General features: G+C 70.6%; 50 protein-coding genes (1 of these 50 only partly in view). 22 read left to right on the top strand and 28 right to left on the bottom strand.

Annotated features, from left to right (window positions below; translation table 11 throughout):
• Nucleotides 1-117 precede the first annotated feature (117 nt).
• The 3 genes from OG792_RS12655 to OG792_RS12645 all read left to right on the top strand — a co-directional run bounded on the left by OG792_RS12655 (nt 118) and on the right by OG792_RS12645 (nt 6,059).
• The gene (locus OG792_RS12655; RefSeq protein WP_329109628.1) at nt 118-2,535 is read left to right on the top strand and encodes a M14 family zinc carboxypeptidase; all 2,418 of its coding nucleotides are present in this window, start codon (nt 118-120) and stop codon (nt 2,533-2,535) included.
• A 174-nt stretch (nt 2,536-2,709) separates the two neighbouring features.
• Nucleotides 2,710-4,053 (top strand): YibE/F family protein, encoded by a 1,344-nt coding sequence (locus tag OG792_RS12650; RefSeq protein WP_329109627.1) that lies wholly within the window; start codon nt 2,710-2,712, stop codon nt 4,051-4,053.
• Nucleotides 4,054-4,103: 50 nt separating this feature from the next.
• On the top strand, nt 4,104-6,059 hold the full coding sequence (locus OG792_RS12645; protein ID WP_329109626.1) for a HEAT repeat domain-containing protein: 1,956 nt from the start codon (nt 4,104-4,106) through the stop codon (nt 6,057-6,059).
• A 57-nt stretch (nt 6,060-6,116) separates the two neighbouring features.
• On the opposite strand, the gene OG792_RS12640 is transcribed toward OG792_RS12645, so the two are convergent.
• The 4 genes from OG792_RS12640 to OG792_RS12625 all read right to left on the bottom strand — a co-directional run bounded on the left by OG792_RS12640 (nt 6,117) and on the right by OG792_RS12625 (nt 12,509).
• Nucleotides 6,117-8,237: an alpha-L-fucosidase gene (locus tag OG792_RS12640; RefSeq protein ID WP_329109623.1), complete on the bottom strand. Its 2,121-nt coding sequence runs from the start codon at nt 8,235-8,237 to the stop codon at nt 6,117-6,119.
• Nucleotides 8,238-8,437: 200 nt separating this feature from the next.
• Entirely contained in the window at nt 8,438-9,484 is a 1,047-nt protein-coding gene (locus tag OG792_RS12635; protein WP_329111238.1) for an amidohydrolase family protein, read from the bottom strand.
• 23 nt (nt 9,485-9,507) lie between these two features.
• Nucleotides 9,508-11,013, bottom strand: a complete 1,506-nt coding sequence (locus tag OG792_RS12630; RefSeq protein ID WP_329109622.1) for a hypothetical protein — start codon at nt 11,011-11,013, stop codon at nt 9,508-9,510.
• On the bottom strand, nt 11,010-12,509 hold the full coding sequence (locus OG792_RS12625; RefSeq protein ID WP_329109621.1) for an NAD(P)/FAD-dependent oxidoreductase: 1,500 nt from the start codon (nt 12,507-12,509) through the stop codon (nt 11,010-11,012). Before OG792_RS12625 ends, OG792_RS12630 begins: the two co-directional genes overlap by 4 nt.
• Nucleotides 12,510-12,821: 312 nt before the next feature.
• Here OG792_RS12625 and ypfJ point away from each other — a divergent pair, with 312 nt between their 5' ends.
• The gene (gene ypfJ, locus OG792_RS12620) at nt 12,822-13,715 is read left to right on the top strand and encodes a KPN_02809 family neutral zinc metallopeptidase (RefSeq protein ID WP_329109620.1); all 894 of its coding nucleotides are present in this window, start codon (nt 12,822-12,824) and stop codon (nt 13,713-13,715) included.
• 112 nt (nt 13,716-13,827) lie between these two features.
• Here the strand turns inward: ypfJ and OG792_RS12615 are convergent, their stop codons facing one another.
• The 6 genes from OG792_RS12615 to OG792_RS12590 form a co-directional block, all read right to left on the bottom strand.
• Entirely contained in the window at nt 13,828-15,021 is a 1,194-nt protein-coding gene (locus tag OG792_RS12615; RefSeq protein ID WP_329109618.1) for a carbohydrate-binding protein, read from the bottom strand.
• 126 nt (nt 15,022-15,147) lie between these two features.
• Nucleotides 15,148-16,041 carry a carbohydrate ABC transporter permease gene (locus tag OG792_RS12610; RefSeq protein WP_329109617.1) on the bottom strand — a complete coding sequence of 298 codons (894 nt, stop codon included), beginning with the start codon at nt 16,039-16,041 and terminating at the stop codon, nt 15,148-15,150.
• Nucleotides 16,038-16,964, bottom strand: coding sequence for a carbohydrate ABC transporter permease (locus OG792_RS12605; RefSeq protein ID WP_329109616.1), 927 nt, complete (start codon nt 16,962-16,964; stop codon nt 16,038-16,040). The genes OG792_RS12610 and OG792_RS12605 overlap by 4 nt, the downstream gene beginning before the upstream one ends.
• 8 nt (nt 16,965-16,972) lie before the next feature.
• On the bottom strand, nt 16,973-18,391 hold the full coding sequence (ngcE, locus tag OG792_RS12600; RefSeq protein ID WP_329109615.1) for an N-acetylglucosamine/diacetylchitobiose ABC transporter substrate-binding protein: 1,419 nt from the start codon (nt 18,389-18,391) through the stop codon (nt 16,973-16,975).
• A gap of 20 nt (nt 18,392-18,411) precedes the next feature.
• Nucleotides 18,412-19,173, bottom strand: coding sequence for an SIS domain-containing protein (locus OG792_RS12595; protein WP_329109613.1), 762 nt, complete (start codon nt 19,171-19,173; stop codon nt 18,412-18,414).
• Nucleotides 19,170-20,087 carry a MurR/RpiR family transcriptional regulator gene (locus OG792_RS12590; protein ID WP_329109611.1) on the bottom strand — a complete coding sequence of 306 codons (918 nt, stop codon included), beginning with the start codon at nt 20,085-20,087 and terminating at the stop codon, nt 19,170-19,172. The genes OG792_RS12595 and OG792_RS12590 overlap by 4 nt, the downstream gene beginning before the upstream one ends.
• Nucleotides 20,088-20,248: 161 nt before the next feature.
• Between OG792_RS12590 and OG792_RS12585 the strand changes: the two genes are divergently transcribed.
• Nucleotides 20,249-21,184 carry an N-acetylglucosamine kinase gene (locus OG792_RS12585; RefSeq protein WP_329109609.1) on the top strand — a complete coding sequence of 312 codons (936 nt, stop codon included), beginning with the start codon at nt 20,249-20,251 and terminating at the stop codon, nt 21,182-21,184.
• A 2-nt stretch (nt 21,185-21,186) separates the two neighbouring features.
• On the opposite strand, the gene OG792_RS12580 is transcribed toward OG792_RS12585, so the two are convergent.
• The 5 genes from OG792_RS12580 to OG792_RS12560 form a co-directional block, all read right to left on the bottom strand.
• Nucleotides 21,187-22,452: a glycosyltransferase gene (locus OG792_RS12580; RefSeq protein WP_329109608.1), complete on the bottom strand. Its 1,266-nt coding sequence runs from the start codon at nt 22,450-22,452 to the stop codon at nt 21,187-21,189.
• 8 nt (nt 22,453-22,460) lie between these two features.
• The gene (locus OG792_RS12575) at nt 22,461-23,093 is read right to left on the bottom strand and encodes a tetratricopeptide repeat protein (protein WP_329109606.1); all 633 of its coding nucleotides are present in this window, start codon (nt 23,091-23,093) and stop codon (nt 22,461-22,463) included.
• Nucleotides 23,090-23,491: a hypothetical protein gene (locus OG792_RS12570; protein ID WP_329109605.1), complete on the bottom strand. Its 402-nt coding sequence runs from the start codon at nt 23,489-23,491 to the stop codon at nt 23,090-23,092. The genes OG792_RS12575 and OG792_RS12570 overlap by 4 nt, the downstream gene beginning before the upstream one ends.
• Before the next feature lie 95 nt (nt 23,492-23,586).
• Entirely contained in the window at nt 23,587-24,495 is a 909-nt protein-coding gene (locus tag OG792_RS12565; RefSeq protein ID WP_329109604.1) for a hypothetical protein, read from the bottom strand.
• Between the two features lie 54 nt (nt 24,496-24,549).
• A complete protein-coding gene (locus tag OG792_RS12560; protein WP_329109603.1) occupies nt 24,550-25,152 on the bottom strand; it encodes a hypothetical protein in 603 nt (200 codons plus the stop codon).
• 855 nt (nt 25,153-26,007) lie between these two features.
• Between OG792_RS12560 and OG792_RS12555 the strand changes: the two genes are divergently transcribed.
• Nucleotides 26,008-26,616 (top strand): class I SAM-dependent methyltransferase, encoded by a 609-nt coding sequence (locus tag OG792_RS12555; protein ID WP_329109602.1) that lies wholly within the window; start codon nt 26,008-26,010, stop codon nt 26,614-26,616.
• Nucleotides 26,617-26,781: 165 nt separating this feature from the next.
• Here the strand turns inward: OG792_RS12555 and OG792_RS12550 are convergent, their stop codons facing one another.
• The 6 genes from OG792_RS12550 to OG792_RS12525 form a co-directional block, all read right to left on the bottom strand.
• Nucleotides 26,782-27,330, bottom strand: a complete 549-nt coding sequence (locus OG792_RS12550) for a gamma carbonic anhydrase family protein (RefSeq protein ID WP_329109601.1) — start codon at nt 27,328-27,330, stop codon at nt 26,782-26,784.
• A gap of 131 nt (nt 27,331-27,461) precedes the next feature.
• Entirely contained in the window at nt 27,462-29,162 is a 1,701-nt protein-coding gene (locus tag OG792_RS12545) for an amidase (RefSeq protein WP_329109599.1), read from the bottom strand.
• The gene (locus OG792_RS12540; protein ID WP_329109598.1) at nt 29,155-29,415 is read right to left on the bottom strand and encodes a hypothetical protein; all 261 of its coding nucleotides are present in this window, start codon (nt 29,413-29,415) and stop codon (nt 29,155-29,157) included. Before OG792_RS12540 ends, OG792_RS12545 begins: the two co-directional genes overlap by 8 nt.
• A 129-nt stretch (nt 29,416-29,544) precedes the next feature.
• Nucleotides 29,545-29,877, bottom strand: coding sequence for a putative quinol monooxygenase (locus OG792_RS12535; RefSeq protein WP_329109597.1), 333 nt, complete (start codon nt 29,875-29,877; stop codon nt 29,545-29,547).
• Between the two features lie 101 nt (nt 29,878-29,978).
• Nucleotides 29,979-30,317, bottom strand: a complete 339-nt coding sequence (locus OG792_RS12530; protein WP_329109596.1) for a hypothetical protein — start codon at nt 30,315-30,317, stop codon at nt 29,979-29,981.
• 124 nt (nt 30,318-30,441) lie between these two features.
• Nucleotides 30,442-32,157 carry a dihydroxy-acid dehydratase gene (locus OG792_RS12525; protein ID WP_329109593.1) on the bottom strand — a complete coding sequence of 572 codons (1,716 nt, stop codon included), beginning with the start codon at nt 32,155-32,157 and terminating at the stop codon, nt 30,442-30,444.
• Nucleotides 32,158-32,231: 74 nt separating this feature from the next.
• Here OG792_RS12525 and OG792_RS12520 point away from each other — a divergent pair, with 74 nt between their 5' ends.
• Both OG792_RS12520 and OG792_RS12515 read left to right on the top strand, forming a co-directional pair.
• Nucleotides 32,232-33,245: a zinc-dependent alcohol dehydrogenase gene (locus tag OG792_RS12520; protein WP_329109592.1), complete on the top strand. Its 1,014-nt coding sequence runs from the start codon at nt 32,232-32,234 to the stop codon at nt 33,243-33,245.
• A 79-nt stretch (nt 33,246-33,324) separates the two neighbouring features.
• Nucleotides 33,325-34,083 carry a hypothetical protein gene (locus OG792_RS12515; protein WP_329109590.1) on the top strand — a complete coding sequence of 253 codons (759 nt, stop codon included), beginning with the start codon at nt 33,325-33,327 and terminating at the stop codon, nt 34,081-34,083.
• A 91-nt stretch (nt 34,084-34,174) separates the two neighbouring features.
• Here OG792_RS12515 and OG792_RS12510 read toward each other — a convergent pair whose 3' ends face one another.
• Complete coding sequence (locus OG792_RS12510; protein WP_329109588.1) at nt 34,175-34,456, bottom strand: hypothetical protein; 282 nt, start codon at nt 34,454-34,456, stop codon at nt 34,175-34,177.
• A 219-nt stretch (nt 34,457-34,675) separates the two neighbouring features.
• On the opposite strand from OG792_RS12510, the gene OG792_RS12505 reads away from it, so the two are divergent.
• Nucleotides 34,676-35,176: a Calx-beta domain-containing protein gene (locus OG792_RS12505; protein ID WP_329109587.1), complete on the top strand. Its 501-nt coding sequence runs from the start codon at nt 34,676-34,678 to the stop codon at nt 35,174-35,176.
• Here OG792_RS12505 and OG792_RS12500 read toward each other — a convergent pair.
• Nucleotides 35,170-38,361 carry an AfsR/SARP family transcriptional regulator gene (locus tag OG792_RS12500; RefSeq protein WP_329109586.1) on the bottom strand — a complete coding sequence of 1,064 codons (3,192 nt, stop codon included), beginning with the start codon at nt 38,359-38,361 and terminating at the stop codon, nt 35,170-35,172. The two genes, OG792_RS12505 and OG792_RS12500, sit on opposite strands and share 7 nt — an antisense overlap.
• Nucleotides 38,362-38,574: 213 nt before the next feature.
• Here OG792_RS12500 and OG792_RS12495 point away from each other — a divergent pair, with 213 nt between their 5' ends.
• Both OG792_RS12495 and OG792_RS12490 read left to right on the top strand, forming a co-directional pair.
• Nucleotides 38,575-40,029, top strand: coding sequence for an aminotransferase-like domain-containing protein (locus OG792_RS12495; protein ID WP_329109585.1), 1,455 nt, complete (start codon nt 38,575-38,577; stop codon nt 40,027-40,029).
• Nucleotides 40,030-40,182: 153 nt separating this feature from the next.
• Complete coding sequence (locus tag OG792_RS12490) at nt 40,183-41,970, top strand: carboxypeptidase regulatory-like domain-containing protein (protein ID WP_329109584.1); 1,788 nt, start codon at nt 40,183-40,185, stop codon at nt 41,968-41,970.
• 50 nt (nt 41,971-42,020) lie between these two features.
• Here OG792_RS12490 and OG792_RS12485 read toward each other — a convergent pair whose 3' ends face one another.
• Nucleotides 42,021-42,533, bottom strand: a complete 513-nt coding sequence (locus OG792_RS12485; protein WP_329109583.1) for a PaaI family thioesterase — start codon at nt 42,531-42,533, stop codon at nt 42,021-42,023.
• Nucleotides 42,534-42,602: 69 nt separating this feature from the next.
• On the opposite strand from OG792_RS12485, the gene OG792_RS12480 reads away from it, so the two are divergent.
• Nucleotides 42,603-43,082 carry a winged helix-turn-helix transcriptional regulator gene (locus OG792_RS12480; RefSeq protein WP_329111236.1) on the top strand — a complete coding sequence of 160 codons (480 nt, stop codon included), beginning with the start codon at nt 42,603-42,605 and terminating at the stop codon, nt 43,080-43,082.
• A gap of 12 nt (nt 43,083-43,094) precedes the next feature.
• Here OG792_RS12480 and OG792_RS12475 read toward each other — a convergent pair whose 3' ends face one another.
• Complete coding sequence (locus OG792_RS12475) at nt 43,095-44,660, bottom strand: MFS transporter (RefSeq protein WP_329109582.1); 1,566 nt, start codon at nt 44,658-44,660, stop codon at nt 43,095-43,097.
• A 344-nt stretch (nt 44,661-45,004) separates the two neighbouring features.
• On the opposite strand from OG792_RS12475, the gene OG792_RS12470 reads away from it, so the two are divergent.
• The 6 genes from OG792_RS12470 (at nt 45,005) to OG792_RS12445 (ending at nt 50,754) form a co-directional block, all read left to right on the top strand.
• Nucleotides 45,005-45,310 (top strand): DUF6289 family protein, encoded by a 306-nt coding sequence (locus tag OG792_RS12470; protein WP_329109581.1) that lies wholly within the window; start codon nt 45,005-45,007, stop codon nt 45,308-45,310.
• 90 nt (nt 45,311-45,400) lie between these two features.
• Complete coding sequence (locus tag OG792_RS12465) at nt 45,401-46,627, top strand: glycosyltransferase 87 family protein (RefSeq protein WP_442932467.1); 1,227 nt, start codon at nt 45,401-45,403, stop codon at nt 46,625-46,627.
• 93 nt (nt 46,628-46,720) lie between these two features.
• A complete protein-coding gene (locus tag OG792_RS12460) occupies nt 46,721-47,830 on the top strand; it encodes an endonuclease/exonuclease/phosphatase family protein (RefSeq protein WP_329109580.1) in 1,110 nt (369 codons plus the stop codon).
• A gap of 186 nt (nt 47,831-48,016) precedes the next feature.
• A complete protein-coding gene (locus tag OG792_RS12455) occupies nt 48,017-49,045 on the top strand; it encodes a glycosyltransferase family 2 protein (RefSeq protein ID WP_329109579.1) in 1,029 nt (342 codons plus the stop codon).
• Nucleotides 49,042-50,079, top strand: a complete 1,038-nt coding sequence (locus OG792_RS12450) for a lysylphosphatidylglycerol synthase domain-containing protein (RefSeq protein ID WP_329109577.1) — start codon at nt 49,042-49,044, stop codon at nt 50,077-50,079. Before OG792_RS12455 ends, OG792_RS12450 begins: the two co-directional genes overlap by 4 nt.
• Nucleotides 50,080-50,106: 27 nt before the next feature.
• Complete coding sequence (locus tag OG792_RS12445; RefSeq protein ID WP_329109576.1) at nt 50,107-50,754, top strand: class I SAM-dependent methyltransferase; 648 nt, start codon at nt 50,107-50,109, stop codon at nt 50,752-50,754.
• Nucleotides 50,755-50,845: 91 nt separating this feature from the next.
• Here OG792_RS12445 and OG792_RS12440 read toward each other — a convergent pair whose 3' ends face one another.
• The 3 genes from OG792_RS12440 to OG792_RS12430 all read right to left on the bottom strand — a co-directional run bounded on the left by OG792_RS12440 (nt 50,846) and on the right by OG792_RS12430 (nt 53,470).
• Nucleotides 50,846-51,652: an AfsR/SARP family transcriptional regulator gene (locus OG792_RS12440; RefSeq protein WP_329109575.1), complete on the bottom strand. Its 807-nt coding sequence runs from the start codon at nt 51,650-51,652 to the stop codon at nt 50,846-50,848.
• Nucleotides 51,653-51,746: 94 nt separating this feature from the next.
• Nucleotides 51,747-52,463 (bottom strand): polysaccharide deacetylase family protein, encoded by a 717-nt coding sequence (locus OG792_RS12435; protein WP_329109574.1) that lies wholly within the window; start codon nt 52,461-52,463, stop codon nt 51,747-51,749.
• Nucleotides 52,460-53,470: a glycosyltransferase family 2 protein gene (locus OG792_RS12430; protein ID WP_442932408.1), complete on the bottom strand. Its 1,011-nt coding sequence runs from the start codon at nt 53,468-53,470 to the stop codon at nt 52,460-52,462. The genes OG792_RS12435 and OG792_RS12430 overlap by 4 nt, the downstream gene beginning before the upstream one ends.
• Nucleotides 53,471-53,737: 267 nt before the next feature.
• On the opposite strand from OG792_RS12430, the gene OG792_RS12425 reads away from it, so the two are divergent.
• The 4 genes in view from OG792_RS12425 to OG792_RS12410 are tightly spaced (at most 15 nt apart) and all read left to right on the top strand, a layout consistent with a single transcriptional unit that may run on beyond the window.
• On the top strand, nt 53,738-55,051 hold the full coding sequence (locus OG792_RS12425; RefSeq protein WP_329111233.1) for an aspartate aminotransferase family protein: 1,314 nt from the start codon (nt 53,738-53,740) through the stop codon (nt 55,049-55,051).
• Complete coding sequence (locus tag OG792_RS12420) at nt 55,045-56,064, top strand: NAD-dependent epimerase/dehydratase family protein (protein WP_329109572.1); 1,020 nt, start codon at nt 55,045-55,047, stop codon at nt 56,062-56,064. Before OG792_RS12425 ends, OG792_RS12420 begins: the two co-directional genes overlap by 7 nt.
• A 15-nt stretch (nt 56,065-56,079) precedes the next feature.
• Nucleotides 56,080-57,051, top strand: a complete 972-nt coding sequence (locus OG792_RS12415) for a UbiA prenyltransferase family protein (RefSeq protein ID WP_329109571.1) — start codon at nt 56,080-56,082, stop codon at nt 57,049-57,051.
• On the top strand, nt 57,048-57,157 hold the 5' portion of the coding sequence (locus tag OG792_RS12410) for a glycosyltransferase family 2 protein (RefSeq protein ID WP_329109570.1). 904 nt of this gene lie beyond the right edge of the window; the window shows 110 of its 1,014 coding nt (coding positions 1-110); it begins with the start codon at nt 57,048-57,050; its stop codon lies beyond the right edge, outside the window. Before OG792_RS12415 ends, OG792_RS12410 begins: the two co-directional genes overlap by 4 nt.

Here is a 57,157-nt window from a genome sequence, read left to right as displayed (position 1 = left end):
GACAACTCGATGCGACGCACAACACACTTCGCGCAACTGCGTGATCTTCCCGTGCCGCCCCGGCAATCGACCTGCCGTGGGCGGTTTCCGTGCACGCCTCGACCGGAGGAACCTCTCATGAGGAGTATCAGAAAACCGGCCAGAGTCAGTCGACTGGTAGCACTACTCGCCGTACCCGCCGCGCTCGTCCTGGGCGCGCTGCCGAGCCTCGCCAACCCCGCCGACAACGGGCAGGTGGAGCCGACCCGCAAGTCGAGCACCGAACAGAACGGCGTCGCGCTCATGCGCATCGTCGCCGCAGACAAGGGCGAGGTCGACAAGCTCGCCGAGCTCGGTGTCGACCTCGTCGAGTACAGCAAGCCGCTGGAGAACGGCATCGAGGTGCATGCCGTACTGAGTCCAGAGGAGACGGCGGCCCTGCGTGACCTGGGCTTCGACGTCCAGGGCAAGATCTCCGACCAGGACGACTACCGGGCCAACGTGGCCGAGCGCAAGGCCGCCATCGCGGCCGTCGACGCGCTGGCGGTCGAGGCCGACCAGCTGACCGTGCTGCGGGCCGAGTGGTTCACCAGCCTGGACGGCAACCGGTTCCTGTCGTTCGAGGTCAAGTCCGACGCGGGCGCCGACTCCGCCACGGTGATCAACGCGAGCTGGGACACCGGCACGAACACCCCGCCGACCTCCGGCGGCACCGCCACCATGGCCCGGTTCACCGACGCCGGCGAGTACATGTACCACCGGTTCACCTCGCCGCTGGCGCTCAGCACCGCCGCACCGAACAAGGTGACCTTCACCAGCAGCAAGGGCGGCACCGTCAAGGCGTCGGTGACGCAGTGGCTGGGCAAGCCGAAGGAGGCGCCGGGCGAGCACTACGTCTCGGACTTCGTCGACCACTACATGGACCCGACCGAGATCACCGAGCGGATCACCGGACTCGCGGCCGAGTTCCCGAACATCACGCAGATCATCGACCTGCCGAACCTGACCAACGGGTACCGCCGACAGGCGCAGGCCCAGTTCGGCACCGCGGCGGCGAGCACCTTCTACGTCACCACCCGGGCGTGGGGGCACGAGGGCGGCAACGACACCACTGTGTCGCTGGTCAACCCGGGTGCGGCCAACCAGGCGCTGACCGTACTGGTTGCCGGTAAGACCGTGATGGTCTCGCTGGCCACCGACGCCGCCGGCGCCCTGACCAGCACCGCCGCCCAGGTGGTCGCGGCGCTGAACGCGGACGCCGCCGCCTCGGCCCTGCTGACCGCGAGCACCTACCGGGGCAACGCGGGCACCGGCCTGGTCGCCGCGGCCGGTGTGACCCGGCTCAGCGACAACCTCCAGGCCCCGGCGAGCATCTCCCGTGAGCCGTTCCAGATGAAGGCGCTGCGGATCGGCCGGGCCAAGGACGGCTCCAAGCCGGGTGTGTACCTCTACTGCCAGCAGCACGCCCGCGAGTGGGTCACCCCGATCACCTGTGTGGAGACCGCGGAGCGGCTGCTGCGTAACTACGAGCGGGACACCAAGACCCGCAACCTGGTCAACGGCCTGGACATCTTCATCCTGCCGGTGGTCAACCCGGACGGCGCGCACTACAGCATGTACGACTTCAACTCGCAGCGTAAGAACATGACCAACCACTGCGCCGCGAACGCCGCCGACCCGGCGAACCGCAACTCGTGGGGCGTCGACCTGAACCGCAACCAGAACGCCGGTTCGCTGTTCGACGGCTACAACGGTGCCTCGTCGAGCTGCACCAGCGGCACGTACGCCGGCCCGAGCGAGCAGTCCGAGCCGGAGGCCAAGAACGAGGACTGGCTGATCAACACGTACCCGAACATCAAGTTCTCGATGAACACCCACTCGTACGGTGGGTACTTCATGTGGGCGCCGGGTGCGTACAAGACGGCCGGTCGCGAGGTGCTGCCGCGGACCGACTTCGGCACCGAGAACTTCTTCTGGAACGCCTCGTCGAAGATCCTGAGCGCGGTCCAGTCGCACCGGGGTACGGCGATCTGGCCGGGTCGTACCGGCCCGACCACCGACGTGCTCTACTCGGCGGCCGGTAACAGCGCCGACGCGCACTGGTACAACAAGGGCATCATCGCCTGGAACTTCGAGGTCGGCGCGGACAAGTACAACCCGGCCACGAACCGGTGGGACGCGGTCGGCTTCCAGCCGGACTTCAGCGAGGGTCACGAGGAGGCCATGGAGTTCTCCGCCGGCCAGATCGCGATCCTTGAGGTGGCCAAGGCGTACGCGGCGGACAAGTCCAAGCCGACGGCCGAACTCGTCGTGAAGAGCAAGGGAGCCGGCACCACCGACTTCACCTTCACCACCAGCGAGGCGGCGAACGTCTACTACACCCTGGACGGCAGCGAGCCGACCACGGCGTCGCTGAAGCTCGGCTTCGCCGGCTACCGCGAAGGCCCGGAACGAATCACCATCACCACCAAGACGACGGTCCGCTGGCTAACCGTCGACATCGCCGGCAACGTCGGCACCGTACAGGAAAAGCTCCTGAACGTCCCGAAGAGCTAACCCCACCACCACCCACCGCGTGGCCGCCGCCCCTCCGGGTCGGCGGCCACGCACCCCCCCCCACCCCGAACTCCGTTGATCATGAAGTTAGCGACGCCCCGAGGGCCTCGGGGCGTCGCTAACTTCATGATCAACGCGGTTGGGTGGGGGTAGGAGCAGGATTTGGAGGCTTGGATGCACTTGCACGGTGGGTTGGGCGGGGTTGCGGATGCTGGGGTGCGGCGGCGGGTGTTGGTGCTGTTGAGCCTGATCCTGGTGCCGATGGCGGTGGCGACGCTGGTCGGGCTGGTTTTGCTGTGGCCGGGGGGCGGGGAGGTTTCCGGGGCGGCGGCCGGTACGGCGGGGCGGGATCTCAGTCATCCGGAGGCGACGGTGCAGACCGTGGCGCCGTACGAGTGTCCGGCGCCCGGACAACGTACCGGCCCGGAGTCGGGGCCACGGATGGTCACCTGCGCGACCGTGCAGGCGCGGCTGGAGACCGGTCCGGAACGCGACGGCATCGTGACCGTGGAGGTGCCGGCCGAGTCGTACCGCAGCGGGCTTGAGGCCGGCGACCGGATCAAGGTCGTACGCGTCTTCAACCACCAGACCGGCCCGGCCATGTACGCCTTCTACGACTTCGCCCGTACGGTGCCGATCGGCATCCTGGCCGCCGTGTTCGCCCTGCTCGTCGTCGCGGTGGCCCGGATGCGGGGGCTGAAGGCACTGATCGGGCTCGGCTTCGCGTACCTGGTGATCGTCAAGTTCATGCTGCCAGCACTGCTGGTCGGCGAGTCCGGCCTGCTGGTCGGCCTGGTCGGGGCGGCGGCGATCATGTTCGTCGTCCTCTACCTCGCCCACGGCTTCTCGGCCCGGACCACCACGGCGCTGGCCGGGACCCTGTTCGGTCTGCTGGCCACCGCCGGGCTCGGCGTCTGGGCGGCGGGCGCGGCACACCTGACCGGGCTCGGTGACGCGGACGGCATCACCCTCGCCGTCTACAACGGACAGGTCGACCTCTCCGGTGTGGTGCTCTGCGGCATCATCGTGGCCGGGCTGGGTGTGCTCAACGACGTCACGATCACCCAGTCGTCGGCGGTCTGGGAGCTGCACCAGCTCGCCCCGGACCGGTCGGCCCGCCGGCTGTTCACCAGCGCGATGCAGATCGGCCGCGACCACATCGCGTCGACGGTCTACACCATCGCGTTCGCGTACGCCGGCGCCGCGCTACCGATCATGCTACTGATCAACGCGTACGACCGGCCGGTGCTCGCCGTACTGACCAGCGCGCAGATCGCCGAGGAGATCGTCCGTACGCTGGTCGCCTCGATCGGCCTGGTACTGGCGATCCCGCTGACCACGGCGGTGGCGGTCGCCGTGGTCAAGGCGGTCGGGCGCCCCACTCCCCCGGCACCGCCCACAGCCGACGGCGACGGGACGGATGGGGACGGACCCACGACGGTGAACGGGCCGGAGCGGGGCGATCCCGATCCGGTCGGGTCCGGGCTGGTGCGGCCGGTCGGCGGTCAGCAGGGTTGACCGGCCGCGGCCGGGACGGGCTGTCGGGCGGTTCGGGTACGGTGTCCACCGTGCTAAGTGGACTGGACGATGTGCCCTGGGATGAGCTGCACCACGCCTTCGGTAAGGCGACGGACGTACCCGGGCTGCTGCGCGGCGTGGCCGATGGCGACGACGACGCGCTCGGTGACCTGTTCGGCAACATCTGGCACCAGGGCACGGTGTACGAGGCCACCGCGTACGCCGTGCCGTTCCTGGTCGAGCTGCTGGACGCGCCGGGCACCGACACCACCGGACTGCTCGGTCTGCTGGCGGCCATCGCCCAGGGCACCTCGTACGCGGACGTCCACCAGGACTACGAACCGGCTACGGTCCGCGACAGCCCGGAGCTGTCCGCCCGGATCGAGCAGGAGTTGGCCTGGACCCGTGCCGCCCGGACCGCGGTGGCGGCGGGTGCGCCGATCTACCTGCGGCTGCTCACCACGGCGCCGGAGGAGGAGGTGCGCGGCGATGCGGCGTACACCCTGCGGGCCAGTATCGAGCCGACCGACCCGGCCGCGTCGGTGATGCTGCACCGGATCGGGCGGGAGGACAGCCCACTGGTACGGGCCGGCCTGATCCTGGCGGCCGGTGGGCTCGGGACCGCGACCCCGCCGCTGATCACCGGCTGGCTCGGCGATCCGGCGGCACCGCCCCGGCTGGCGGCCGCGCTGGTCGCCGTGCACCTGGCGACCGAGTCCGCGATCCCGCTGCCCGACGGGGTGGAGGCGGTGCTGGAACGCGACACCCCGTCGTCGTTGGACGCCCTGTCGACACTGCCGTGGAGCGCGCTCGGGGACGACCCGCTCCGGTGGGTGATCGAGCAGCTCGCCGACCAGTGGGAGCTGCGGATCCGGCTGTTGCGGGGCTGGATGCGGCATGACAGCGCCGACGTACGCAAGGGCGCGGTCTTCGCCGCGGAGCACCCGATCCTGGAGTGGCGGCCGGCCGCCACCGAACTCGGGCCGGCGCTGGCGGCCCGGCTGTCCGACCCGGACCGGGACGTCCGATACTGGGCGGCGAGCCTGCTGGCGGATTCCGGTCACGCCGCGGCGACCGCCGCCGACGAGCTGTGGGCGCTGGTGCGGCGGGAACCGGTACGACAGAACGAGCCGGCCGCCTTCGCCCTCGTCGCACTCTGCCGACTGCACGACCCTCGGGCCGCGACCTACCTCGCCGAACGGCTCGCCGCCGACCCGGTTGACCTGTCCGGCCTGGACGCGGCGATCAGGCTGGTCGGACCGTGGGCCGACGCCTGCCGCGTCCCACTGGTCCGGTTCGCCCCGCTGGCACCGGCCGGCAACAACCGGATCAGCCTGATCTCGGCGATAGGTCGGCTGTACGCCGGCACCGGCGCCCCGGCCGGCGAGGTCGTCCCGCTGCTGCGGCAGGAGTGCGTGTCCCACCCGCACATCGCCACGCGGGTGCTCGGCGACCTCGGGCCGGATGCCGTCGACGCACTGCCCGACCTGCACCCGATGCTGGCGCACGACGACCCGTTCGTACGCGTCAACGCGGCCCGTGCGGTCTGGCGGATCGGTGCGGATCCGGCTCCGGCGCTGCCCGTACTGCGGGAGATCCTGGTCGACGGCGGCCGGGCCGACCGGGGTCACGCCGTCGACCTGCTGCCCGAGTTGGGGCCGGCGGCGGTGGAACTGGCCGACCTGCTGCCCCCGTGGTTCGGGGCCGACGACGACTCGCTCGCGGTGGGGTCGGCGGTCGCCTACTGGCACCTCACCGGTGACCCGACCACGGTGGTGCCGGCGCTGCTGCCACACCTGCGCACCGGACCGGACGGACGGGTCGCGCTGGCCTGCCTGGCCGACATCGGACCGGCGGCGCGGGCAGCCGTGCCGGTGCTGCGAGCGGCGGTCGAGCAGGAGCGGCACGGGCCGACCGGGGGTGGTTCCCCGGTCGACGAGGACGAGGACTGGCCGACCGCGTGCGCCGGGGCGCTCGCCCGGATCGACGTACCGCCGGCCGGCTAGGGTCCCGCGCCGGAGACCGGGAGCCGGCGGGGTGCGAGGCCCCGCCGGCTACCTTCGCTACTGGGTGACCACGTCGAAGCGGTCTACGAGCAGGTACGTACCCGATCGTTTGACGCCGCGCAGGGTGTGCGAACCCTGCGACAGTCCACGCACGCTGTAGATGACCTGCTGGGTCAGCCGGGTGCCGCTGCTGGTGTCCACCGTGGCCCGCAGGACACCGTCGAGGTAGATGTCCACCAGACCCTGGTCGGAGTTGCGCTCCGACAGGTAGTCGATGCCGGTGCCGTTGAACGTGTAGGTGAACGACCCACCGTTGGTGGTCGTGTAGTGCACGTCGTCGTTGAAGTCGCCGAAGCCGCGGGCGCTGCTGACGGCCCAGCCACTGCTGTACGTCGCCACGTTGTCGTTCAACCGCTGGACCGAGCCGGTGCTCGGATAGAGCTGCGAGCGCGGCACGACCTGGGCGGGTGTGTTGGGGCTGCTCCAGATGAGCTTCATGTACGCCGAGCCGCTCTGGTCGGTCTGTTCCAGGCGGATGTCGTGACGGCCGGCGGTGAGGGTGACGCTGCCCTGGTCGACGGCTGGTGCGTGGGGTACGGCTTTGTCGATGACGAGTTGTCCGTCGATCCACAGCCGGACCGTGTCGTCCGATACGGCGGTGAAGGTGTACCTCTCGGAGTACCGCGCCTCGATCGAGCCGGTCCAGCGGCTGGCGAAGTTGTCGGTGCCGATCGAGGCGGCGGGCGAGCCGCTGAAACGCCAGGCGTAGTTGACGGTCGGATCCGTACGGGTGACCGCTGGCGTACCGGTGAAGGTGGTGTTGTTCCAGAATTCTGCCTTGAGCCCGGAGCCGGTGCCGACCGCCGTGGGTGCGGGGGTGGTGATGTCGGCCTCGATGACGGTGGCGATGGCGTTGGTGGCGCCGCCGCTCGGCAGGAAGTCGTAGCCGTCACCGGCCGCGCGCACGCTCACCGGTGACGCGCTGCCGAGCACCCGCGCACCGGTGACCGTGAACGGCGACCGTTGGCTGAGGTGCAGGTTCGTGGCCCAGTTGTTGACGATGAGATAGAGCTTGTTGCCCTTGCGGGTGACCTTGCCCCAGGCGGGCTGGCCGACCAGACCCGTGTAGCCCGCGCCGGTGATGGCCGCGCCGTTGGTGGTCATCCAGGTTCCGACGCCGTTCAGGGCACCGGACTGCCCCGCCGTGACCGTACCGGTGGGGGTCGGGCCGATGTTGAGCAGCATGTTGGCGCCGTTGCTCGTCACGCTGGCCAGGTCGCGTACGAGTTGGGTCGGTGACTTGAAGTTGGTGTCCCAGGCCGCGTACCCCCAGGTGTTGTTGATGGTCATGCAGGTTTCCTGCAACTGAGCCGATGGCGGGGAGCCGGCGAGGGACTGCTCGGGAGTGCCGTAGTCGCCGTCGACCGGGCGGCGCTTGCCGATCCGGTTGTTGACGATGACCTGGGGCGAGATGCCGCGAACGAACCGCTCCAGATCCTCGCCGTTCTGTTCCGACCACGGGTTGGTGGGGTTGGTCTCGGTCCACTCACCGTCGAACCACAGCAGCGCGGGATCGTATCCGGTCACGAGTTCTTGCAGTTGCGCCTTCATCTTGGTGATGTACGCCGGGAAGTTCGCGACAAAATCCGGATCGTGCCAGTCCCAGATCGAGTAGTAGAAACCGAGTTTGATGCCGTTGGCGGTCGCGGCGTCCTTGAGTTCGCGCAGGAGGTCGCGGGAGAAGCCGGAGTGGTCGCGCAGGTTCCACCGGTTGACCCTGGTGGGCCACATGGCGAACCCGTCGTGGTGCTTGGAGGTGATGACGATGTACTTCTGACCTGCCTGTTTGGCCATCTGCACGATCGCGTTCGCGTCGAACGACGCGGGGTTGAAGGTGGCGGCCTTGGCCTCGTAGTCGCTCCACGGAATGTTGCACTGCCGCTTGATCCACTCGACCTCGCGACACGTTCCGTACTGGCCCTGGTAGACGGCGTATGGGCCGAAGTGGATGAACATGCCGAAGCGTGCCTCGTCGAACCAGCGGGTGCGTGAACCACTCAACGCGTCATCGACGACGTAATTGTCGCCCGGTGCGGCGACGACCGGTGCCGATGGGATGACGACCGTCGCCGCCATCGCGATGAGCAATGACAGTCCTATTCGGAATGCTGATCGCATGGTGCCCTCTCCTGCGCGCACACCATCCACGGCGGCCCCCGGACGGCCGACGGTGGATGTTCGAGAGATTGAAATGACTCGATAATCTTCCCGAAACATCCGAGGTCTGTCAATGAGTTGGTCACAATCGATGGGATGAAAGGATCAAACTACGGGCGCCCTGGCAGATTCATCGGACGAGTTTCGATCGGGCTGTGCGCTCAGTCGCGGGCGGCGGGGAGCGGCGCGGCGACGATGGCCGGCGTACGCGTCGGCGGTGGCGGCAGGACGTCGCCGAACAGGGCCAGGGCGTTCTGCTCGCCGACCGCGTCCCGGACCGCCACGGAAACGCCGAGTTGGTCGAGCAGGCCGAGGATGGCGCCCGGTTCGCTGTGCGGCAGCGGCGGCGAGTCGGTGCCGAACAGCACCCGGTCCTGGCCGAAGGTCCGCAGTGCCAGGTCGATAGCGGTCGCGCTGGGGGTGGCGGTGTCCACCCAGATCCGCCGCAGGTAGCTGCTGGGCGGCGCGGCGAGCGCGGTCAGCCGGCGCATCAGCCGGGGTGGGCCCACCGGACCGGGTGGCGCTCCGGCGGCGGGCGCCGCCGGGTCGGTGTCCCAGTGGCTCGGCGTCGTGATCCGGTCCAGCTTCTCGGCGAGCAGTCCGAGCGCGCCGCCGGCGGTCGGTCCGATCAGCTTCAGCCCGGGGAACCGGTCCAACCAGCCCCCGAGCACGCAGCAGGCCAGCCCGATCGTGACGTCGCCGAACCGGCCCAACTGCTCGATCAACAACAGGTGGTCCAGGCCCGCACCGGCCGCCGGCGACGCGGGCGGGTGCAGCAGTACGGGTACGTCCGCCTCCGCCGCCAGCGCGAAGAAGTCCTCCGCCTCCGGTGCGTCCAGGTACCGGCCGGCGACGCTGGTGTTGGCGATCAGCCCGACGAACTGCGGCTGCCGTACGGTCTGCGCGACCCGGGCCAGGTGCGCGGCGCCGCCGAACGGGTTGACGTAGACGTACGCCCGCAGCCGCTCCGGGTACCGGTCGACCAGTCCGGCCAGCCACTCGTCGTGCCGGACCAGGTCGCCCTCGGCCTGTGCGTAGTTGTCGACGCCGGGCAACGGCACCATCGCACCACCGCCGACCGGGCTGCCGATGATGGTGGTCCGTACGCCACGGGCCAGCTTGCCGGAGATCATCTCTTCGATCTGCCCCAGCGTGCGGGGCATCGGATAGCGTCGCCTCGACTCCGGTGGGCTGAGGTGTCCGTGCACGTCGATGGTCACACGGGTCAGCCTTAACCGGTCGGCGTCACCGTACCGTCACCGGCGGGCTCGACGGTGGTGACCGGTGTCGGCGTACGGCGCACGACCTGGAAGCGTCGCCAGGCCAGCGCCGCCCCGATCACCGCCAGGGGCAGCGAGGGAACGGTGTAGCGGGGGTCGATCGCCGACGTGGCCACGCTCCCGACGATCATGCCGAACGCCAGCACGACCCAGGCCAGCGGGTCGAGATGGTCCCGCAGGGTCGACGCCCGGGGGCGGTAGCAGGCCAGGACCAGGACCAGCAGGAAGCAGAGCGCCACCCCGGTCGTCGGTACGGTCGCCACCTTCGAGTAGCGGTGCAGCGGGCCCATCAGCGGGTGGTCGTACTCGCCGGAGAGGCCGGCGAAGCGGCGTACGGCCGGGTTCTCCGGTGCCAGGTACGGCACGCAGCTCATGTCTCCGCTGACCGGGAAGTCCCAGATGCTCGCGACGCAGGCGACCCGCTCGTTCGGGTACGGCCCCGGTCGGATCGCCCGCCACGTCTCCAGCGCGACCGTCTCCAGGAAGTCACCGGGTTGGGCGAGGATCGCCTTGCTGGCGAAGCTACCGAACACCGCGTCCGGCATCTGCGTGTACTCGGCCTTGCTGCCCTCGCCCCACAGGTACAGGTCCGGCGGAAGTCGCCGGCCGAGTGGCTGGTCGGGGCAGAGCCGGCGCTCGTCGGCGGTCAGGTCGAGCTGGTCGCAGTCGACGAAGGTTGTCGTCCGCGACCAGAGGAAGCGGGATCCGTACGTGCCGAACGAGTACTGCCCGTGGTAGCTGTGGTACCAGACCAGGTAACCGCCGAGCGCGATCGCGACGACCACGAGGAAGGCACCCGTACGGCGCCAGTTCAGCCGGCGCAGCAGCAGGTAGAGCACCGGCACCGCGAGCGCGGCCAGCCCGATCGAGCGGGTGAGCGCGGCCGAGGAGAACGCCCCACCGGCCACCAGCACCCCGAGCCAGCCGGGGGCCTGCCGCCAGGTCAGCGCCAGCATCCCGGTCAGGAGCAGACAGGTGAACAGCGTCTCGGCGAGCAGGAAGTGTTCGACCGAAACCGTACGGGCGTCCAGCAGCAGCGGCGTGACGGCGACGGTGGAGACCAGCCGGGACAGCCCTCGGCGTTGCAGGAAGACGTACCCGGCGACCACGATGCCGAGTCCCATCAGGTGCTGGATCGCTATGATCCGCCGAACCGAGTGCAGCTCCACCAGCAGGCTGAGAAAGAAGCTGTAGCCGTACGGTCGGACGCTGCCGGGCTGGTGCGAGTAGGCCAACCCCAGGTAACTCTGGCTGTCGCCCTGATACCACAGGGCCGGGCTGTAACCGATCATGACCACCACGCGCAGGGCGGCGCCGACCACCAGCAGCAGCACCAGCACCCAGTGCCGGCGCAGCAGATGGCCGGCGTCACCCGGCAGTCGCCCCAACCGGCCGATGGTCCAGCCCCGCAGTCGTTCCAACCGGGGGGCGGGCGGCTCGGGGGCGAGCGTGGTCACCGCGCCGGCTGCTTCGGCAGCACGGGAGCGGCCCGCCCGGTGCCGTGGTCACCCGAACCCGACGACCCGGATCCGGCGGAGCCCTTCTCCTCGTGGTACTCCTCCTCGACGTTGACCTGCCACACGTCGTGGGTGGTGCCGTCGAGGATGTTCTCCGCGGTCAGCATCGCGGTGAGCATCGAGTGGTCCTGGTTGTTGTAGCGGTGCATGCCGTTGCGGCCGACCGGGTGCACGTTCGGCACCGCCTCGGCGAGCCAGTGCCGGATGGTGTCGACGGCGTTCTCGTAGCCCTCGTCGTAGACCGGGTACGCCTTCGGCATCCGGACCACGTACCCGGCGCTGACCGCACCCGAGGTGACCAGCCGCAGCCGCTCCAACTCCTCGGTGCCGAGTTTGATCAGGTCGTCGTCGGCCATCTCCCACAGGTCGTCGCCCTCGTTGACGAAGTACTCCAGACCGAGGCAGGTGAACCCGTCCTGCACCAGGTAGGGCGACCACGAGCCGAAGTTCTGGATCCGGCCGACCCGTACACCGGGGGTGTGCACGTAGATCCAGTTGTCCGGGAAGCCGGCCTCCTCCGGAACCACCAGGGCGATGGTGAGGAAGTCGCGGTAGCGCAGCGCGTCGGCGGCGGCCCGTACGTCGTCCGGGGCCGGCGGGTCCATCACCTTGATCAGCTCGGAGATCGGCATGGTCGACACGACGTGGTCGGCCTCGACCCGGCGCTCGTCGTCGGCGTCGGCGACGGTCACCGCGACCGCCCGGCCGTCCTCGCGGTGCACGGTCCTGGCCCAGGTGTTCAGGGTGACCACCCCGCCGGCCTTGGCCACGTGCTCGGCCGCCCGCTCCCACATCATGCCGGGGCCGAACTTCGGGTACTGGAACTCCTCGATCAGGCTGGTGATGTCCTTCTGGTTCCGCTTCGGCATCAGGGCGTTGACCACCGCGTTGGCCAGCGACAGGTTCTTGATCCGCTGGGCCGCCCAGGTGGCCTGCAACTCGGTCGCCGGGATGCCCCACAGCTTCTCGGTGTAGGTCTTGAAGAAGATCGAGTAGAGCCGTTTGCCGAACCGGGCGGTGACCCAGCCCTCGAAGTGGCTCTGGTCCTTCGGCGGCCGGACCTGGGCCCACAGGTACGAGCCGACGCAGCGGGCCGCCTCGAACACCCCGAGGTTGCCCAGCGCGTTGCCGGCCTTGAGCGGGTAGTCGAACAGCTTCTCGCGGTAGTGGATCCGGCTCATCCGAGGCCGGAGCAGGAAGTCGGAGTCCGGCAGGATCTCGTGCCACAGTGCCTCGACCGACGAGACCTTGGTGAAGAACCGGTGCCCACCGATGTCGAAACGCCAGCCCTCGCGCTCCACCGTGCGACTGATCCCACCGACCTGGTCGTCGGCCTCGAACACCTCGACCGAAGCCTGGCGCTTGGTCAGCTGGTATGCCGCGGTCAGGCCGGCCGGGCCCGCTCCGATGACAACTGTGTGGGGTGTTCTCGTCATGCGCTGATTCATCACCTTCGGCGTATTGTCGGCCACCACTGCTCGGCCGTCCCGCTGCCCGACGCCAGCCACCGGCGCTTTTCGCAGCGGGGGCGCGACGACCGTGAGGACCGTCGCGGAAGGAGGACAAGGACGCGCGGAATCTAGCATGTCGGCGACCGGGCCGAATACCGCCTCGACGACCCGGGGCTTTCGCACCGGGATTACCGATCAGGGCGTCGGGGTATCGCATCGCCATCCGGATTCAGCCCCGCCACACCAGTGCAGATCCGGACATGTCGGCAGTGCCGTCCCCGTCGAACTGGAGTCCTGATGGAACTGAACGAGAACGCGGAGATCGACACCAGCCAGGTGGAGGACCGACGTGGATCGGGCGGGTCGGGCGGATTCTCCCTCGGCGGTGGCGGCGGCCTGGTCGGCGTCATCGTCACCGTGCTGGTCGCGCTGGTCGGCGGCGGCTTTGGGCTCAACGCCCTGACCAGCGGCGACGAGCAGGGCGACAACACCGCGATCGAACAGCGGTGCTCGGCCGACGACGCGCTGCAACAGCTCGACTGCCGCAACACGCTGTACGTCAACTCGATCCAGACCTGGTGGCAGCGGACGATGCCGGAGAAGTTCGACAAGCCGTACACCGAGTCCGACACGGTCTTCTTCGAACAGGCGGTGAACACCGGGTGCGGTGCGGCCGACTCGGGCGTCGGCCCGTTCTACTGCCCGGCCGACGATCTTGTCTACATCGACCTGAGCTTCTACCGCCAGTTGGCCGAACAACTCGGCGCGACCGGCGAATTCGCCCAGCCCTATGTGCTGGCCCACGAATACGGCCACCACGTGCAGGACCTGCTCGGTACCGAGGCGCAACTGCGCAAGCAACAGGCTCGCGATCCGGGGCAGGCGAACGAACTGTCGGTCGCACTCGAACTGCAAGCCGACTGTTACGCGGGCGCCTGGGCGAAGAACGCCACCGGAACCGCCGACGAACGGGGCGAGAAGATCTTCACCAGCATTTCCGACCAGGACATCCAGGAGGGTCTGGACACCGCCGCCGCGATCGGTGACGACGCCATCCAGGAACGCTCGGGCGGCCGGATCGACGAGTCGGCGTTCACCCACGGCAGCTCGGCCCAACGCCAGGAGTGGTTCCGCCGGGGTTTCGACACCGGTGACCCGACCGCCTGCGACACCTTCGGCGCCGGCCGGTAGACGCCCCACCTCCACGCTGACGGGCTCTCCCGTCGACCGGGTCCCACCACCCGGTACGACGGGAGAGCCCGCGCCGCCGTCGGCGCAACCGAGCCCGCCGGACGTACGGATGTCAGCAGCGACCGAGGTCGCGCCACTGTGCGGTCAGGCCGGGCTCGGAGCCCTGGGTCCACCAGTTGGCCTGCCACAGCCGCCCGTTGTGCTTCACTCGGGCACCCTCCAGGTAGACGGTCCCCCAGTCCCAGGCCGGGGCGGCGGCGCAGTTGGCCGGCGGTGCGGTCGTCGGCGGAGTGGTCGGCGGCCGGGTGGTCGGCGGAGTGGTCGGCGGGCGGGTGGTCGGTGTCGTCGGCGGGGTGGTGGTGCAGGTGCCACCGGCGCCCACCGTGTCGACGTGGCTGGTGCCCGCCGTGCGGTACGCGGTGACCCGGTTGCGCGCCTCGGCCGTGCTGATCACCTCCCGGTCGGCGTAGTAGAGGTAGTCGACCTGCTGGATGTACGTCGCGAGCCCGGTGCCGGTACGACCCAGCAGGTCGATGAACCACAGGTTGAAGTTGATCGACATCGGGGTTTCCGGGTAGTAGCGGTCCCCGTGGTCGGCGACCTGCACGCCGTCGACGAAGTACTTCACCCGGCCGTCGGCGACCGTGAAGACCAGGTCGTGCCAGCCGTTGAAGCTGGTCCGCTGGGCGGTGTGGGTGTTGTCGGCCTGCCACGGCTCGTTCTGGTACGTCTCCCAGGTGGTCTGGTAGAAGATCGGTCCCTGCTCACCCCAGCCACCGTTCGGCAGGTACTCGAAGTCGATCTCGCCGTAGTTCGGGTCGAGCGGCCGGTCCAGCGGGGTGATGGTGAAGAACGTCTCGACCAGGCGGTCACCGTCCGGGCCGGACGTGGGCGCGTCGGTGAACCGGACCCGGCTGGCGTAGGTGCCCTCGAAGAACTTGCGCTGGTGGAAGAACTCGGCGTGGCTGGTGCCGCCGGCCGTACCGTCGGTCTTGGCGGTGAGCTGGAGGACCTTCTGCCCGCCGTCGGTGGGGAAGCTGACGTTCGCCGCCGGCCAGGCCGCGCCGGGCACGCCCGGACCGCCGGAGTTGGTGCGTACGGTCCAGTTGCGGGCGGCGATCGCCGGGTCGGACGACGACGAGTAGGCGAAGTCGTCGAAGAGCACGCCGCAGTTGGCGGCGATGGCGGGGGCGCCGGCCGGGGCGGTGCCGGCGGACGCGGTCGCGGTGATGCCGGCGAGCGTTCCGGCGGCCAGGACGGCCGCCGCACCGGCCGCGAGACTTCTCACGGTGGGTTTCGTGGACACGGGGTCTCCTCACAATGGATCAAAGGATGGGTACGGCCGGACGACGGTCGTCGGCCGTGGCGGTGCCGGACGGGAGAGCCGGGCGGGCGTCACCTCACCGCCCCGGCGGCGAGGCGGAAGCGGGCGCTACCGCACCGCACCGGCGGTGAGGCCGGAGCGGATCTGGCGCTGAAAGAGCACGTACGCGGCGAGGACCGGCAGCATCGCGATGGTCAGACCGGCGAACAGTCCACTCCAGTCGCTGCGGTAGCCCTGGCTGACCGACAGCGCCGCGAGGCCCTGGGCGAGCACGTACCGGTCGGGGTCGGGGTTGAGCACGAGCGGCAGCAGGTACTGGTTCCACAGCCCGAGGAAGTTGAAGATCCCGATGCTGACCAGGCCCGGCCGGGCCAACGGCAGCATCACCCGGAAGAACACCCCGGCGTGCGAGCAGCCGTCGATGAAGGCGGCCTCGGCGATCGCCGTGGGCAGCGTACGGAAGAACGAGTGCAGGAAGAACACGGTGAACGGCAGCGCGTACGCGGTGTAGACGAGGATCAGCCCCGGATAGGTGCCGAGCAGCCCGAGTTGCTTGACCACGAAGAACAGCGGCACCAGGGCGAGGAACACCGGGAACAGGATGCCGGAGACGAACAGGTAGTAGAGCAGCCGATTGCCGGGGAAGGTGTAGCGGGCGAGCGCGTACGCCACCAGCGAGCCGAGCAGCATGGTCAGGACGAGTGCGGTGCCGACCACTATCGCGCTGTTGACGAAGTAGGAGCCGATCGACGCCTCGGTCCAGGCCCGGGACCAGTTGTGAAACTGCGGCTGGGCCGGTGGCGTCCACGGGCTGGTCAGGATCTCCCGGTCGGTCTTGAGCGAGCTGACCACCGCCCAGAGCAGCGGCACGGTGACCAGCACCGCCCAGCCGACCAGGAACAGGTGGGCGGCGACGTCACCGGCCCGCCCGGACCGGGGCGACGAATCGGTCCGCTCGGCACGGGTGGCCGGTCGCGCCGGCCGGTCGACGACCGCGGTCATGACAGTTCCACCCGTTCCCGTCGGCTGGCCCGCAGCGCGATCACGGCGAACGCGAGGGTCAGGAAGAACAGGGTCACGCCCATGGCGGCGGCGTAACCGAACTTGCCGTACGTGAAGGCACTGCGGTAAAGGCCGAGCCCGATCACCTCGGTGGCACCGTCCGGTCCGCCCGGACCGGCGGTCATCACCTGCACCACCGCGAACCCGTCCAGGGCCAGTACGCCCAGGTAGACGAACGCGACCTGGACGTTGTCCCAGAGCAGCGGCACGATGATCCGGCGCAGGGTGGCGAGCCGGCCGGCGCCGTCGAGCACGGCCGCCTCCAGCACGTCGCGCGGGATCGACTCCATCGCGGCCGAGAACAGCACCATGTAGAAGCCGACCGACGACCAGACCAGCACCGCCATCACCGCCGAGAGCGCCAACGCGGGGTCACCGAGCCAGGCGTGGGCCAGCGCGTCCAGGCCGACGGCACGCAGGAAGCCGTTGAGCAGTCCCTCGTTGGGGTGGTAGACGAACTGCCAGAGCACGGCGACGATCGGCAGCGAGAGCAACTGCGGGAAGAAGTACGCGATCTTGTAGAACTCGCCGCCCCGGATCCCGGCCAGTCCCGTGCTGCCGCGCCGACCGCCGAAGTTGACCAACGCGGCGAGCAGCAGACCGAGCAGGATGGTGGCCAACGGTACGACCAGCAGCATCAGCCCGTTGTTGCGCAGTGCCGACAGGAACAGCCGGTCGTCGAGCAGCCGCCGGAAGTTGTCCAGCCCGACGAAGCCGACCTCGCCCGACACCCCGGTCCAGTCGGTCAGGGACAGATAGAACGCCTGCGCGTACGGGGAGAGCACGAACACCGCGTACAACAGCAGCCCGGGCAGGATCGCGCCGGCCAGGAACCGGTATTTGCCGTGCCGCATGGCTGCCATGACCCGCCCTACCGGGTGTACTTGGCGACGGTGGTGTCCCTGGCCAGCGCGTCGGCGGCCCGCTGGATCCGGTCGGCCCACTGGGCCGGGGTGACCCGGCGGGTGGCGAGTTCGCCGGTGGCGTCGTCGACGGCCTTGGCCAGCGGGGCATACCAGGTGCGGAACCGGTAGGTGAAGGTGTTCGCCCCGGCGGCCGCGACGGCGGCGCGGACCGAGCCGAGTCCACTACTGACGGTCAGGCCGTCGGTGGCCCCGGCAACGCTGGGCAGGGTGCTGTTGAGTTCGGCGAACCTGCGGGCGGCCGGCTGGGAGAACAGGATCCGGAGGAACTCCAGCCCGCCGCGCGGGTTCTTCGCCTTCGCCGGCACCAGGAACGACTCGCTGCTGGCCGCCAGCAGGGCACCGTACGGCAGCCTGTCACCGGCGCCGAGCGTCGGTACGGCGGCCATCACCATGTCGAAGCCGTCCGGGGTGACGCCCTTCTGCTCGGCCTCCAGCCACGACCCGCACGGAATGATCGCCGCCTTCCCCTGCGACCAGGCGGCCTGTGCCTCGGTGTGCGACAGCGCCTCGGACCCGGACAGCAGGTAGCCCCGGCCGGCGAGTTCGGCGACGGCGGTGGCCGCGTCGAGCAGGGGCTGCTGCTTCCACGCGCCGGGCTGGAGGTTGTCGACGGCCTTGACCAGGTCCGGTCCGCCCGCCTTGGCCGCCATCGTGAGCAGCGGATCGTTCAGATACTCGGGATACTTACCCTGGTACGTCCAGGGCGCGATGCCGGCCTTCTTGATCTCGGCGCAGAGCGCGAGCATGCCGTCCCAGGTGCTCGGGTAGGTCCAGCCGTGCCGGTCGAACTGCGGCTTGGAGTACCACAGCCCCCAGGCGGTGTAGGTGAAGTTCAGCGAGTACACCTTCCCGTCGAGGGTGCCATCCTCGACCACCCCCGGCAGCAGGGTGTCGCGTACCTTGCGGGTCGGGTCGTGCAGCGACGGCGCGTCCAGCAGCTCGGTCAGGTCGGTGAGCTTCTTCGCGGCGACCAGGGTGGCGAGGTCGAGCCGGCCGGCGCCGGTGTTGTCGACCACGTCCGGCGGGGTGTCGGCGACGAACCGGGGCTGCAACGCCTCGCCGACCTTCTGGATGCCCTTGTGGTCGACCGTCGCACTGGGGTACCGCTGCTCGTAGAGCTTCTCGGCGTTGATCGCGTAGTCGTCGCCGTACCCGCCCTTGAAAACGACCACTTCGAGCGGGGCCTTTTCGGGTACGCCGAGCGGGTTGTCGGCGCTGGTCTCGCTCCTGGCGCTGGTGGAGCTCTCGTCACCGGCACCGGTCACGCAGCCGGTCAGGACCGGGGCGGCCAGCCCGATGGTGGCGGCCCGGAGCAGGGTGCGTCGGTTGGGACGGCGTACGACCGGGGTGGAAGAGGGGTCCATGTCGGCGGCCTCGCCTTCTGTTAGGCGGTGCGTCGGATACGCCCGGCGTACCGCGCCTCTAGTTCGTTGTTGTGGGCGTCGCCACCGGGCACGTTCGCCGACAGGTAGATCGGCGGGGTCTGGCCGGCGTCGAGCAGGCGCGCGACGACCTCGGTGACTATCTGCTGGGCGAGCAGCGCTCCGGTGATCGACGAGATGGCCCCGACGGCACCGCCGCCGGGGAGGGGCAGGGCGGCATCGCCGTACGGCGCGCCGTTGTCGAGTACGACGTCGGCGATGTCGGCCAGTCGCCGTCCCGACGGGTGCCTCGACTCGACCCGCGCGGTGTGGTCGAGCGAGGTGATCCCGATCAGCCGGTGGCCATGGTCCTTGACCAGCAGGGCGAACTCGACGATGACGCCGTTGACGCCGGAGTTGGAGGTGAGCACGAAGACGTCGTCGGGCTTGACCGGGGCCAGCTCGTACAGCCGGTGGGCCACCGCCGGGTTTCGTTCGAGGTACGGATCGTCGAGTACGGCCCGGTCGGCGCCGCCGTAGAGGACGAGGTCCCGCAGCGCGATCCTGTTGGTGGGCACCAGTCCCCCGGCCCGCCCGGCGATCTCCATGGACAGTGCCTCGGAGTGCCCGCAGCCGAACGCCTGCACCACCCCGCCCTGGTCGAGGGCCGTGGTGATCAGGTCGGCTGCGGCCCGTACGCCGCCGGCCTGGGTCCGGGTGACCCGGCCGATCGCCGCGGTGACGACGTCGACGTAGGCCGGTGCGCTGATGGTGGTGGTGGTCATGACCCCTCCGTGGTTTTGACGCGTCGACGGGCCGCCCGTTGCGACTCGTCCGGCAGCCGGTGGGCATCGACGGCCCGTGCGGTGACCTCGAACGCCTCGGTGGTCCGCTGGTACGTCCGCTGCGCGACCGCGACGTAGATCAGGTCGAGCACCAGCAGTTGCGAATGCAGGGCCGAGAGCGCGGCCAGCCGGAACGTCGTCTCCTGTACGGCGGTCGTCATGACCACGTCGGCGACCTCGGCCAGCGGCGAGCGGGGAAACGAGGTGACCGCGACGGTGAGCGCGCCGTGGTCGGCGGCCTCGGACAGCACCTCGATCACCTCGCGGGTACGCCCGCTGTGCGACAGTCCGATCGCGACGTCACCGGGGCCGAGCAGGGCGGCGTTGGTGAGCGCGCTGTGCGCGTCGGCGCGGTGCCAGACCGGAATCCGGATGCGTTCCAACCGGAAGGCCATCTCCCGCGCGGCGTTGCCGGAGCTGCCGAAGCCGAACAGGTCGACCCGCTGGGCCTGCGCCACGGCGGCCGCGACCCGGTCGACGGCGGCGAGGTCGACCTGGCCGGCGGTGTCCTGGATGGCCCGCGCGTCGGCACTGGCGACGACTTCGAGCAGGTGGTCGAGGGGGTCGTCGGGACCGAGCTCGCGGTCGATGTCGGTGTCCCACCGGGCCTGGGCGGCCCGCCCGGTCTCGGTGGCGATGGCGACCCGCAGTTGGGCGTAGCCACGGTAGCCGAACACCCGGCAGAACCGGGTGACCGTGGCGGTGGAGGTGCCGGCCCGCTCGGCCAGGTCGATGATGGTCGCCCGAGCGGCCTCCTCCGGGGCGATCAGGATCTGCTCGGCGACCCGCTGTAGGGCGACCGGCAGCGCGCTCAGCTCGGTGCGCACCCGGCCCAGCAGTCCGCTCTCCTCCATCAACATTCCTTTCACCGGTACGTGTTGGTGAGAAAAACTATGACCACTGTGCCGCGTACGTCAATAGGTTTAACTTTTTCGATCGATCCCCTTGTGGTGGACGCCCGCCGGCCCGCACCATCGGCACGTGACCACTCCCCTCGTGCTCGGCGCCGACGCCGGTGGCACCCGCGACCCGTGCGGTCCTCGCCACCCTGGACGGCCGGACAGTGGGCCGGGGTCGGGCCAGCGCCGGAAACCCGATCACCACCGATCCGGCCGACACCGCCGCCGCGCTGGGCGCCGCGATCCGATCCGCGCTCACCGGCCACGACCCGGACCGGATCGTCGGCGGCGTGGTCGGGCTGGCCGGCGTGTCGCGCCTGGACGATCCCGAGGTCGCCGCCGGCTACGCCGACCAGTGGTCCCGGGCCGGGCTGAGCTGTCCGATGCGGCCGGTCGGCGACGCCGTGGTCGCGTTCGCCGCCGGCACCCCGGCCGACACCGGCACGGTGCTGATCGCCGGCACCGGCGCGGTAGCCGCGATCGTCCGGGAGGGCGCCGTGGTCCGGATCGCCGACGGCCTCGGCTGGCTGCTCGGCGACGAGGGCTCCGGCTACTGGCTCGGCCTGACCGCCGCCAGGGCCACCGCCCGAGCGCTCTACCAGGACAAACAGGCCGAGCGGGGAGAACTGGTCCGGGCCGTCTGCCGGCGGGTCGGCGCGAGGGAGCCGGACGCGTTCGTGACCCGGTTCTACGAACTCGGCCGCGACCGGGTCGCGGCGATCGCACCGGCGGTCACCGAGTGCGCGCGGGCCGGCGACCCGGTGGCCCTGGACATCGTGGAGACCGCGTCGCGCCGGCTGGCCGACACCCTGGTCTCACTGCACCCGGCGCCCGGACCGGTGGTGCTCGCCGGTGGCGTACTGGCCGGGGTGCCGGAGATCCGGGCCGGTGTCCAGCAACGGTTGGCTGCCTGGCTGGGTCGACCCGGTGTGCTGGCCGGGGACGGGGCGGCCGGTGCCGCCTGGCTCGCCATCCGCCGGGCCGTCGCCGGGCGGTCGGCAACCGTACCGGCGCCGGACGACGAGACCCACGCCCGACTGCTCGCCGGGTGAGGTCAGATGTTCAGCAGGCCGCCGTTGCGTTGGGCGTCGTCCTTGATCGCGATGAGATTCGCGGAGACGTACGGGATGTTGTGCGTCTGGTGCCATTCACTCGGAAAGTACGTGACCAACCGCGACGCCTGGAACCGGCATTTGATTTCGGGTACGAACCGAGAGTAGTTGGCATCCGTGAAGTACCAGAACGAGTTCTCGTTGTAGAACGCCACATGCGTCGGATCCTGATAGGCACCCCGGCCGTCGGTGCTGGGGGTCAGCGACAACAGCATCCCGTTCGGGGCGAGCAGTCGGTACAACTCGTTGAACAGTGAGATTTTGTCCGGGATGTGTTCCAGGAAGTCCACCGCCCGAATGACCCCGACACTGTTGTCCGGCAGGTCGACGCCCTTCGTGATGTCGCAGACCAGGTCCACACCCGACCCGTCGTGGTAGTCCAGACCGAGATAGCCCTCCGGCTTGCCGTGGGCCGCACCCAGGTCGAGTGCCAGGAGCCCCTGCCGCCGCGACCAGGTCAGCACGTTCTGTTGGATGTTCCGGTCGTAGATCTCCACCGTACGCTGCTGGATGCGGGCGTTGACGTCCGGAATGCGCTGCGTGTTCTTGCCGTGGATGCGCTGTAGGTACAGGCATTTCTGGATGTGGTGAAACTCGCTCACCTGGTAGATCCGAGCCATGAGATCGGCGTCGTCCGCGACGTCGAGCGACTCGTCGTACCCGCCGACCTTCTCGTAGATGTCCCGGCGGAAGGCCCGCACATGGTTCGGCGCGTACCAGATGTAGCTCACGTTGTGCGGCGTCGGCGGCAACGCCCGACAGACCAGCACCTCGCGGCCGTCCACCCTCTCGTCGTAGTGCCGCCAGCCGAACGAACTCGCGAACCGGTCTTCGCAGCGGCCGCCGTCCTCCTGGATCTGCGCGGTGTCGCTGTAGACGAACCCCACCTCCGGATTGGCGTCGAAGGCGTCGACAATTTCTTGCAGACAGTCGCTGCTGAGCAGATCGTCGTCGTCAAGCTCCACCAGGATGTCCCCGGCCGCCTCGGCACAGGCGTACCCCTTCACGGCGCCAACGCCGTTCAGGTTGTCCTGGACGAGGAGCCGGATCCGATCGTCGTGCCGCTCGGGCCGCCAACGAGACCCCTGGTTCAGGATGACCACCCATTCCCAGTCGGTGAAGGTCTGCGCGACCAGTGATCGGAAACATTCGTCGATGAAACGGGTACGGTTGCTCCCCGTGAAAACCGTCACACGCGGCGTACGCATTGCACCGATCACCTGTCCGCAGGAGCGGAGGACGGAGTGGTCAGGCCCGCGCGGTACTTCGCCGGAACCGCCGAGGTGAGCCCGCTGTCCAGCCGAACCGCCGCCCTGAAAGCGTCCCGCGCCCCCTTGTCGTCACCGGACTGGGACAGCAGGATGCCCAGGCGAAGGTAGGCGGTTGACGACTTGTCATCGATCGACACGACCCTGCGGTAGATGTCCATCGACGTCGTCGGAGCCTTACTCTCCAGGGCGATGGCCTTGTTGTAGAGGGCCGGCTTGTAGTTGGCGTCGGCCTCCAACGCCTTGTCATAGTTGCTGACCGCCTCGTCGGACTGGTTGCGCGAATGGGCGATGAACCCCAGGTTGAACCAGGCGAACTTGTTGCTGGCCTCGGCGGCCAGCACCTTCTCGAAGGTCGCCTTCGCCGCGTCGAAGTCACCGGCCTGCCCCTGCTCGACACCGAGATTCAGCAGTTCCGCCGGTGGGGTTTCGGTGTTGGGGGCGCCATTCGCCTTGTCGCTGTTGCTGCTGCCCGAACTGCTCGTCTTCGGCTTGTCAGCAGGCTCCTCGCTGCATGCCGTGACCCCGGTCAGCAGGACCGCACCACAGGCGAGTGACCCGAAGATCTGACGCGTACTCATTTTTCCTCCTCGACGATAACGGGGCTTTTCGGCTTACCGTTCGGCCGGCTGGACTTGCTACTGTCGGCCGTCGCCCGGCCCGACGTGTTGGCCGGAGCTCTCAACATCACCGGCGTGGTGAGTGAGATGCAGGACACCCAGATGTCGGCACCTCCACCGGTGAAGGTGAACTGGTAGCCACTGGCCGAGAGCGGCTGGATCAGCACCGGGTTGACGCCCGCATTCGCGAGCTGATATCCGGTTCCGACAGCAAGGTCTCCGGCCTGGCACCCGAAATTGACGGGGGTGTCCGCGATCACGGTCAGCGGACCCTGAATGTACGCGGCCTCGATCCCATTGCCCGCCAATCCCTGCGCGCCCGTGTCCCCCTGCGGTCCCTGTACGCCCTGCAAACCCATCGCACCCTGGGCGCCTTGGACACCCTGGGTGCCTTGCGCACCCGTGTCGCCCTGGGCGCCCTGGAAACCTTGAGCACCCTGAACCCCTTGGGCACCTACGTCACCCTGAGCACCCTGGAAGCCTTGAGCGCCTTGTGAGCCTTGAACACCTTGGACGCCCTGGAAGCCTTGAGCGCCCTGGAAGCCTTGAGCACCTTGAGCGCCCATGTCGCCTTGAGCACCTTGAATCCCCTGGGCACCCTGCATTCCCTGAGTGCCCTGAACACCTTGAACACCCTGGGGACCTTGAGCACCCACATCGCCCTGGAAGCCCTGAACACCCTGTGGGCCTTGAGCACCCTGTGAGCCTTGAGCACCCTGTGAGCCTTGAGCACCCTGTGAGCCTTGAGCGCCCGTATCGCCCTGAGCACCTTGGACACCCTGGGGGCCCTGAGGACCCACGTCGCCCTGGAAGCCTTGAGCGCCCTGTGAGCCTTGAGCGCCCTGTGAGCCTTGAGCGCCCTGTGAGCCTTGAGCGCCCTGTGAGCCTTGAGCGCCCTGTGAGCCTTGAGCGCCCTGTGAGCCTTGAGCGCCCTGTGAGCCTTGAGCGCCCTGTGAGCCTTGAGCGCCCTGTGAGCCTTGAGCGCCCGCGTCGCCCTGAGCACCTTGAATCCCCTGGGCACCCTGCATTCCCTGAGTGCCCTGAACACCTTGAACACCCTGGGGACCTTGAGCACCCACATCGCCCTGGAAGCCCTGAACACCCTGTGGGCCTTGAGCACCCTGTGAGCCTTGAGCGCCCGTATCGCCCTGAGCACCTTGGACACCCTGGGGACCTTGAGCACCCACATCGCCCTGGAAGCCCTGAACACCCTGTGGGCCTTGAGCACCCTGTGAGCCTTGAGCGCCCGTATCGCCCTGAGCACCTTGGACACCCTGGGGGCCCTGAGGACCCACGTCGCCCTGGAAGCCTTGAACACCCTGGAAGCCTTGAGCACCCTGTGAGCCTTGAGCACCTTGAACACCCTGGGGACCCACGTCGCCTTGGACGCCTTGCGTGCCCTGGGGGCCTTGGACGCCTACGTCGCCCTGCTCACCCTGGAACCCTTGAGCGCCCTGAACCCCCTGGGGGCCTTGAGCGCCCTGAGCGCCTTGAACTCCTTGGACACCCTGGACTCCCTGAGGACCCTGAGCACCGACATCGCCCTGGGAGCCCTGAACACCCTGGACACCCTGGGGGCCTTGGGCACCCACATCACCCTGGAATCCCTGAACGCCTTGGGAGCCCTGAACACCCTGCGAGCCTTGAGCGCCCGTGTCGCCCTGAGCGCCTTGAACTCCCTGGACACCCTGGACTCCCTGAGGACCCTGAACACCCTGAGGACCCTGAGCACCCACATCGCCCTGGGAGCCCTGAATGCCTTGGGGGCCCTGAGCACCCACATCACCCTGGAAACCCTGAGCGCCTTGGGAGCCCTGAACACCCTGCGAGCCTTGAGCGCCCGTGTCGCCCTGAGCGCCTTGAACTCCCTGGACACCCTGGACTCCCTGAGGACCCTGAACACCCTGAGCACCTTGAACGCCCTGGGAGCCTTGAGCACCCACATCACCCTGGAAACCCTGAACACCTTGTGAACCCTGCGGGCCTTGGGTGCCTTGAACTCCCTGAACGCCTTGGGCACCCTGGATTCCCTGGGGGCCTTGAGCGCCCACGTCGCCCTGGGGGCCCTGAGGACCTTTAGAACCCTTCGAGCCCCACGGGCCCTGCCAGCCCTGCGGGCCGTAGTCCGGTGTCCTCCCTGGGTGGTGGTCGCCCGAATCGTCAGGTCCACCGCCGTCGTTGCGGAGAGGCGACCAGGACAACGGCCAGCCGCCGTACTGGCCGAACGGGCCGGGCGTACCGATGTGCGCGCCCTGGGCGGGCGGTTTCGCTTCCACCGGTTGCGCTGCGGCCGCGGGTCCACCCGTCATCCCGACTGCCAGCAGGACGGAGCTCAGCCCGGACGCGGCACGGCCGTGCTTCGACCCTCGCCGTAGCCGCCGGTTGTTGCTCATGACCCCTCCAGAGAGCCGCCCAGATACACCCAAAGTAATGCACGAGTGACACTCGGTCACCGATCAGGTGATTCGTAGCGTATCCGACCGATTAATCAGATGAGAGGGGTTGTAGGTTCAGATAGGCAGATTTTGGACGAAGTGGATTTTCTTCGCGATCAGTGACCTAAGTTCCGGCCAGCACGTCGCGCGGCCCGCCCACACCGGGTTGTCCACGTCGAATCAGCCCTCCACACGTGCCTCAACCTGAGCTGGCTGGACGCCCCCGTGCCAACGAGCACCCTCGCGGCGTTCTACGAGCCCTCAGTAAGGGGCCGGGCCATCCCGTGTCCCCGGCCAACATCCGGGCCAGGATCGCGGAGCTGCGCTAGGAACTTCTACTTCCCGCTCAGGAGATCCGAGATCACCTACTGCGGGGATCGCCGCACGTACCCACGCCGGCCCCGGTCCGCTCCGCCGATCCGCGCCCATATAGTCGCCCGGTGGACACTGATCAGGTTCGGCAGGCGTACGCGTCCGTCGCGGGGCTCTACATCGAGCTGTTCGGTACGAGGCAGCAGGTACACGCCGACGACCTCGCCCTCATCGGTCGCCAGTTGGCGGGCCGCCCCGGCCCGGTGCTCGATCTGGGCTGCGGGCCCGGCCACATCACCGACTACCTTCGCTCACTCGGCGCCGACGCGACCGGAATCGACCTGGTTCCCGAGTTCATCGCGCACGCGCGGGCAACCCACCCGAGCGGCAGCTACCAACTCGGGTCGATCGAGAGTCTTGCCGTCGCCGACCACTCCATCGCCGGCATCCTGGCCTGGTACTCGCTGATCCATCTACCACCGCAGGACCTCGACGGGGTGCTCGCCGAGTTCCGGCGGGTGATAGCCCCGGCCGGGGCATTGGTGCTCGGTCTCTTCGTAGGTGACGAGGTCGCCGCCTTCGACCACAAGGTCGTGACCGCCTATCGCTGGCCGGTCGACGAGTTCTCCGAACGACTGGCACGAGCCGGCTTCACAGAGGTTGAGCGCCTACAACGGCCCGCCGACGGCACCCACCGGCCACACGCCGCCATCGCGGCAATCGCGACCAAGGGGTGAGCCGGGGCGGCGACCCTCCGCTCGCGTCGCGTTGTCGGCGGGCCACCGACCACCAGCCTTCGATGGCCGCCGACCACCATGATCAACGCGGACTTCACCCGTACGTCGTCGCCGTGCGGGACCAACGCGTCGAGGATGTTCGTCAGGGACTGGATCGTTGTGGTGCTAGCCGGCCGGGTCCTGCCGTGGTCCGGCCGACGCGGCGTGCGAACGGCTGCGCTCGACGTACTGTTCTGCGGTGCGCCGCAGGTCGGCGCGCTCCGAATCGGTCAGCGAGCGGCGGATCCTGCCCGGCACCCCGGCGACCAGGGAACCTGGCGGCACCACCGTGCCGGCCAGCACCACGGCACCGGCGGCGACCAGCGAGCCGGCCCCGATCCGGGCCCCGTTGAGCACCACCGCACCCATGCCGACCAGTGCGCCGTCCTCGATCACGCAGCCGTGCAGGACGGCGCGGTGCCCGACCGAGACACCGACACCGACCGTGGTGGGAAAGCCCGGATCAGCGTGCACCACGCAACCGTCCTGGATGTTGCTGTCCGCCCCGATGGTGATCTGCTCGGTGTCGCCCCGCAGCACGGAGCCGTACCAGATGCTCGCGCCGGCGGCCAGGCGGACCGAGCCGATCACCGCGCAGCCCGGGGCCACCCAGGCCGCCGCATCGATCTCGGGACGGCGGTCGAGGTAGTCGAACACCAGCGCGTCACGTGCCATGGTCGCCTCCCGGCCGGTCGCGGCACGGTGCCGCCGCCAGAGCGGAATGCTATCGAAGCGGGACGGTCGACCGGCGGGGCCGACCGGTGCGCCGCGAGTACGCCACACCGGTCGGTCCGTCACCGTCGGACTCAGCTCTCCTCGGTGGCGTCGTAGTCGGCTGGCACCCGGTACGGTGCGGCGACCCGCGCCCCGGCGCCGACCGGACCGGACGGGTCCGGCGGGCGACGCAGGTGGTGGTCGGTGACCGCCTGGTACGCCGCGACAACCGCCAGCAGCCGCTCCTCCCCGAATGGCGGTGCCGCGATCGTGGTGCCCCGGGGCACGGTCAGCCCGGTCGCCTGGTCGACCCCCAGCCCGTACGGGAACGCCATCATCGGCAGCCCGATCCGGTCGACGGCGGTCCCGATCAGCAGTACGTCGCACCGGCCGAAGAACTGGTCGAGGGTGCGCTTGAGCAGGATGTAACGCGCCTCCATCGCCTTGAGGTAGCTGTCGGCGCTGCGGAACTGGCCGTTGAGGAAACCGGTGAGTCGGTCGGCGAACAGCCGTACGTCGCGTTGCAGCGCCGGCAGGAACAGGTTCGTGCCCTCGCCGGAGGTGCTGGTCACGGTGCCGGTCAGCTCGGTCCAGCCGTCCGGGTACGGCACCTCCCGTACGCGCACGCCGACCGTCTCCATCGCCGCGAGCATCGCCTCACGCAGCGGCCTGGTTTCCGCGTTGGCACCGGTGAGGTAGTCGGGTGGGTAGCCGAGGGTGGTCTCCCAGCGGACCCGGATCCGCCCCTTCCAGCGGTAGACACCGGCCGCCCTGATGTAGTTGGGCACCTCCGGCAGACCCAGCGTACGGGGGTCGTTCGGGTCCGGACCGGCCACCGACTGGAGCATGATCGCGGCGTCCATGGCGTCGCGGGCCAGCGGGCCGGGGTGGTCGTGGGTGATGGTCAGCGGCACGATGCCGTACAACGAGGCGCGGCCGAAGGTCGGTTTGAGGCCGGTCAGGTTCTGCGCGTTGGACGGCGAGGTGATCGAGCCACCGGTCTGGGTGCCGGTGCCGGAGGTGACCAGCCGGCCGGCGACCGCGGTGGCGGTGCCGCCGGACGATCCGCTCGGGCTGTACCGGATGTCGTCGGGGGTCCAGGCGTTGTAGGTGGTGGCGGTGCCGTCGGGCAACCGGGCCCGACCGGAGGCGAGTGGGCCCATCGCCGCCTTGCCGATCATGATCGCCCCGTCGTCCCTGAGCCGGGCGTGCACGGTGGAGTCGTACGCGGGCACGAATCCCTGGTAGACCGGGGACATGGCGGTGGTGGGGATGCCGGCGGTGTAGTAGTTGTCCTTCTCCGCCGTGGCGATGCCGGCCAGCGCCGTCGAACCACTGTGGATCTTCGTGCGGCGGGCCAGGTCGAGCAGTTGTGCGTCCGGCCGTCGCCAGAGGAATGCCTGGTAGCGGGCCTCGTAACGGTTGATCCGGTCGAGGTAGGCGGCCATCAGGTCCACCGGCTTGATCAGCTTGCGTCGGAACGCGGCAGCCGCCTCGCCGATGGTCAGCTCGGTCGGGTCGGCCAGCGCCTCGGGGCGGATCGTCCGGGCCAGCGCGCCGTCCCACCAGTCCCTGGGCGTACCCGGTCCGGGGCGACCGGTCGCGGTCCGGGCCGGCGTCGCGCCGGCCGGGGTGGCCGCGAACAGGGCGCCACCGGCCGCACCGGCGGACGCCGCGGCGGCCCAGACGCCGGCCATCCGGGACATGAACCAGCGCCGGTCGACGGTGAGGTCCTGCGGCTGCCCGGTGCCGTCCGCGATCCGGTCGGGCCGGTACGGCGCCAGTTCAGTCATCGAGCGCTCCCGTCCACTGGGCGAGCTGGACGGGGTAGAACGTCGGCACGTCGGCCTGTTGGTCGGTCGGGTACGCGGCGATGACCGGGTCCTGCCGGATGACGCTGCGGGCCGAGGCGAAGACCCGTTCCTGGTCCATCGGTGCCGCCGGATCGTTCTCCGGCAGTACCGAGATGTCGATGCCGAGCAGGGCGTAGCGGGTCCTGATGTAGACGTCGAGTTCCTGGTCGGTGGGTGCTGGAGGTACGGCCATGACCACCCCTTCGCTCCTTACCAGCGGGTACTGGAGCGACAGCTCACCAGAAGATCGTTTCTGCCGGGCATCGGATCAAATTCACGGATGTTTCCGCGTCGATGCCCCAGGGGTGGGTCCGGGGCGACCTCAGCCGCGCTCGGGTACGGCCAGCTCGCCGAGCGGGGACCAGTCGTCCTGCGGCACCGTGGCGTTGACGATCCGAGGTGTTTCAGCCAGATACTGGGGCAGTGTCCGTTGCGCCTGCCGGAAGTGCTCGGACTGCACATGCGCCGCACCGGCGTCGCCGTCGCGGAACGCCTCGACCAGGACAAACTCGGTCGGGTCGTCGATGCTGCGGGACCAGTCGAACCACAGGCAGCCGTCCTCGCCACGGGTCGCGCGGGTGAAGTCACCGGCGATCTCGGGCCAGCGGTCGGCGTGCTCCGGCAGCACCCGGAACTTTGCGGTAATGAAGATCATCCTGATCGCTCCCCTGGCACGACGGGCGGGTGGGATCCCCCCGCACCGGGCGATTCTAGTACGCCCACCCGGCCGACATGATCTTCACTTGACGGTGCCGGTCAACGCATCCGGCGCTCGGGGTGCTGCCGGTTCCAGGCCCGCATCCGCTCCGGGTAGCCGACCCGGGCCGCCTCGTAGAGCGGCACCGCGTGCCGGTGCGCCAGCCGCTGCGCGATCCGGGGAGAACCGGTCCGGCGGCGGATCCACTCGCCGTCGTCGGCGATGGCGACCACTGTCGTGTCGGTGGCCGTCGTCTCCGGTTCGAGGTACAGCTCGACGCCGCGCCGGCCGTCGATGAACGCGGAGATCGCGGCCAGGTCGGCGGCGGTCCCCTCCCGGTCGAGCTTGGTCGGGGTGTGAACGTCGGCGGACGTCCGCCGTCGGGACAGCCAGCGCATCAGGTGCTCCTTCGGTCCGAGATCCGATCACCGTCGGTGACCTACTCCCGGCGGCCCACCCCATTCCAACACCCCGAACCGGGAGAAACCTTCAAGAAACCTGTACGCCAGGTGAGCGCGCGGGTCAGTGCGACTCGCGCGCCACCCGGTCGCCGCTGGCACCGATCAGGAAGTCAAGGTCGGCACCGGTGTCGGCCTGCTGAACGGTGTCGACGTAGAGCCGTTCCCAACCGCGTTTCGGGGCGGCGAACGCCCGTACGGTCTCCGCCGCCGGCTGGCGCAGCTCCCACTCCGGCGCCGGCACGTCCACGTCGAGCCGCCGGGCGGCGACGTCGAGCACGACCACGTCACCGGTACGGACCCTGGCCAGCGGGCCACCGGCGGCGGCCTCCGGGGCGACGTGCAGCACCACCGTGCCGTACGCGGTGCCGCTCATCCGGCCGTCGCAGATCCGTACCATGTCGCGGACTCCGGCCCGGAGCAGCTTGGCCGGCAGCGGCAGGTTCGCCACCTCGGGCATGCCCGGATAACCGCGCGGTCCACAGCCGCGCAGCACCAGCACCGAGTCGGCGTCGACGTCGAGATCCGGGTCGTCGATCCGGGCGTGCAGGTCCTCGATCGAGTCGAAGACCACCGCCCGACCCCGGTGGCGCAGCAGGTGCGGTGAGGCTGCCGCCGGTTTGATGATCGCACCGGACGGGGCCAGGTTGCCGTGGAGCACGGCGATCCCGGCGTGCTCCAGCAGCGGCTGGTCGCGTACCCGGATGACCTCGTGGTCCCAGATCCGGGCCCCGTCGAGGTAGTCGACCAGCGGGCGGCCGGTCACCGTGAGCGCGTCCGGGTCGAGCAGGTCGCGGACCTCGCGCAGCACCGCCAGCAGGCCGCCGGCCCGATGCAGGTCGTCCATCAGGAAGCGGCCGGCCGGCTGGAGGTCGACCAGCAACGGCACACCCCCACCGGTACGGTCGAAGTCGTCCTGGGTCAGCTCGATGCCGAGCCGGCCGGCGATGGCGAGCAGGTGCACGACCGCGTTGGTCGAGCCGCCGATGGCGGCCAGCGCGACGATCGCGTTCAGGAACGAGCCACGGGTGAGCAGGTCGCTGGGGCGGCGCTGCTCGGCGACCAGTTCCACGGCGAGCCGGCCGCTGTCGTGCGCGCCTTCGAGCAGCCGGCTGTCCGGGGCCGGGGTGCCGGCCAGACCGGGGATGACGGTGCCGAGCGCCTCCGCGACCAGCGCCATCGTGGACGCGGTGCCCATCGTGTTGCAGTGCCCCCGACTGCGGATCATGGATGACTCGGAGCCGAGGAACTCCTGCCGGGACAGGGTGCCGGCGCGTACCTCCTCGGAGAGCTTCCAGACGTCGGTGCCGCAGCCCAGCGGCACGCCGCGGAACGTGCCGGTGGCCATCGGGCCGCCGGGGACCACGACGGCGGGCAGGTCGACCGAGGCGGCGGCCATCAGCAGGGCCGGGATCGTCTTGTCGCAGCCACCGAGCAGCACGACGCCGTCGATCGGGTTGGCCCGCAGCATCTCCTCGGTCGCCATCGCGGCCATGTTCCGCCACAGCATCGCGGTCGGGCGTACCTGCGTCTCGCCGAGCGACACCACGGGCAGGTTCAGCGGAATGCCGCCGGCCTCGTACACGCCCTGCTTGACGCTCTGCGCCACCTCGTCCAGGTGACTGTTGCACGGGGTGAGGTCCGAGGCGGTGTTCGCGATGGCGATGTGCGGGCGGCCGTCGAAGGCGCGCGCCGGCAGGCCGCGACGCATCCAGGCGCGGTGGATGTAGGCGTTGCGGTCGGTGCCGCCGTACCACTGCGCGCTGCGCTGCCCCGACATGTGAACGCCTTTCAATTATTGGATCACCAGTCTACGATCCGGAACGCCATCGGGGCGTGGAGAGGCCGGTCGGGATGAGGGCGTTCGTGGTCACCGGCCCACGCCGGGCCGACGTACGGCAGGTGGAGCCGCCCGAGGCGGGACCGGGCCAGGTGGTGGTCGACGTGTCCCGAGTCGGGGTCTGCGGCACCGACGTCGAGTTCTTCACCGGCGAGATGGCGTACCTGCACCAGGGGCACGCCCGGTACCCGATGCGACTGGGCCACGAGTGGTGCGGCACGGTTGCGGCGGTGGGTCACGGCGTCGATCCCGGCTGGGTCGGCCGGCGGGTCACCGGCGACACGATGCTCGGCTGCGGCCACTGCCGGCGCTGCCTGGCCGGCCTCGGTCACGTCTGCGCCGACCGGTTCGAGATCGGCATCCGGGGCGGTTTCGCCGGTGCGCTGGCCGAGCAACTGGCCGTACCGGTGAGCGCCCTGCATCCGCTGCCGGACGCGGTGGACGACACGGCCGGCGCACTGGTCGAGCCGGGCGGCAACGCGCTGCGGTCGGTACGCGCCGCCGCACTCACTCCGGGCGACCGGCTGCTGGTGCTCGGGCCGGGCACGATCGGGCTGTTGGTGGCCGAGTTCGCCCGCGCCGAGGGCGCCGAGGTGCACGTCGTGGGGAAGTCCGCCCGGTCCCTGGAGTTCGCCCGCGACCTGGGCTTCGCCGGGGTGTGGGAGGCCGACCGGCTGCCCGAACTGCCCTGGGACGCGGTGGTCGACGCGTCCAACGATCCGACCGTACCGGCATTGGCGCTCGACCTGGTGGAACCCGGCGGCCGGGTCGTCTACGTCGGCCTGGCCGGCACCCCGAGCCGGCTCGACAGCCGGACGCTGGTCCTCAAGGACGTGACCGCGGTCGGCATCCTCGGCGCCTCGGCCGGGCTCGCCGGCACCATCGAGCGGTACGCCGGCTCGGCCGTCGACCCCCGACCGCTGGTCGCCGCCACCATCGGGTTGGACCAGGTCGCCGAGGTGCTCGCCGGCAGGCTGCCCGACGGCGCCGGACCGGGTCCCAAGGTGCACGTCGACCCCCGCCGCTGACCGGCCACCGTCGCGCACGGGTGGGTTAGCCCGGCGCCCGGCGGGTAAGCGCCGGTCCTCACCAGGTGGGAGGGATCAGATGTCCGAACGACACACCGTGTTGCGCTCGATGCACGATCTGGGGTTGGCGGCCTGGTTCGGCGGTTCGCTGATGGGGGCGGTCGGCGTCAACAGCGCGGCGGCGCGGGTCGACAACTCGAAGGAACGGCTCGGGGTGGCCTCGGCCGGCTGGGCCCGGTGGACACCGGTCAACGCCGCCGCGATCGGCGCCCACGTCGCCGGTGCCGCCGGTGAGCTGGTGACCGAGAGCCCACGGGTGGTCGCCCAGGCCGGGGTGGCCAAGATGAGCCTGGTCAAGGCCGGGCTCACGGTGGCCGCGCTGGCGGTGACCGGCTACAGCCGGATGCTCGGCATGAGACTGCAACGGGCCGGCGGTTCGCCGGTCGACGGGATCACCGAACCGAACCACGCCACCCCGAAGGACATCGCGGCGAGCCAGCGGCAGCTCCGGGTGCTCCAGTGGGCGATTCCCGCGCTCACCGGCGCGCTGATAGTGGTCACCGCGCTCGCCGGGGAGCAGCAGAAGCCGGGCCAGGTGGCCCGGGGCATCATGCGCCGGGCCGTCGGCCTGCGGCAGCACCGGTCCAGCGCCTCGCGGTACGCCTCGGGCGCGATCCGGCACGCGCCGGGCGCGATGCGCCAGGCGTCGGGCGTGATGGGGCACGTACCGGGTGCGATGCGCCAGGCATCCGGCGGGCTGCGGTACGCGTCGAAGGGCATGGGCAGGGTGATGGCCGTACGGTCGGCCATGCACGCGCTGTCGATGCTGCGGCGCTGAGCGGACGGACGGACCGGGCCGGGGCCCGGAGGGAACGCCGACGGCGGTCGGTGCCGGTGCGGCACCGACCGCCGTCGCGGCAGGGCGACCCTCACCATCGCACCTGCCGACCGACCGCCGGCAGCATCGGGAATTCCGACCGGCCCCGCCTCGACCGGGTCCGCCCCGACCGTCGTACGAGCCGGCGCGCCAGCCGCCGCCCGGCCGACCCGTGATCGTCACGCCGGACGCCACCGTCGCACCGGTCGGGCGGCGGCCACTCCGGCACGCCGAAGGTCGGGGTGCCGAGCCAGGAGAAGACGGCGGTCCCCTCCACCCATTCCCGCACCCCGAGCTCTGCCTCCGAGGCGTTCCGATAGGGCACAGTCACCATGCTCACCCCCTCCGGCCTGCCGTGCGGCGGATGTCCCCCTCGACACCGCCTGGGATCAGGATCGGTCGAGCCGGGTCACACCGGACAGGACCGGTGCCCGGCCCAGTTCCGACAGGTAGTGGACCTGGACACCAGGGGTATCGATGTGCGTCACAACCGCGCCACAACCGCCGGAGGGCTTAATGATGGTGACACCCGGAGATCGAAGGAGATGATCCGATGACACGTCTGCGCTGGCGGGTCGGCAGCCTCGCCGCCACCGTCGTCGTCCCCACGGCGCTGCTGGGCCTGACCCCGGCAACCGGCCACGCCTGCTGCGACCCCGAGGACGAGCAGGTGGTGGTCTCGGTCAACGGAACGATCTGCTGGGAGCAGACGCCGGCCAACACCCCGCCGTCCGTGCAGGCGCTGCCGGGCAGGGCGATCGTCACGGTGACCCTGTCGCAACCGGTCACCACGCCGGTGAGCGTGACGTTCCGTACCACCGACGGCACCGCCGTGGCACCGGCCGACTACACCGCGGTCCAGCAACGCCGGGTGACGATCCCGGCCGGCTCCCGCATCGTGGAGGTGCCGGTGGACATCCGGCCCGACACCGTGCGCGAACCCGACGAATGGTTCAACGTCCACATCTCCGACCCGTCCTACGGCGAGATCGGGCAGGGCCGGGCCACCGTGGTGATCAAGGATGGGGCACCACCGAGGGGCGGCGTTCAATAGGAACCGGGAGCGACGACGGGCCGTGCGTCCAGGTCGAGACGCACGGCAAGGTCGTCGGCCTCGGCGGTCGCGCTCGCCCGGCGGTACAGCCCCACCGCCAGCCGCCAGTGGTGTTCGGTGCCGGCCCGGTCGCCGAGGCGCAGGGCCAGGTCACCGAGATGCCGGCGGACCCGCGCCTCCTCGTACGGGTCGGGTATCCGGGCGCGCAGGGCGAGCGCGTGCCGGAGTTCGTCGCCGGCCCCGGCGAGGTCCCCGGCACTCAGGTGCACCTGCCCCAGGTTGTGCCGGGTGACCGCCTCAAGGTGCTGGTCGGCAAGGTCGCGGGTGAGCAGCAGCGCCCGCTCCAACGGGCCGACCGCCGCCGCCACGTCCCCCCGGCGCAGCAACGTCAGCCCGAGCCCGTTCATCGTCTCCGCCTCGTAGCGCCGGTCGTCGATCGCCCGGTAGACCAGCAGCGCCTGGCCGAGATGGTCGAGCGCGTCGTCCAGCGCGCCCCGGCCGAGGTCGGCCTCGCCGAGACTGTGCAGCACCGCCGCCTCCAGCCTCGGGTTGCCGACCTCCCGGCTGATCCGCAGCGCCTCCGCCAGGTCGGGCGCGCTCAGCTCCGGCCGCCCCATCCGGACGTACGTGTGACCGGTGTTGTTGAGCGCCAGGGCGATGCCCAGGCGGTAACCGCTGGCGGTGTGGATGGCCAACGCGTGCCGGAACGCGGTGACCGCCTCGTCGAACCGACGCAGCCCGCTGTACGCCGCCGCGATGTTGTTGTACACGTGCCCCGCGCCCCGCTGGTCGCCACTGGCCAGCATCAACGGCAACGCCTCGTGCAGGCCCTCCAGCGCCGCGTCGAAGCGCCGGGCCATGATGTGGGCGACCCCGAGCCCACTGAGCATCAGGCCCTCGGTGGCCGGGTCGCCGACCTGCCGGGCAGCGGCCACCCCCCACCGGCACATCTCCACCCGCTCGGGCCAGTGTCCCCGGGAGTCGTAGTAGCCGATCAGCAGGTACGTGAGCTGCCAGGCGGCCGTCGGCAACCCGTGCTCGGCCGCGTACCGGGTGATCGGCAGCAGGTTGCCGCGCTCGGCGTCGAGGAAGCCGAGCGCCGCGTGGTGCTCGGCCGGGAACGGCGGCTGGGCCGGCGGATACCGCAGTACGGGAGCCACCCGGTCCCGCCCCGGATCGAGCACCCGGTTCGCGGCGGCGGCGACGGCGACGTACCAGTCGACGATCCGTATGGTGGCCTCGTCCCGGTGCGCGGGCGTCTCGTCCACGGTGGCGCACTGCTGGGCGAAGAGCGCTATCAGGTCGTGGAACCGGTAGTGGTCCACGCCGGTTTCGACGGCGAGGTGGGCGACCACCAGTTCGTCGACGATCCGGCGTGCCTCGGTCGGGTCGAGATCGGCCACGGCGGCGGCGAGCAGGGTGTGGAAGGTCGGGCCGGGGTGGAGTCCGAGCAGGCGGAACAGCCGTGCGCCGGGAACGCTCAGCGCCCGGTACGCGCTGGCGAACACCGTCCTTACGCTGCGCGAGTCGCCGTCCACGGTGAGCGCGTCGAGCCGGTTCGCCCCGGCCAGCTCGGTCACCAGCGTGCTGATCGTCCGGTTGGGTCGGCTGGCCAGCTTCGCCGCCGCGATCCGCAGGGCCAGCGGCATCCGGTCGCAGAGCCGGACCAGTTCGGCCGCGGCCGCCGGCTCGGATTCCACCGCCGCGGCGCCGAGCAGCCGCCGCAGCACCGCCAGCGCCTCGGCGTCGGGCAGCACGTCGAGGTCGACCGGGCAGACCGCGTGATGGGTGTTCAGGGCGGCCATCGCGTTGCGGCTGGTCACCGCGAGCATGGTGCCGGCGCTGCCGGGGACCAGCGGCAGTACGTCGTCGGCGGTGCCGGCGTTGTCCAGCACGATCAGGATCCGCCGGCCGTGCAGCAGCGAACGGTAGAGGCTCGCCTGTTCGGTCAGGTCGGCCGGGATCCGGTCCGCCGGTACGCCGAGGCTGCGCAGCATGTGCGACAGCGCGTGCTCCGGCGACAGGGTCGAACCCCGCTCGTGCCCGCGCAGGTCGACAAAGAGCTGGCCGTCCGGGAAGTGGCGCGCCACCCGCCGGCCCCACTGCACCACCAGGGCGGTCTTGCCGATGCCGGCCGGGCCGGAGATGAGCGCCAGTGGGAGGTCGCCGTCGGGGTCGTCGAGCAGCCGGTCCAGGGTGGACAGCTCCGCGCCCCGTCCGGTGAAGAAGCCGACCGGTGCCGGTAGCTGCATCGGCGTCGGCATCGACATCGGCGGGGCCGCACCGGTGTCGGTCCGGGCGGCCGGGCCGACGACCGCCACCGGAGCGGGCTCGGCGGGCGGGTCCGGCTCCGGGTCCGGGTCGAGACTCGGGTCGCGGCGCAGGATGCGGGTGTGCAGCCGGGCCAGGTCCGGACCGGGGTCGACCCCGAACTCGTCCGCGAGACCGACCCGCAGCCGCTGGTAGGCGTCGAGCGCGTCGGTCTGCCGGCCACACCGGTACAGCGCCAACATGAGCAGCCCGACCAGGCGTTCCCGGGACGGGTACTCGACCAGCAGCCGCTCCAGTTCGCCGACGACGACGACGTGCCGACCCAACCGCAGCTCGGCGTCCCACCGGTCCTCGATCGCGGCGAGCCGCACCTCGGAGAGGCGGTCCACCTCGGCCGCGCCCCAACCGGTCGGCTCGGCGTCGGCGAGGGCGACGTCGTGCCGCCACAGGCTCAGGCCCTCGCGCAGGTGGGCGGCGGCCCGCGCGGGTGCCCCGGCGGCGAGTTCCTCCCGGCCCCGGCGGGCGTACTCCTCGAAGCGGACCGCGTCGACCGCCTCGGGATCCAGCCGCAGCGTGTACCCGGACTCGCGGGTGACCAGCACGTCCGGCAGGCCGCAGAGGGCCAGCGCCTGACGTACCCGGGCGACGTGGCTGTGCAACGACTTGATCGCCGTACGCGGTGGGCGCTGTCCCCAGAGCGCGTCGACCAGCCGCCACTGCGGCACGACCGTGTCGGCCTTGAGCGCGAGCAGTCCCACCACGGCACGCTGGCGGGCGCCGACGAGCAGCGCGGGACCGGCCGGGCCGAGCACCTCCACCGGCCCGAGCAGGCGGATCAACCGCCGTACCGGGGTCGCCCGGTCCAACCGGGCCGGAGCCGGAGCCGGGACGTTGGGGTCAGGGACCGCCGACATACGCCCCACGGCCCCCCTTCCGCGTGCGGACACGCGTCACGAAGTCGTCTTCCCCCGCAGCATAGTGGCCGGACCGGATCGATGGACAGCAATCGTCGGAGATCCGCCGCGCGGTGGGCCGGGGGTGCCGCCGCACACCGGCCGCCCCGACCGGCGTCGGGGCCACAACCCGTGCACAACCGGCCCGCAGCCCGAGTTCCGTACACAGATCTCATGCGTCACCAGGCCATCCTCACCATTCCGCTCACCGTGACCCGGCAGGCCCGGCAGCCACTGCACGAACAGATCGCCAGCCAGGTCGGTACGGCGGTGGAGCACGGGCTGCTGGCACACCGTACGCAGTTGCCGTCGACCCGTACCCTCGCCGCGCTGCTCGGCGTCTCCCGGGGCGTGACAACGGCGGCGTACGAGTTGCTGTTCACCAGGGGTTACCTGGAGAGCCAGCCGGGTTCGGGAACGTACGTCGCCGGCCGGACGGCGCCAGGGAACGGGTCCGGCGGACCGGGACGGGCCGGGGGTGCCGCCGGACGGCGCCCGCGCGGCCTGCCCGAGCGGACCGCCGCGACCCGCCCGCCGGCCCCGGCCGACCGCCCGACCGTGCTCGACCTGCGACCGGGGCAGGTGGACATCGAGGCATGTCCGCTGCCGGCCTGGCGGGCGGCCTGGCGGCGGGCGAGCTTCAACCGGCCACCGGCCCAGTCACTGCCCACCCTGGGCCTGCCCGAGCTGCGCCGGGCCGTCGCCGAGCACCTCGCAGGCAGCCGTGGGGTGCCGCTGGCCGGGCGGGACGTGGTGATCACCGGTGGAACCGCCGCCGGCCTCCGGCTGGTGCTGGACGCGTTGGGCCTGCACGGACGCCAGGTGGCGATCGAGGAGCCGGTGCCGCCGGCCCTGCACCGGGCCGCCGCCGGGGACTCGGAGCGACCGGCCGCGCTGCCGGTGGACGCCGAGGGGGCCAGGCTCGACGCGGTCGGGCCGAACTGCCGCGCGGTGGTGCTCAGCGCCGACGCCCAGGTGCCGCTCGGCCACGTGCTCTCCGCCGAGCGGCGCCGGGCCGCCCTGGCCTGGGCGACGAGCACCGGCGGCCACGTGGTCGAGATCGCCTGCGACCCGGTCTTCCGGCCCGAGGTGAGCCAGCTACCCCGGCTGTACGGCACCGCCGGTGCCCGGTCGATTTTGGTCGGCGGCTTCTGTGAGTTGCTCACCCCGGCCCTGAACCTCGGTTACGCGCTCGTCCCCCGCGAACTCACCGCCACCGTCGCCCGACACCTCGGCGAGTACGCGGTCGCGCCGCCCTACCTGACCCAGCTCGCCCTGGCGTCGCTGCTGCGTGACGGGGTGATCGTCCGACTGATGCACCGGCTCGGCCGCCGCTACGCCGCCCGCCGCCGGATCGTCGAGTCCGCGCTCGCCCCGGTACGCCGGATCCGCCTCGGCGCACCGTACGCGGTCAACACCGAGGTGCTGTACCTGCCGGAGCGGTTCGACGCCCAGCAGGTCGCCGCCCGGGTGCTGGCCCACGGCGTACGGGTGTCCACGCTGGCGCCGTACCACTTCTCCGGCCGGGTGACGCCGCCGGCACTGGTCCTCGGGTTCGGTCACCTGCCCGACCCGGACCTGCACCGGAGCATGTCCCGGCTGGTCGACGCCCTGTCCGAGCTGAGGTAGGCCGGGTCGGTCCCGACGACCGTCCACAGTGTCGGGGTGGTTGGTTAGCATGCCGGCGCACGGGTACCGCGAACCCGCGCACCCTGCCCCTGTTCCCTCACCTCACGAGGACACATGAAGAGATCGCAGTTGCGCAGAATCGGATCGTTGGTCGTGACGCTGCTCGTCGCGACCGTCGTCGCGGTACCGCCGGCTTACGCCGCCCCGGCGACCGGCCCGGTGCCGGCGGGCGGGACCGTGGTGGTCAACGACGCGCAGTCGCCCACCGGCTCGATCGCGGGCCGGTTGACCAGGCCCGGCGGGACCCAGGCGGCGTACTGGGTGGTCCAGGCGGACGGCGACGACGACAGCGGCAGCGCCCTCACCGACGGGTTCGGACACTACCGGATCGACAACCTGGCGCCGGGTAGCTACAGGTTGCTCTTCCTACTGCCCTCCGGGGCGAGGCAGTGGGCGCCGCAGGCCCGGTCGAGGGAGACGGCGGGATCGTTCGCGGTCAGCGCCGACACGGTGACCACCCACGACGAGCAACTGCTGCCGACCGGTTCGGTGGACGGGCGCTTCACCGACGCCGCCGGCAACGGCATGGCCGGGATCTCGGTGACGGTCTTCGACGTCGAGCGGAACGAGTACCTGTCGGGTTCGACCACGGCCGACGGCCGCTACCGGATCGACGGGGTGCTGCACGGCGACTACCGGGTACGGTTCACCGACTGGCAGAGCGGCCTCGACCAGTACGCCCACGGCAAGCTCACCGAGGCTGCCGCCGATCCGATCACCGTCGCCGCCAACCAGACCACCACCGTGGACGACAGCCGCCTGCCCACCGGTTCGGTGCGGATCACCGCTCGGGACAGCGTCACCGGTGCGGTCGTACCGGACTTCTTCGCGACCGTGCTCGGCCGTGGTGGCGCCTCGACCGGCGGGGCGGTCGTTATCGACGAGGTACCGGCCGGCTCGCACGTCATCTCCGCGAGCGGGGAGAACCATCCGTACGTCGGCAACGCGGCGACGGTGACGGTGGTGGCCGGGGAACAGACCGACGTGGAGTTGACGCTGCGTCCGTACGCCCGGATCACCACGAGGGTCACCGACCGGGCCAGTGGTGCCCCGGTCGGGGACATCTGCGTCGTCGCGCTGCCGGTCAAGACGTTCCCCTTCCCCGGCGGTTGTTCCGGCGTGAGCGATCCGACCGGCGCGGCCACGCTGCGGGTGTCCGAGTCGGGGGCCTACAACCTGCTCGTTCTCCCGGAACCCGGCAGCGACTACGGCGCGCAGTGGGTCGGGTCGACCGGCGGAACGGGTACGCAGCAGACCGCCCGTCGGGTGACCGTGGCGGCCGGTGAGGTCAGGGCCGTACCGAAGATCAAACTGGATCCCCGGGGCACCATCAGCGGGACGGTCACCGGTGCGACCGGTGCGCCGGTGCAGGCTGGGTCGGTGAGCATCGCCGGCCCCGACCTGTCCGGCAGCGGGCACGGCAACCGGGGCAGTCAGGTGGCCGCCGACGGCAGCTACGAGATCGACTGGCTGGGGCCGTACGAGTGGCCGTTGCTGTTCAGCGCGGCCGATCACGCGTACCAGTGGAGCGGTACGGTCGGCAACCGGCTCAACGCCGACCCGGTGTCGGTGCAGGCCGGCGCCACCACCGATTTCGACCACACCCTCACGCAGGGGACGAACCTGGTGGTCACGGCTCCGGGTGAGCCGGGGGTGTGCCGGCTGGTGGTCCGCAACGCGGTGACCAGCGACGGGGCCGGCCTGGTGCACAACTACAGCCCGACCTCGGGTACGCCGCTGCGGATCCTCGGCGGCCAGAAGGTCAAGATCGAGCTGACCTGCGGTTCCACCCGCTGGTACGGCGGCACGGACCTGGCCAGCGCCACCGCCGTGACGATCCCCGCGCAGGGGACGGTGAGCATCTCCTTCCCCGCCGTCTGACCGACCCGGACCACCGGGGGTGCGGGATCCGCCCCCGGTGGTCCGCCCGGTCAGCTCGCCGCCGGTTCCAGTTCGAAGAGCAGGCAGGTGGAGGTGGCGTGGGCGATCAGCCGGTCGGCGCCGTCGAGCACCCGCGCCTCGGCCAGTGCCGTACGCCGACCGCGCTGCAACACGGTGCCCTCGCAGCGCAGCACGCCGGAGCCGACGGTGGCCGGGCGGAGGAACTTCACGTTGAGATCGAGCGAGGTGTATCCGACGCCGGCCGGCAGGGTGCTGTGCACCGCACACCCGGCGGCGGTGTCGAGCAGGGTGGAGAGCACGCCGCCGTGCACGCTGCCGAGCGGGTTGTAGTGGAACTCCTGGACCTCCATCTCCACCACCACCCGGCCCTCCTCGGCGGTCAGCCGGGTCATGTCGATCAGGTGCATCACCGGGGGTGGCGGCAACTCGCCGGCGATCATGGAGCGGAGTACGTCCAGGCCGCTGCGCCGGCCCAGGCTCGCCGCGTTGATCGAGGGGTCGGACCAGGAGAAGGTACGGCTTCGAGGCTGAGTCTGAGTCACAGACGCAGCCTCGCAGGCGTTGCTGAGTCTGTCAACGAGACCTAGCCTGGCGGGGTGACACCGACGGTTATGGACTGGGAACTGGACAACTGCACCATCGCGCGGGCGATGGAGATCCTCGGTGAGCGCTGGACCGTGGTGGTGCTCCGCGAGGTCTTCACCGGCGTACGGCGCTTCGACGACATGCGGGAACGGACCGGAATCCCCCGCCAGGTGCTGACCAACCGGCTGGCGAAGCTCGTCGACGAGGGGCTGCTGCGCCGCGAGCCCTACCGCGAGCCGGGCGCCCGGCTGCGGCACGAGTACCGGCTCACCGACAAGGGCCTGGACCTCTGGCCGATGCTGGTGGCCCTGCTGACCTGGGGCGACCGCTACCTCGCCGACCCCGAGGGCTCTCCCCTGCTGGCCGTGCACCGCGACTGCGAGTCCCCGGTACGCGTCGAGCTGCGCTGCGCCGACGGACACGAGGTGACCAGGCCGCGGGACGTGGTGCCGCGCCCCGGTCCGGGCCTGCGCCGCCGCCGGTCGCGGGCGGATACCGGGGGGTGATGCGAGCCGCCGTCAGGGGGTGGGCGCCGGCACGTCGGGCCGTGGGTGCAGGGGTGGGCCGGCGACGGCACAGTGCACCCGTACCGGGCTGGTCGGGGCCTGCTCGGCGGACCCGGCCGGTTGGACGGGCCCGGCGCCGGTCGCGGGCGGCCCGTCCGGGGCGGCGAGCCGGGACGGGATCCCGACCAGGCTGATCACCGCGCCGAGCAGCAGCAGCCCCGCGCAGATCAGCATCGAGGTCCGGTAGACCGGCCCGAGTTCGGCCGCGGCGGTCAGGCTGCCGGTGCCGATGCCGGCGGCCAGCGGCAGGACCGCGACGGCGAGCAGTCCGGCCGCGCGGGCCACCGCGTTGTTCACCCCGCTGGCGATTCCGGCGTGGCGTTCGTCGACCGAGCCGAGCGCGGTGGCGGTCAGCGGCGCCACGGTCAGCGACAGTCCCAGACCGAGCAGCAGCACCGCCGGCAGCACACCGCTGAGGTAGCTCGTGCCCGGTCCGACACCGGCGAGCAGCACCAGCGCCACCGCGCAGACGACCGGGCCGACGGTCATCGGGATCCGTGGGCCGATGCGCTGCCCGAGCGCACCGGCCTGCGCCGAGAGCAGCAACATCAGCACGGTCACCGGCAGCATCGCGGTTCCGGCCGCCAGCGGGCTGAACCCCACGACCACCTGGAGGTTCAGCACCACCAGGAAGAACACCCCGCCGAGCGCGGCGTACACGGCGAACGTCACCAGGTTCACCGCGCTGAACGCCCGGATGGAGAACACCTCCAACGGCAGCATCGGGTGCGGCGACCGCCGCTCGGTGACGACGAAGCCGACCATGCCGGCGACGCCGACGGCCAGCGCACCGAGCACCGTCGGCGAGGTCGGTCCGGCCGCCGGCCAGGCGGTGAAGCCGTACGTCAGTCCGGCGAGACCGGCCGCGCCGGTGAGCACCCCGACGACGTCGAGATGGTCCGGCGCGTCCGGGTCACGCGACTCCGGTACGTGCCGGAGCGCGACCAGCGCCACGATCGCGGCCAGCGGTACGTTGATCAGGAACACCAGTCGCCAGCTCGCGGACTCGACCAGCCAACCGCCGAGGAACGGCCCGAGGGCCCCCGCGATACCGCCGAGCCCGGACCAGGCACCGATCGCCTTCGCCCGGTCGTCCGGGTGGAACGACGCGCCGAGGATGGCCAGCGCCCCCGGGGTGAGCAGGGCGCCGCCGATGCCCTGGAGAACGCGCGCCGCGACCAGGATCTCGACGTTCGGCGCCAGCCCGCAGAGCAGCGAGGCCGCCGCGAACCAGGTGATGCCGAGGACGAAGATCCGGCGGCGGCCGAACCGGTCGCCGAGCGACCCGCCGAGCAGGATCAGCGCGGCCAGGCTCAGGGTGTAGCCGTTGACGGTCCACTGGAGCGACGCCGCACCGGCGTCGAAGTCGTCACCGATCCGGGGCAGCGCGATGTTGACCACGGTCGCGTCGATGAAGGCCAGACCGGAGCCGAGCACGGTGGCGAACAGCACCCAGCGGCCGGCCGGCTGGCCGTACCGCACCAGCTCACCGGCCGGCTCGTCGCGGGTCGTGGTCATCGGTGCTCCTTCGGCGGGGGATCACCAGGCTAGTCCCGCCGATCTTCACACCCACCAGACCCGTCAGAACTCACACCGTATCTCGTCCCGAAGTCGTTGATCTTCGCCACCAGCACTGACCCGGAACGGCGGGGTCAGGGCCCAAGCCCTATCGATCATGCAGTTGTGGCGCCCGTCTACTGCCACGACGGTCGGTTTGTCACCCGCCACATCTCCATGATCGGCGCGGCGCTGCGGGGCGGGGCGGGGGCGGGGCGGGCGGGCAAGCCATTGCACCTGATCGATCCCCGCAGCAGAATGGGGTGGTGTCCACTATCCGATGTGGACAAACTTGGGGAGGAAACATGTCCCGTCGTACCGTCGGCATCCGCCGGTCCCTCGCCATGCTGGCGGTCACCGCCGGCACCGCCACCGCCGTCATTTTCGCCCCGGCCTCTCCGGCGCAGGCGATCCCGTACTGCCGCGCCGGATACCAGTGCAGCTACTTCTACTACAGCTCCAACACCTTCGAGGACGTCGTCGGCGGCCGGACGATCTTCTGCGACGGCAGCAGCGACACGTTCGGCGTCACCAGCCGCTGGCTGAGATTCCTCGACGCGGAGTGCGGGGGCCCGCTCCAAGCTGACGCGACGTTGGGCGACGCTGGGTAATCCAGGTCGGTTCCAGGAAGAGTAGGGCAGCGCTCGCTACCGTTTTCTCGCCCGGCGACGGAGGGAGATCCGGTGCTGATGCCTTCTCTGATCACCCGGGCGCCGGGTCGGCTGCGATCCCGGCTGACACCCGCGACGGTCGCCCCGGTGGCGCTCGCAGCGCTGATCGCCGCCGCGGCGTTCGCGGTACACCGGGCCACCGGGCAGTTCTGGTGGGACCTCGCCGCATACCGTACGGGCGCGCTGGCCGCCGCGAGCGCGGACGGCAACCTGTACGACGCTGCCGTACGGGGCACCGACGGCATCGCGCTGGGCTTCACGTACCCGCCGTTCGCGGCGCTGCTGTTCCAACCACTCGCGTACGTCGGGCCGGACCTCGCCATCGCGGTCTGGACGTTCGCCTCGGTCCTTGCGCTGGTCGCCGTAATCCAGGTGACCCGGCGGTCGGCTGCCCCCACGGCCGACCGCCGTACCGTGGCAGCGCTGGTCGGCACCGCGGTCGCAATGCCGATCTTCGCCGTCTCGGGTCACCTCCAGGCCGGTCAGGTGGGCCTGTTCCTGATGCTGATCGTGCTGGTCGACCTGACCGGTGACCCCACCCGCCGGTGGTACGGCCTCGGTGTCGGGTTGGCCGCCGGACTGAAGCTGACCCCGTTGATCTTCGTGCTGTTCCTGCTCGCCACCGGACGGCTCCGGGCGGCGGCGACGGCGGTGGCCGGGTTCCTCGCCACGGTCGCGCTCGGCTTCGCCTGGCGACCGGCGGACTCGGCGCGGTTCTGGGGCGGCACGCTGCTCGACTCCTCCCGGGTAACGGGCGACCCCCGTACGATTCTGAACCAATCGCTGCACGGCGCGCTGGCCCGGCTGGCCGACTCGGCCGGGGTGTCCACGGTCTGGCTGCCCCTGGCCGCGCTGGTCGCGGCGGCGGGCATCGCCCTCGCCGCCTGGTGCGTACGCTCCGGCGAGCCCCTGCTCGGGGTACTGGCCTGCGCGGCGACCGGGCTGCTGGTCTCCCCGGTCTCCTGGCACCACCACTGGGTCTGGGCCGTGCCGGCGCTGGTCCTGCTGGTCGAGCGGAGCCGGTCCACCGGCAACCGGACAGGGCTCGCGGTCGCGGCCTCGGTCTGGCTCGTCCTGGTGGCGAGCACGAGCTGGGTGCTGGTCGGGATCCAGGGCTGGGACCTGCACTTCCGGGGCTGGGGCCTGGTCTACAGCAACCTGTACGTGCTGATCGGGCTGGCCGGGCTCGGCTACCTGCCGTTCCACCTGCGTCGACGCCCACCGGACGTGATCACACCCACGGGTCGCCGACCGTAGTCAAGGTTGCATCCAGGGCCGGTTCAGAAGGGGTTCCATGACGATCGGTACCGTCGCATCCATGTCCGAGACAGACACCCGGGGAGGTACGGCGTGACGGTCATCGCGCCGGAGGCGCCGGTCCGGCAGCCGGCGCCGCCGGCCAGGCGACGCGGCTGGCGCTGGTGGCTCTACTCCGCCCTGGTCGCCGCCGGTGCGCTGTGGCTGGCCTTCGTCGTGGCCCACCTCGTGCTCAGCGGCCAGTGGTGGCTGTGGCTCGCCGTGGACGCCATTCCCCCGGTGTTCTTCCTGGTCATCCCGGTGCTGTTGGCGGTCGGTGCGGCCCCGTGCCGCCGGTCGCGGGGCCCGGTGGCGCTGCTCGCCGCCGCCGCGCTGCTGCTCGGCGCCCCCCTGTCCGGGATCAACGTGCAGCGGTTCGGCGGTGGGGACGGTCCCGCTCCGGCGGACGCGATCCGGGTCTTCTCCTGGAACACCGGCTACTGGGACGAGGGCGGCGAGACCGAGGCGCTCTACCGCACCCTGCGGGAGGCGGACGCCGACATCTACCTGTTGCAGGAGTACTGGTACGAGAAGACGCCGGAACCGCTGGACCCGACCGCTACCCGGTTGCGGGCCGAGTTTCCCGGATTCCACATAGCGATCATCGGCGAGCTGATCACCGTCTCCCGCTTCCCGATCCTGCGACAGATCCCGCTGGACGCACCCGACCTGCCGCCGCCGACGGCGGGCAGCACCGACCACTGGCTCTACAAGTCGCTGCGTACCGACCTGGATCTCGGCTCGGGTCGGGTGCTGTCGACGTACAACGTGCACCTGCCGGTGCAGTTGTCACCCGAGGACAGCCCGCTGGACCCGGACTTCTACCTGGTGGTCAAAGACCAGCGCGCCCAGCGCGAGCCGCAGTTCCGGGCTTTGGCCGCCGACGTGGCAACCAACGACAACGCGGTCCTGGTGGCCGGCGACCTCAACACCAGCCCGGCCATGGGTGACGTACGCAAGCTGCCCGAGAGTCTGCGCGACGCGAGCTACGCCATGTCGTCGCTCTACCCGACGAGCTGGGCCGAGTCGTCCAACTGGCCCCGGTGGTGGCGACTCGACTGGGCGTTCGTCTCCCCCGACGTCCGGGTCCACTCGTACGAGTTCCGCAGCGCCCGTGGTCTGTCCGACCACCGCTCCCAGGAATTGGTCATCTCGACCGGATAGTCGGTCCGGAACACCGGAAAGGCCATTGGTCACGACCATTCCACGCCGTTTCGTGGCGTGGAATGGTCGTGCGCCGAATCGCGTACGGGCACCACCGAAAGGGCGCCGACAAATCAGCGGACAAAGATATTCACGGCCATTGAATTTCGGCCCGCCCGCCGCTAGCCTCGATTTGTGCGAGTGTCGGTGGTCATTCCGAATCACAACAAGGAAAAGACGATCCGGGCCTGTCTGACAGCGGTTTATGCGCAGACCCACAGCCCGGCCGAGGTGATCGTGGTCGACGATGCCAGCACCGACCGGTCGCGGCAGATCGTCGCCGAATTCGACTGCACGCTGGTCGCATTCCCGGTGAACCGGGGGGTGTCCGCGGCGCGCAACACGGGTGCGGCGCGGGCCGACGGGGACGTGCTCCTCTTCGTCGACTCCGACATCGCGCTGGCACCGGACGCGCTGGCGGTCGCGCTGCGCACGCTGCGCGAGCACCCGGCCTGCGGGGTGGTCCAGGGCATCTACGACCTGCACCCACTGTTCGCCGACGGGCCGGTCGAGTCCTACAAGACGCTGTTCGAACACTTCTGGCGGCGCCGTGCCGCCGGGCTGAGCACGTCCACCATGTTCGCCCTGACGGCGCTGCCGCGCCGGGTGTTCGAGCTGGTCGGCGGCTTCGACGAGCGGCTGCGCGACGCCGAGGACATCGAGTTCGGCACCCGGCTGCCGGCCGCGTACGAGATCCGGACCAGTGCCGAGATGGTGGGCCGGCACGACGACGTGGACCGGCTGTGGCCGTACCTGTCCGAGCTGTTCCGGCGGGCGCTGACGTACGCGGACGCGGTGGTGCTGGCCCGCTGGTCGCCCCGCCCCGAGCCGGACCGACCGACCGACGGCCGTACGCCGCACGGGGTGGACCTCGCCTCGGTCGCGGGCATGCTGGGCAGTGCGCTCGCGGTTGTCACCGTGCCGCTGGTAGCGGTCTCCGGCTGGCTGCTGGTCGTACCGGTCGGGCTGCTGGCGGTGTTCCTCGCCGCCGACCGGGAGCTGCTGGCCTTCGCGTTCCGCCAGCGGGGGTCGGTCTTCCTGCTCTACGCCACGATGATGCGTTTCCTCACCCACCTGACCGAGTTCGCCGGGCTGTCCATCGGGGTGGGCCGGGCCCTCGTTCGGCGGTTGCGGCCGGACCGGGCCCGCCCGGCGGCGTTGGGAGCCCGACGATGACCCCCGAAACCGGCGACACGTCGCCACCGACACCAACGCCGCCTCCGACACCGACAGCCCGGACCGGTGTCAACTGGTGGCGGCTGGTCAACCAGGTGCTGGTCGTGGTGTTCGTGGTGGGGCTGACCGTCGGCCTGGTGCTGTTCGTACGCGGGCAGGACTGGGCGCCGGTCCGGTCGCTGGCCGCGCAACTGGACCCGGTCCGGCTCACCGCCGCCCTGGTGGTAGCCCTGTTGATCAATGCGTCCGGGTTGCTGCTCGGGATGCTCTCCTGGCGTGCCCTCTTCGTCGACCTGGGTGCGCCGGTGAACCGGTGGACCGCGTACCGGCTGTTCTTCGTCGGGTTCCTGGCCAAGTTCGTGCCCGGCCGGTTCGTCGCCCTGCCGGTGCTGCTCCGGATGGGCAAGGAGATCAACGTCGGGCCGGTCCGGCTGGCCGGCGTGTTCATGCTGAGCTGGGCGGTGGTGGCGCTGACCGGGGCGACCGTCGCGCTGGCCGCCGGACCGGCCGTGCTCGGCCGCACCACCGGCTGGCTACTGCTGGCCACCGTGCCGCTGGTGGTCCTGTTCGCCCGCCCGGACCTGCTCAACCTCGGGCTGGCCGCCGCCGCCCGGCTGCTGCGCCGGCAACCACCGGAGGTCACCGCGTCGGCGGCCGGTCTGCGCCGGGCGATCACCTCGCAGTCGCTGTCCTGGGTGATCTCCGGACACCACCTCTGGCTGCTCGCGGTCACCGCCGGCGCCCCGCCCGCGAAGTCCTACCTGATCTGCGTCGCCGGCTTCGCCGCGGCCACCGTGGCCGGGCTGGTCGTGGTGATCGCCCCGGACGGCCTCGGCGTACGGGAGGCGGTGCTCATGGTCGGCCTGGCCACCGTGATGCCGCTGTCGGTCGCCACCCCGGTGGTGCTGGCCAGCCGGCTGGTCTGCGCGCTCAGCGAGGTCGCGGTCGGGGCGGGCGGTCTCCTGCTCGCCCAGTACATGCACCGCCGCCGGACCGTTCTCGACCGCGCCGCCGATCCGGCCCTGGCCGGCTGAAATCACAAGAGAGATGTCGGTGATCTCATGTCCAACGGACTCGTCCGGGCACTGTCGCGACTGACCAGAATTCCGGTACGGATATTCGTCCGTCCCAATCGCAGGATCAACGCCGCGATGTGGGACACCCAGTACGCACTCGGTCTGTGGAACTACCTGGACGACATGTCCGACGGCACGGTGCCGCTGTCGCTGATCGAGACCTGGGCCCCGCGACCGACCATTCTCGACCTCGGCTGTGGCACCAGCGCGAACCTGCCGTTGACCGCCGGGTCGTACCGGCATTATCACGGGGTCGACATCAGTCGTAAGGCGATAGCGCAGGCGCGGGCGCTCAACCGGCCGGACACCTCGTTCGACGTCGGCGACATCCGTACCTTCGACTCGTCCGACCGGTACGACGCGATCCTGCTGCGCGAGGTCATCTACTACCTGTCCGCGGCCGAGTCCGCGGCCCTGCTGCGCCGGCTGCCCGCGCTGCTCACCGAGCGCGGCCGGATTGTGGTGCAGGTCTACGACGTGTCGCAGAACGAGGAGTTCGTGGAGGTCATTCGCAGCTGCGGCGTACCGGTGGTCGCCGAGGTGCCGACCGGGCGCGGCGCGGGGCCGAGCGGCGCGTTCTTCGTGCTCGCCGGCGAAGCGGCGGTGCCGGGGTCACGGTCGGCGGCCGGGTGAGCTGACCGGCCGGACGGACACGCCCGGAACCCGGACCGGTCGCGGAACGGGCCGACGGGCCGCCCCCCGTACGGCCCGCCGTCGGTGTCGTTCAGACCGAGACGCGGCGGTCCCACCAGGGGCGTACCGCCACCGGCTCGCTGCGCAGCAGTCTGCGGTGCAGGTCCTGCAACTGGTGTCCCGGCTCCACTCCGAGCCGGTCGGCCAGGGTGATCCGGGCGTCCTCGAACGCGGTGAGCGCCTCCGCCCGCCGCGAGGTCTGGCCGAGGGCGACCAGCAACAACTCCCAGAGCCGCTCCCGCATCGGCTGCTCGGCGAGCATCCAACGCAGTTCCGAGATCAGGTTCTCGTCGTCGCCGAGCAGCAGCCGTACGCCGGTGGTCTCCTCCACCACGTCCTGGCGCAGCTCGGTGAGCCGGATCCGCTCGGCCTCCGCGAGCGGGCCGGTCGCCTCCTGGAGTGCCGGACCGGACCACCGGCCCAGCGCCTGCTGGAACACCCGCAGTGCCTGCGGCAGGTCCGACTGCGCCCGCGCCGCGCGGGCCAGTTTGACGTCCCACTCGAACCGGGTGATGTCGACCGTCCCGTCCGGGATGTCGAGCGTGTACCCGGGGCGGGTGGAACGCAGCACCTGGGCCAGCGCGGGCGGGCGTCCGTGCGGTTCGAGCACCCGGCGCAGCCGACCGATGTAGGTGTGCACCATGTTCTCCACCGAGTTCGGCCGCCGCCCGACCCAGATCGCGTCAACGATCTGCGCCACCGACATCACCATCCCGCTGCGCAGGGCGAGCACGGCCAACACCTCCCGCTGCCGTGGTGTACCCAGGTAGAGCGCGTACCCGCAACGTTCGGTCCGGATCGGTCCGAGCAGCGAGATCGAAAGGTCATCGTCCGGCATAGGTCTCTCTCCCACCCAAGCTGTCGACCGGCGTGGCCCGGCTTCCCATCGGCGCTGGTCGGACCCGGCGGGGACCGACCCGGCACGCTCACGGTCACCCGCCTTCTTCGGGGGTGACGAACCGCAGACCCCGGTCGAGCAGCCGAGGCAGCACGGTTTCCAGGGCCTCGACGGTCTGCGAGCGGTCCCCGCCACCGTCGTGGCAGAGCAGCACCTGACCGGCCCGGCCGCGGGACAACGACCGGGTGATCCGGGGTACGCCGGGACTGCGCCAGTCGCTCGGGTTAACCGTCCAGTCAACAGCGCTCAGGCCGAGATCCGCCGTCGTACGCAGGACGTCGCGGGACCAGTTGCCGCCGGGCGCCCGGAACAGCCGTGGGCGTACGCCGACGGCCTGCTCGATCTCACGCTGGGTTCCGGCGATCTCGTCCCGGATCCGCGCTCGGGTGAGCGCGGCGAAGGGTTGCGGGTGCGACATCGAGTGGTTGCCGACGACGTGTCCGGCGGCCACCACCCGGCGGGCCAGGTCGGGGCGCTCGCGTACCCGGTCGCCGATGAGGAAGAAGGTGGCCCGTACCCGGTGCCGGTCGAGCAGGTCGAGCATCCTGGGTGTCCACTCGGGATGCGGGCCGTCGTCGATGGTCAACGCCACCCCCGCCCCCGGTACGCCGAACGCCGGCCAGTGCGGCCCGCCGAGGGTCGCCCGCCGACGGAGGAACTGCTGCCCCCGGACGGCGAAGAACAGGTAGTGCAGTGCCTGGGCGGACAGGTACGCCCAGGGCCGGGTGGCCGGGTCCGGTGAGCCGCTCATCGGGGTAGTTCCGCGTTCGGCAGCCGGGTCGGGCCGAAGTCCCGGTCGAGCAGGTGCCGGATCCCGCCGACCCCGGCCCCGGCCGCGATGGTGAGCTGGACCAGCAGGTGCACGCCGAAGAAGAAGGCGGCGAACCCGGGACCGCGCTGGCGCAGCACGAACCGGAGCAGTCCCGGGTCGGCCGCGGCGAACAGGCCGAAGAAGCCCACCGGCAGCAGCAGGAACAGCGGCCCGAGCAGCACCGCCGGTACGGACAAGGGCACCAGCAGGGCGGTGAGCAGCCCGGCCGGCCCGTTGGCCCGGATCCCGGCCGGTCCCCGCTCGGCCAGCGCGACCGGGACCAGCATCTGTGACCGGCCGAACTGCTTGCGCAGCAGCTTGCCGAGGTGGCTGTCGTCGTCGTGCCGGCAGACGACGGTGTCGGTGAGTACGGTCGCGTAGCGCTGCGCGAGCCGGTCGCCGAACTCGACGTCCTCGGAGGCGCGCAGCTTCTCGTCGAAGAGGCCGACCTCGGTGAAGGCCACCCGGCGGGTGACGCAGACCGCGAACAGGGTGGTCCGGACCCGGCCGACGTTGCGCAACCGCCAGTAGTGGCCGTGCAGCAGCCGGTACGCCTCGACCGGGCCGTCGTCGAACATCGGCCGCAGCGCGTAGATGCCGTGTACGCAGGCGACATCGGGCTGGTCGCGGAGAATCGCCAGGGCGTTGTCCAGCGCGTCCGGCTCGGGCGCGCAGTCGGAGTCGAGGAAGAACAGCATCTCGCCGGTGCTGGCCAGAATTCCCCGGTTGCGAGCTGCCGCCGGTCCCATATTTTGGTCTGCGGTGAGCAGCCGACACGGGAAGTCACCGGCGATGGCCCGGGTTTCGTCGGTGCTGGCGTCGTCGACCACGATAACCTCGGTGGTCGGATGTCGCTGTGCGTAGACGGCTTCCAGGCAGGCTCGCAGGGTTTTCGCGCTGTTGTACGTGGGGATGATGACCGACACCGTCGGGCGCATGATCAACACCTCACCGGGCGTAGGGACAAATGGTCTAGACATTGACGCATCGAAAACGATCGTGTCGCGACCACGCTATCTAGCCGCATTCGGACTGGCAAGCGTTGCCTTGAGTAGTCAAGGTTCCGTCCAGGGCCGGTCCAGAAAAGATTCCGGACCGAACTATAGCGTCGCAGTATGTCCAATTTGGTCAGCCTCGACGATTGCGACCGGCTCACTGTTCGTGAGGTTCATGACCTCTATCGCCGATACGTCAACGCCAGCCAGGTCAGCCTCATGACCTCGTTCGGGTTCGGCCGCGAATTGGTCGACCACGCCGAGGGCGCGTACCTGGTGCTGAGCGACGGGCGGCGCATCCTCGACCTCACCGGCGGCGTGGGCGTACTCAACCACGGGCACAACCATCCCCGCATCCTGGCGGCCCGGCAGCGATTCGCCGACCAGCGGCGGATGGAGGTGCACAAGACGTACTTCTCGCCCTACCTGGCCGCGCTCGGGCACAACCTGGCCCAGCTCCTGCCCGGCGACCTCTCGATGTCCTTCCTACCGAACTCCGGCGCCGAGGCAGTCGAGGGCGCGGTGAAGCTGGCCTACAAGTACCACCGGGGCCGACGCGGCACGGTCCTGCGGGCGGACTGCGGATTCCACGGGAAGCTGCTCGGATCGGGCGGGCTGACCGGCCAACCGTCGTTCGCCTTCCCCACCATTCCCGGCATCGTCCCCTTTACCTACGGCGACCTGGACTCGGTCCGCGCCGCGCTGGCCGCACATCCGGACGACATTTACGCCATCATCGTCGAGCCGTTCAGCGCGTCGACCATACAGTGGTGCGACGAAGATTTCCTTCGTGGACTCCGTGAGCTGTGCACTCAGCACGACATAGTGCTCATCTTCGATGAGATTTACACCGGCTGGGGCAAGACCGGCAGCTTGTTCTATTTCATGCGCTATCCGGGTCTTGTGCCGGATGTGCTCACCACGAGCAAGTCCTTTGGCGGCGGGAAGTCCTCCATCTCGGCGTTTGTCGCCCGCGAGCCGATTTTCCGCAAGGCGTACGACAACCTGACCGACGCCCTGTTGCAGAGCACCAGCACCACGTACTACGGGATGGGCGAGGAGTGCGTGACCGCCCTCGAAGCGATCAACATCGTGGTCGAGGACGACTACCCGGGCCGGGCCCGGGAGCTGGAACGCGTACTGGAACCGGCGCTGCACCGGCTGGCCAAGGAGTTCCCGGACGCGGTGGGCCGGGTCGCCGGCGCCGGGGCGCTGTGGGGCGTACACATCGACGGCGGGCCGAAGATCCTCGACCTGGTGGCCAAGGTCGCCCCGGCCGGCATGGCCCGCGACCCCCGGTTCAAGGCCAAGCTGGTCACCTGCGCGGTGATCAACGCCCTCTACCAGGACCACCAGATCTTCACCTACTACACCCTCAACGGGCTCAACCCGCTGATCTTCGGTCCCTCGCTGGTCACCGAACCGACCGACGTGCAGCGCGCCACCGACGCGCTCGGCGAGGTGCTGAGCCAGGGCCTGACCCGGCTGGTCACCCGGTTCGTGGCGCAGAAGGTGGGGTCGTCGCTGTGGTGATCACCATTACCGGGGCGGCCGGCATGCTCGGCGCCCGGCTGGCCGAACGGCTCGCCGCCGACGGGCACGACATCCAGGGCGTGGACCTGCGGTCCGGCCCCGGCGTGACCGTGGTCGGCGACATCCGGGACCGGCGGGTGATGGACCGGGCCACCGCCGGTGCCGCGACCCTGATCCACTGCGCGGCGGCGCTGCCCAGCTACCCCGCCAACGAGATCCGCTCGATCATCGTCGACGGCACCGAGAATGTGCTCGCCGCGGCCCACCGGGCCCGGGTACGACACGTCGTGCACGTCTCCTCCACCGCCGTCTACGGCCTGCCGAAACTCGTACCCACGCCCGAGGAACACCCGCGCACCCCGGTCGACACCTACAGCGCGGCCAAGGCCGCGGCCGAGGAGGTCGCCGAACGCTACCGGGCCACCGGCACCAAGCTGTCCATCCTGCGGCCGAAGACCTTCCTCGGTCCCGGCCGGATGGGACTGTTCGCCATGCTCTTCGAGTGGGCCGAGGAGGGGCGCAACTTCCCCGTCCTCGGGCGCGGCGACGTACGGATCCAGATGTTCGCCGTCGACGACCTGGTGGACGCCGTCGTCACCGTGCTGCACGCGCCGGACGACGCGGCCAACGACACGTACAACCTCGGGGCGGAGCGGTTCGACACCCTGCGGGCGGACTTCCAGGTGGTGCTGGACGCGGCCGGGCACGGCAAACGGGTCGTCTCGCTGCCGGCCAGGCCCGCGCTCGCCGCCCTCGACCTGCTGGAGCGCACCCGGCTCTCCCCCGTCTACGGCCGACTGCTGCACAAACTCATGGGCGACTCGTACGTCAGCATCGACAAGGCCCAGCAGCGGCTCGGCTTCGCGCCCAAGCTGTCCAACTCGGACGCGATCCTGCGCACCTACGAGTGGTGGCGGGAGCAGCGACACCGGACCGAGCCCGCGCAGCGTGGACGGACCAGCCGCGATCCCTGGAAACAGGGCGCCCTGGCCTTCGCGAAGATCTTCTTCTGACCGGAGGACCCCATCGTGACCGCCGTCGAGACCACGGTCGAGCGGACCGTCCCCGCCGCCGCTCCCCGACGTGCCGCCCGTGCGCCCGCACTGGCCCGGCACCTGATCGCGCTGACCCGGCCCGGCCACTGGGTCAAGAACATCCTGGCCGTACCCCTGGCGTTGGTCGACGCACCGGCGTGGACCGGCGCGACGCTGCTGCGTACCGGGTGGGCGGTGCTGGCGTTCACCCTCGCCTCGTCGCTGATCTACGTGGTCAACGACATCGCCGACCGCCGGCTGGACCGGGAGCACCCGGTCAAGAAACACCGGCCGATCGCCAGTGGCCGGGTGCCGGTGCCGGTGGCCTGGGTGCTCGCCGCCGGTCTGGCCGGACTGCTGGTGACCACGGTGCTCGCCGGGCCGAACATGTCCTGGTGGCCGCTGGTGGTCTACCTCGCGCTCAGCGCCGCGTACAGCCGGCGGCTCAAGCACCTGCCGCTGCTCGACATCTGCGTGGTCGCCGCCGGGTTCGTGCTGCGCGTCCTCCAGGGGTACGCGGCCACCGACGGACCCGCGTCCGGTCTGCTGCTGACCGCCGTCTTCACCGGCTGCCTGGTACTGATCCTGGGCAAGCGACGGGCCGAGATCGCCGTCGCCGGGGTGTCCCACCGGCCGGCACTCGCCGGCTACAACGTCGTGCTCGCCGACCACCTGCTCGGGCTCAACGCCTCGCTGGCCGCCGCCACCTTCCTGCTCTACCTCCACACGGAGGCACCGATCGACCCGCTCCGTCCGGGCGTACTGCTGGTCGTGGTGCCGCTGGGACTGCTCGCCGCCTTCCGCTACCTTCAATCGGTCCTGGTGCTCCAGCTCGGCGGCGACCCCATCCGGGCCCTGCTCCGGGACCCCATGATCGTGACCAGCGCCGCCCTGATCGGCACCGCGCTGGCCGTGGCGGAGGTCGCTGCCCGCTATCCGGAACTGCTGACATGGATGGACAGATGAACAAGCCGCTCGTCTCGGTCATCGTGCCGAACTTCAACTACGCCCGCGCGCTCGGCATGTGCCTCACCTCGCTCAAGGCGCAGACCTATCCGCACCTCGAAATCAT

This window comes from Micromonospora sp. NBC_01699, assembly GCF_036250065.1.
Taxonomy (GTDB): Bacteria; Actinomycetota; Actinomycetes; order Mycobacteriales; family Micromonosporaceae; genus Micromonospora_G.
This window is presented reverse-complemented; position numbering and strand designations above follow the sequence as displayed.

Excerpts from the sequence above, each read along its gene's own strand:
- OG792_RS12475 (WP_329109582.1), bottom strand. The coding sequence starts at position 44,660 with ATGACCACGACCCGCGACGAGCCGGCCGGTGAGCTGGTGCGGTACGGC.
- ngcE (WP_329109615.1), bottom strand. The coding sequence starts at position 18,391 with ATGGACCCCTCTTCCACCCCGGTCGTACGCCGTCCCAACCGACGCACC.
- OG792_RS12510 (WP_329109588.1), bottom strand. The coding sequence starts at position 34,456 with ATGGTGACTGTGCCCTATCGGAACGCCTCGGAGGCAGAGCTCGGGGTG.
- OG792_RS12540 (WP_329109598.1), bottom strand. The coding sequence starts at position 29,415 with ATGGCCGTACCTCCAGCACCCACCGACCAGGAACTCGACGTCTACATC.
- OG792_RS12580 (WP_329109608.1), bottom strand. The coding sequence starts at position 22,452 with ATGCGTACGCCGCGTGTGACGGTTTTCACGGGGAGCAACCGTACCCGT.
- OG792_RS12570 (WP_329109605.1), bottom strand. The coding sequence starts at position 23,491 with ATGGGTTTGCAGGGCGTACAGGGACCGCAGGGGGACACGGGCGCGCAG.
- OG792_RS12625 (WP_329109621.1), bottom strand. The coding sequence starts at position 12,509 with ATGACGAGAACACCCCACACAGTTGTCATCGGAGCGGGCCCGGCCGGC.
- OG792_RS12440 (WP_329109575.1), bottom strand. The coding sequence starts at position 51,652 with ATGCCGGACGATGACCTTTCGATCTCGCTGCTCGGACCGATCCGGACC.
- OG792_RS12655 (WP_329109628.1), top strand. The coding sequence starts at position 118 with ATGAGGAGTATCAGAAAACCGGCCAGAGTCAGTCGACTGGTAGCACTA.
- OG792_RS12505 (WP_329109587.1), top strand. The coding sequence starts at position 34,676 with ATGACACGTCTGCGCTGGCGGGTCGGCAGCCTCGCCGCCACCGTCGTC.
- OG792_RS12500 (WP_329109586.1), bottom strand. The coding sequence starts at position 38,361 with ATGTCGGCGGTCCCTGACCCCAACGTCCCGGCTCCGGCTCCGGCCCGG.
- OG792_RS12450 (WP_329109577.1), top strand. The coding sequence starts at position 49,042 with ATGACCCCCGAAACCGGCGACACGTCGCCACCGACACCAACGCCGCCT.
- OG792_RS12435 (WP_329109574.1), bottom strand. The coding sequence starts at position 52,463 with ATGAGCGGCTCACCGGACCCGGCCACCCGGCCCTGGGCGTACCTGTCC.
- OG792_RS12495 (WP_329109585.1), top strand. The coding sequence starts at position 38,575 with ATGCGTCACCAGGCCATCCTCACCATTCCGCTCACCGTGACCCGGCAG.
- OG792_RS12470 (WP_329109581.1), top strand. The coding sequence starts at position 45,005 with ATGTCCCGTCGTACCGTCGGCATCCGCCGGTCCCTCGCCATGCTGGCG.
- OG792_RS12610 (WP_329109617.1), bottom strand. The coding sequence starts at position 16,041 with ATGACCGCGGTCGTCGACCGGCCGGCGCGACCGGCCACCCGTGCCGAG.
- OG792_RS12425 (WP_329111233.1), top strand. The coding sequence starts at position 53,738 with ATGACCTCGTTCGGGTTCGGCCGCGAATTGGTCGACCACGCCGAGGGC.
- OG792_RS12515 (WP_329109590.1), top strand. The coding sequence starts at position 33,325 with ATGTCCGAACGACACACCGTGTTGCGCTCGATGCACGATCTGGGGTTG.
- OG792_RS12640 (WP_329109623.1), bottom strand. The coding sequence starts at position 8,237 with ATGCGATCAGCATTCCGAATAGGACTGTCATTGCTCATCGCGATGGCG.
- OG792_RS12605 (WP_329109616.1), bottom strand. The coding sequence starts at position 16,964 with ATGGCAGCCATGCGGCACGGCAAATACCGGTTCCTGGCCGGCGCGATC.
- OG792_RS12590 (WP_329109611.1), bottom strand. The coding sequence starts at position 20,087 with ATGGAGGAGAGCGGACTGCTGGGCCGGGTGCGCACCGAGCTGAGCGCG.
- OG792_RS12545 (WP_329109599.1), bottom strand. The coding sequence starts at position 29,162 with ATGACTGAACTGGCGCCGTACCGGCCCGACCGGATCGCGGACGGCACC.
- OG792_RS12445 (WP_329109576.1), top strand. The coding sequence starts at position 50,107 with ATGTCCAACGGACTCGTCCGGGCACTGTCGCGACTGACCAGAATTCCG.
- OG792_RS12650 (WP_329109627.1), top strand. The coding sequence starts at position 2,710 with ATGCACTTGCACGGTGGGTTGGGCGGGGTTGCGGATGCTGGGGTGCGG.
- OG792_RS12520 (WP_329109592.1), top strand. The coding sequence starts at position 32,232 with ATGAGGGCGTTCGTGGTCACCGGCCCACGCCGGGCCGACGTACGGCAG.
- OG792_RS12550 (WP_329109601.1), bottom strand. The coding sequence starts at position 27,330 with ATGGCACGTGACGCGCTGGTGTTCGACTACCTCGACCGCCGTCCCGAG.
- OG792_RS12480 (WP_329111236.1), top strand. The coding sequence starts at position 42,603 with ATGGACTGGGAACTGGACAACTGCACCATCGCGCGGGCGATGGAGATC.
- OG792_RS12575 (WP_329109606.1), bottom strand. The coding sequence starts at position 23,093 with ATGAGTACGCGTCAGATCTTCGGGTCACTCGCCTGTGGTGCGGTCCTG.
- OG792_RS12595 (WP_329109613.1), bottom strand. The coding sequence starts at position 19,173 with ATGACCACCACCACCATCAGCGCACCGGCCTACGTCGACGTCGTCACC.
- OG792_RS12530 (WP_329109596.1), bottom strand. The coding sequence starts at position 30,317 with ATGCGCTGGCTGTCCCGACGGCGGACGTCCGCCGACGTTCACACCCCG.
- ypfJ (WP_329109620.1), top strand. The coding sequence starts at position 12,822 with ATGGAACTGAACGAGAACGCGGAGATCGACACCAGCCAGGTGGAGGAC.
- OG792_RS12525 (WP_329109593.1), bottom strand. The coding sequence starts at position 32,157 with ATGTCGGGGCAGCGCAGCGCGCAGTGGTACGGCGGCACCGACCGCAAC.
- OG792_RS12535 (WP_329109597.1), bottom strand. The coding sequence starts at position 29,877 with ATGATCTTCATTACCGCAAAGTTCCGGGTGCTGCCGGAGCACGCCGAC.